General features: G+C 70.0%; 57 protein-coding genes and 1 riboswitch (1 of these 58 cut by a window edge). Of the genes, 19 read left to right on the forward strand and 38 right to left on the reverse strand.

From position 1 onward, the window contains the following. The first annotated feature begins 50 nt into the window (after positions 1-50). Genes JLI01S_RS06520 through JLI01S_RS06530 form a run of 3 tightly spaced genes read left to right on the forward strand, consistent with a single transcriptional unit; the run spans position 51 to position 3,045 of the window. Positions 51-1,325, forward strand: a complete 1,275-nt coding sequence (locus JLI01S_RS06520; protein ID WP_068262046.1) for a magnesium transporter MgtE N-terminal domain-containing protein — start codon at positions 51-53, stop codon at positions 1,323-1,325. Further along, positions 1,318-1,854 (forward strand): DUF1003 domain-containing protein, encoded by a 537-nt coding sequence (locus tag JLI01S_RS06525; protein WP_068261840.1) that lies wholly within the window; start codon positions 1,318-1,320, stop codon positions 1,852-1,854. The genes JLI01S_RS06520 and JLI01S_RS06525 overlap by 8 nt, the downstream gene beginning before the upstream one ends. A 48-nt stretch (positions 1,855-1,902) precedes the next feature. Continuing rightward, entirely contained in the window at positions 1,903-3,045 is a 1,143-nt protein-coding gene (locus JLI01S_RS06530) for an Mrp/NBP35 family ATP-binding protein (RefSeq protein ID WP_068261842.1), read from the forward strand. Between the two features lie 94 nt (positions 3,046-3,139). Here JLI01S_RS06530 and JLI01S_RS06535 read toward each other — a convergent pair whose 3' ends face one another. From JLI01S_RS06535 to sigE, 3 genes are read right to left on the reverse strand one after another with little or no spacing between them, the layout of a single operon-like run. Continuing rightward, a complete protein-coding gene (locus JLI01S_RS06535) occupies positions 3,140-3,514 on the reverse strand; it encodes a twin-arginine translocase TatA/TatE family subunit (protein WP_068261844.1) in 375 nt (124 codons plus the stop codon). Between the two features lie 3 nt (positions 3,515-3,517). Beyond that, positions 3,518-4,885 carry a S1C family serine protease gene (locus JLI01S_RS06540; protein WP_068261845.1) on the reverse strand — a complete coding sequence of 456 codons (1,368 nt, stop codon included), beginning with the start codon at positions 4,883-4,885 and terminating at the stop codon, positions 3,518-3,520. A 34-nt stretch (positions 4,886-4,919) separates the two neighbouring features. Next, a complete protein-coding gene (gene sigE / locus JLI01S_RS06545) occupies positions 4,920-5,555 on the reverse strand; it encodes an RNA polymerase sigma factor SigE (RefSeq protein WP_068262050.1) in 636 nt (211 codons plus the stop codon). 60 nt (positions 5,556-5,615) lie between these two features. On the opposite strand from sigE, the gene JLI01S_RS06550 reads away from it, so the two are divergent. Further along, on the forward strand, positions 5,616-6,248 hold the full coding sequence (locus tag JLI01S_RS06550) for an O-methyltransferase (RefSeq protein ID WP_068261847.1): 633 nt from the start codon (positions 5,616-5,618) through the stop codon (positions 6,246-6,248). Here JLI01S_RS06550 and JLI01S_RS06555 read toward each other — a convergent pair. The 6 genes from JLI01S_RS06555 to dapE form a co-directional block, all read right to left on the reverse strand. Then, on the reverse strand, positions 6,238-6,600 hold the full coding sequence (locus tag JLI01S_RS06555; protein ID WP_068261853.1) for a hypothetical protein: 363 nt from the start codon (positions 6,598-6,600) through the stop codon (positions 6,238-6,240). The two genes, JLI01S_RS06550 and JLI01S_RS06555, sit on opposite strands and share 11 nt — an antisense overlap. 187 nt (positions 6,601-6,787) lie before the next feature. Continuing rightward, complete coding sequence (locus JLI01S_RS06560; protein ID WP_068261856.1) at positions 6,788-6,967, reverse strand: DUF3117 domain-containing protein; 180 nt, start codon at positions 6,965-6,967, stop codon at positions 6,788-6,790. A gap of 109 nt (positions 6,968-7,076) precedes the next feature. Further along, entirely contained in the window at positions 7,077-8,393 is a 1,317-nt protein-coding gene (locus JLI01S_RS06565; protein ID WP_068261859.1) for a hypothetical protein, read from the reverse strand. Then, a complete protein-coding gene (locus tag JLI01S_RS06570; protein WP_068261863.1) occupies positions 8,371-8,676 on the reverse strand; it encodes a DivIVA domain-containing protein in 306 nt (101 codons plus the stop codon). The genes JLI01S_RS06565 and JLI01S_RS06570 overlap by 23 nt, the downstream gene beginning before the upstream one ends. Before the next feature lie 3 nt (positions 8,677-8,679). Beyond that, positions 8,680-9,456 carry an LOG family protein gene (locus JLI01S_RS06575; protein WP_068261867.1) on the reverse strand — a complete coding sequence of 259 codons (777 nt, stop codon included), beginning with the start codon at positions 9,454-9,456 and terminating at the stop codon, positions 8,680-8,682. A 10-nt stretch (positions 9,457-9,466) separates the two neighbouring features. Continuing rightward, entirely contained in the window at positions 9,467-10,543 is a 1,077-nt protein-coding gene (gene dapE, locus JLI01S_RS06580; protein ID WP_068261870.1) for a succinyl-diaminopimelate desuccinylase, read from the reverse strand. A 152-nt stretch (positions 10,544-10,695) separates the two neighbouring features. Here dapE and dapD point away from each other — a divergent pair, with 152 nt between their 5' ends. After that, entirely contained in the window at positions 10,696-11,628 is a 933-nt protein-coding gene (dapD, locus tag JLI01S_RS06585) for a 2,3,4,5-tetrahydropyridine-2,6-dicarboxylate N-succinyltransferase (RefSeq protein WP_068261873.1), read from the forward strand. Positions 11,629-11,630: 2 nt separating this feature from the next. Continuing rightward, the gene (locus tag JLI01S_RS06590) at positions 11,631-12,506 is read left to right on the forward strand and encodes a hypothetical protein (RefSeq protein WP_084349246.1); all 876 of its coding nucleotides are present in this window, start codon (positions 11,631-11,633) and stop codon (positions 12,504-12,506) included. Between the two features lie 77 nt (positions 12,507-12,583). On the opposite strand, the gene JLI01S_RS06595 is transcribed toward JLI01S_RS06590, so the two are convergent. From JLI01S_RS06595 to fdxA, 3 genes are all read right to left on the reverse strand, one after another. Then, positions 12,584-13,867, reverse strand: a complete 1,284-nt coding sequence (locus JLI01S_RS06595) for a citrate synthase (protein ID WP_068261876.1) — start codon at positions 13,865-13,867, stop codon at positions 12,584-12,586. Positions 13,868-13,998: 131 nt separating this feature from the next. Then, entirely contained in the window at positions 13,999-15,168 is a 1,170-nt protein-coding gene (gene dapC, locus JLI01S_RS06600) for a succinyldiaminopimelate transaminase (protein ID WP_068261878.1), read from the reverse strand. A 16-nt stretch (positions 15,169-15,184) separates the two neighbouring features. Beyond that, positions 15,185-15,511 (reverse strand): ferredoxin, encoded by a 327-nt coding sequence (gene fdxA / locus JLI01S_RS06605; protein ID WP_068262057.1) that lies wholly within the window; start codon positions 15,509-15,511, stop codon positions 15,185-15,187. 22 nt (positions 15,512-15,533) lie between these two features. Here fdxA and JLI01S_RS06610 point away from each other — a divergent pair, with 22 nt between their 5' ends. Continuing rightward, a complete protein-coding gene (locus JLI01S_RS06610) occupies positions 15,534-16,541 on the forward strand; it encodes a GNAT family N-acetyltransferase (protein WP_157074849.1) in 1,008 nt (335 codons plus the stop codon). Between the two features lie 31 nt (positions 16,542-16,572). On the opposite strand, the gene JLI01S_RS06615 is transcribed toward JLI01S_RS06610, so the two are convergent. Genes JLI01S_RS06615 through typA form a run of 5 tightly spaced genes read right to left on the reverse strand, consistent with a single transcriptional unit; the run spans position 16,573 to position 23,379 of the window. Further along, positions 16,573-18,324 carry a VanW family protein gene (locus tag JLI01S_RS06615; protein WP_068261885.1) on the reverse strand — a complete coding sequence of 584 codons (1,752 nt, stop codon included), beginning with the start codon at positions 18,322-18,324 and terminating at the stop codon, positions 16,573-16,575. Positions 18,325-18,328: 4 nt separating this feature from the next. Then, a complete protein-coding gene (locus JLI01S_RS06620; protein ID WP_068261888.1) occupies positions 18,329-18,817 on the reverse strand; it encodes a flavin reductase family protein in 489 nt (162 codons plus the stop codon). Then, positions 18,814-19,722, reverse strand: coding sequence for an N-acetyl-1-D-myo-inositol-2-amino-2-deoxy-alpha-D-glucopyranoside deacetylase (mshB, locus tag JLI01S_RS06625; protein WP_068261891.1), 909 nt, complete (start codon positions 19,720-19,722; stop codon positions 18,814-18,816). Before mshB ends, JLI01S_RS06620 begins: the two co-directional genes overlap by 4 nt. Further along, entirely contained in the window at positions 19,722-21,470 is a 1,749-nt protein-coding gene (locus JLI01S_RS06630) for an ABC transporter substrate-binding protein (RefSeq protein WP_068261894.1), read from the reverse strand. The genes mshB and JLI01S_RS06630 overlap by 1 nt, the downstream gene beginning before the upstream one ends. A gap of 13 nt (positions 21,471-21,483) precedes the next feature. Further along, positions 21,484-23,379, reverse strand: a complete 1,896-nt coding sequence (gene typA / locus JLI01S_RS06635) for a translational GTPase TypA (protein ID WP_068261897.1) — start codon at positions 23,377-23,379, stop codon at positions 21,484-21,486. Positions 23,380-23,646: 267 nt separating this feature from the next. Here typA and JLI01S_RS06640 point away from each other — a divergent pair, with 267 nt between their 5' ends. The 5 genes from JLI01S_RS06640 (at position 23,647) to JLI01S_RS06660 (ending at position 29,606) form a co-directional block, all read left to right on the forward strand. Beyond that, a complete protein-coding gene (locus JLI01S_RS06640; protein ID WP_068261900.1) occupies positions 23,647-25,305 on the forward strand; it encodes an ABC transporter substrate-binding protein in 1,659 nt (552 codons plus the stop codon). Between the two features lie 92 nt (positions 25,306-25,397). Beyond that, complete coding sequence (locus JLI01S_RS06645; protein ID WP_068261903.1) at positions 25,398-26,405, forward strand: ABC transporter permease; 1,008 nt, start codon at positions 25,398-25,400, stop codon at positions 26,403-26,405. Then, the gene (locus tag JLI01S_RS06650; RefSeq protein ID WP_068261909.1) at positions 26,402-27,403 is read left to right on the forward strand and encodes an ABC transporter permease; all 1,002 of its coding nucleotides are present in this window, start codon (positions 26,402-26,404) and stop codon (positions 27,401-27,403) included. Before JLI01S_RS06645 ends, JLI01S_RS06650 begins: the two co-directional genes overlap by 4 nt. Before the next feature lie 5 nt (positions 27,404-27,408). Next, positions 27,409-28,461, forward strand: coding sequence for an ABC transporter ATP-binding protein (locus JLI01S_RS06655; RefSeq protein ID WP_068261912.1), 1,053 nt, complete (start codon positions 27,409-27,411; stop codon positions 28,459-28,461). Continuing rightward, the gene (locus JLI01S_RS06660) at positions 28,458-29,606 is read left to right on the forward strand and encodes an ABC transporter ATP-binding protein (protein WP_068261915.1); all 1,149 of its coding nucleotides are present in this window, start codon (positions 28,458-28,460) and stop codon (positions 29,604-29,606) included. The genes JLI01S_RS06655 and JLI01S_RS06660 overlap by 4 nt, the downstream gene beginning before the upstream one ends. 89 nt (positions 29,607-29,695) lie before the next feature. Here the strand turns inward: JLI01S_RS06660 and JLI01S_RS06665 are convergent, their stop codons facing one another. From JLI01S_RS06665 to malQ, 6 genes are all read right to left on the reverse strand, one after another. After that, a complete protein-coding gene (locus JLI01S_RS06665; RefSeq protein ID WP_068261918.1) occupies positions 29,696-30,841 on the reverse strand; it encodes an ABC transporter ATP-binding protein in 1,146 nt (381 codons plus the stop codon). Next, on the reverse strand, positions 30,834-31,841 hold the full coding sequence (locus JLI01S_RS06670; protein ID WP_068261921.1) for an ABC transporter ATP-binding protein: 1,008 nt from the start codon (positions 31,839-31,841) through the stop codon (positions 30,834-30,836). Before JLI01S_RS06670 ends, JLI01S_RS06665 begins: the two co-directional genes overlap by 8 nt. Before the next feature lie 19 nt (positions 31,842-31,860). Further along, a complete protein-coding gene (locus JLI01S_RS06675) occupies positions 31,861-32,853 on the reverse strand; it encodes an ABC transporter permease (protein WP_084349248.1) in 993 nt (330 codons plus the stop codon). Next, on the reverse strand, positions 32,846-33,775 hold the full coding sequence (locus JLI01S_RS06680; protein ID WP_068262060.1) for an ABC transporter permease: 930 nt from the start codon (positions 33,773-33,775) through the stop codon (positions 32,846-32,848). The genes JLI01S_RS06675 and JLI01S_RS06680 overlap by 8 nt, the downstream gene beginning before the upstream one ends. 168 nt (positions 33,776-33,943) lie before the next feature. After that, positions 33,944-35,575, reverse strand: coding sequence for a peptide ABC transporter substrate-binding protein (locus JLI01S_RS06685; RefSeq protein WP_245634542.1), 1,632 nt, complete (start codon positions 35,573-35,575; stop codon positions 33,944-33,946). A 227-nt stretch (positions 35,576-35,802) separates the two neighbouring features. Then, positions 35,803-37,893, reverse strand: a complete 2,091-nt coding sequence (gene malQ, locus JLI01S_RS06690; protein WP_068262069.1) for a 4-alpha-glucanotransferase — start codon at positions 37,891-37,893, stop codon at positions 35,803-35,805. A 61-nt stretch (positions 37,894-37,954) separates the two neighbouring features. Here malQ and JLI01S_RS06695 point away from each other — a divergent pair, with 61 nt between their 5' ends. Then, positions 37,955-38,875 carry a pirin family protein gene (locus JLI01S_RS06695; RefSeq protein WP_068262072.1) on the forward strand — a complete coding sequence of 307 codons (921 nt, stop codon included), beginning with the start codon at positions 37,955-37,957 and terminating at the stop codon, positions 38,873-38,875. A gap of 1 nt (position 38,876) precedes the next feature. Beyond that, positions 38,877-39,575 (forward strand): alpha/beta fold hydrolase, encoded by a 699-nt coding sequence (locus tag JLI01S_RS06700; RefSeq protein WP_068261927.1) that lies wholly within the window; start codon positions 38,877-38,879, stop codon positions 39,573-39,575. 24 nt (positions 39,576-39,599) lie between these two features. Here the strand turns inward: JLI01S_RS06700 and JLI01S_RS06705 are convergent, their stop codons facing one another. Beyond that, positions 39,600-40,511 (reverse strand): universal stress protein, encoded by a 912-nt coding sequence (locus JLI01S_RS06705; RefSeq protein ID WP_068261932.1) that lies wholly within the window; start codon positions 40,509-40,511, stop codon positions 39,600-39,602. A 41-nt stretch (positions 40,512-40,552) separates the two neighbouring features. Further along, positions 40,553-41,008 carry a deoxycytidylate deaminase gene (locus JLI01S_RS06710; protein ID WP_068261934.1) on the reverse strand — a complete coding sequence of 152 codons (456 nt, stop codon included), beginning with the start codon at positions 41,006-41,008 and terminating at the stop codon, positions 40,553-40,555. A gap of 72 nt (positions 41,009-41,080) precedes the next feature. Between JLI01S_RS06710 and JLI01S_RS06715 the strand changes: the two genes are divergently transcribed. Continuing rightward, a complete protein-coding gene (locus JLI01S_RS06715) occupies positions 41,081-42,304 on the forward strand; it encodes an MFS transporter (RefSeq protein ID WP_157074851.1) in 1,224 nt (407 codons plus the stop codon). 6 nt (positions 42,305-42,310) lie between these two features. On the opposite strand, the gene JLI01S_RS06720 is transcribed toward JLI01S_RS06715, so the two are convergent. From JLI01S_RS06720 to thiC, 4 genes are all read right to left on the reverse strand, one after another. Then, complete coding sequence (locus JLI01S_RS06720) at positions 42,311-42,958, reverse strand: thiamine phosphate synthase (protein ID WP_084349250.1); 648 nt, start codon at positions 42,956-42,958, stop codon at positions 42,311-42,313. Then, a complete protein-coding gene (gene thiM / locus JLI01S_RS06725) occupies positions 42,949-43,743 on the reverse strand; it encodes a hydroxyethylthiazole kinase (RefSeq protein WP_068261953.1) in 795 nt (264 codons plus the stop codon). Before thiM ends, JLI01S_RS06720 begins: the two co-directional genes overlap by 10 nt. Continuing rightward, complete coding sequence (locus JLI01S_RS06730; RefSeq protein WP_084349251.1) at positions 43,740-45,080, reverse strand: MFS transporter; 1,341 nt, start codon at positions 45,078-45,080, stop codon at positions 43,740-43,742. The genes thiM and JLI01S_RS06730 overlap by 4 nt, the downstream gene beginning before the upstream one ends. After that, positions 45,077-46,828: a phosphomethylpyrimidine synthase ThiC gene (gene thiC, locus JLI01S_RS06735; RefSeq protein ID WP_068261956.1), complete on the reverse strand. Its 1,752-nt coding sequence runs from the start codon at positions 46,826-46,828 to the stop codon at positions 45,077-45,079. Before thiC ends, JLI01S_RS06730 begins: the two co-directional genes overlap by 4 nt. Beyond that, a riboswitch (TPP riboswitch) is annotated at positions 46,824-46,933 on the reverse strand. It overlaps the preceding gene by 5 nt. A gap of 29 nt (positions 46,934-46,962) precedes the next feature. On the opposite strand from thiC, the gene thiD reads away from it, so the two are divergent. Continuing rightward, the gene (thiD, locus tag JLI01S_RS06740; RefSeq protein WP_068261959.1) at positions 46,963-47,805 is read left to right on the forward strand and encodes a bifunctional hydroxymethylpyrimidine kinase/phosphomethylpyrimidine kinase; all 843 of its coding nucleotides are present in this window, start codon (positions 46,963-46,965) and stop codon (positions 47,803-47,805) included. Here thiD and JLI01S_RS06745 read toward each other — a convergent pair. From JLI01S_RS06745 to JLI01S_RS17710, 7 genes are all read right to left on the reverse strand, one after another. After that, positions 47,795-48,151, reverse strand: a complete 357-nt coding sequence (locus JLI01S_RS06745) for a DUF488 domain-containing protein (RefSeq protein WP_068261961.1) — start codon at positions 48,149-48,151, stop codon at positions 47,795-47,797. The two genes, thiD and JLI01S_RS06745, sit on opposite strands and share 11 nt — an antisense overlap. Beyond that, positions 48,148-49,179: a tellurite resistance/C4-dicarboxylate transporter family protein gene (locus JLI01S_RS06750; protein ID WP_068261963.1), complete on the reverse strand. Its 1,032-nt coding sequence runs from the start codon at positions 49,177-49,179 to the stop codon at positions 48,148-48,150. The genes JLI01S_RS06745 and JLI01S_RS06750 overlap by 4 nt, the downstream gene beginning before the upstream one ends. A 3-nt stretch (positions 49,180-49,182) precedes the next feature. Further along, positions 49,183-49,710, reverse strand: coding sequence for a DinB family protein (locus tag JLI01S_RS06755; RefSeq protein WP_068262079.1), 528 nt, complete (start codon positions 49,708-49,710; stop codon positions 49,183-49,185). 25 nt (positions 49,711-49,735) lie between these two features. Continuing rightward, entirely contained in the window at positions 49,736-50,179 is a 444-nt protein-coding gene (locus tag JLI01S_RS06760) for an SRPBCC family protein (RefSeq protein ID WP_068261967.1), read from the reverse strand. A 21-nt stretch (positions 50,180-50,200) separates the two neighbouring features. Continuing rightward, positions 50,201-51,124, reverse strand: a complete 924-nt coding sequence (locus JLI01S_RS06765; RefSeq protein WP_068261970.1) for an NADP-dependent oxidoreductase — start codon at positions 51,122-51,124, stop codon at positions 50,201-50,203. A 90-nt stretch (positions 51,125-51,214) separates the two neighbouring features. Then, positions 51,215-51,313 carry a PhnA domain-containing protein gene (locus JLI01S_RS17705; RefSeq protein WP_369407368.1) on the reverse strand — a complete coding sequence of 33 codons (99 nt, stop codon included), beginning with the start codon at positions 51,311-51,313 and terminating at the stop codon, positions 51,215-51,217. A 59-nt stretch (positions 51,314-51,372) separates the two neighbouring features. Continuing rightward, on the reverse strand, positions 51,373-51,498 hold the full coding sequence (locus JLI01S_RS17710) for a hypothetical protein (RefSeq protein WP_369407369.1): 126 nt from the start codon (positions 51,496-51,498) through the stop codon (positions 51,373-51,375). Between the two features lie 66 nt (positions 51,499-51,564). On the opposite strand from JLI01S_RS17710, the gene JLI01S_RS06775 reads away from it, so the two are divergent. The 3 genes from JLI01S_RS06775 (at position 51,565) to JLI01S_RS06785 (ending at position 54,730) form a co-directional block, all read left to right on the forward strand. Further along, positions 51,565-52,695 (forward strand): PLP-dependent cysteine synthase family protein, encoded by a 1,131-nt coding sequence (locus JLI01S_RS06775; RefSeq protein ID WP_068261973.1) that lies wholly within the window; start codon positions 51,565-51,567, stop codon positions 52,693-52,695. A gap of 113 nt (positions 52,696-52,808) precedes the next feature. After that, positions 52,809-54,023 carry a N(5)-(carboxyethyl)ornithine synthase gene (locus tag JLI01S_RS06780; protein WP_084349252.1) on the forward strand — a complete coding sequence of 405 codons (1,215 nt, stop codon included), beginning with the start codon at positions 52,809-52,811 and terminating at the stop codon, positions 54,021-54,023. Positions 54,024-54,049: 26 nt separating this feature from the next. Further along, entirely contained in the window at positions 54,050-54,730 is a 681-nt protein-coding gene (locus JLI01S_RS06785; RefSeq protein ID WP_084349253.1) for a histone deacetylase, read from the forward strand. A gap of 32 nt (positions 54,731-54,762) precedes the next feature. Here JLI01S_RS06785 and JLI01S_RS06790 read toward each other — a convergent pair whose 3' ends face one another. Both JLI01S_RS06790 and ychF read right to left on the reverse strand, forming a co-directional pair. Then, positions 54,763-54,975 carry a hypothetical protein gene (locus JLI01S_RS06790; protein WP_068261981.1) on the reverse strand — a complete coding sequence of 71 codons (213 nt, stop codon included), beginning with the start codon at positions 54,973-54,975 and terminating at the stop codon, positions 54,763-54,765. Positions 54,976-55,077: 102 nt separating this feature from the next. Beyond that, positions 55,078-55,150, reverse strand: the 3' end of a protein-coding gene (gene ychF, locus JLI01S_RS06795; protein ID WP_068261983.1) for a redox-regulated ATPase YchF. 1,013 nt of this gene lie beyond the right edge of the window; 73 of the gene's 1,086 nt are visible here — the last part of the coding sequence; its start codon lies off the right edge, out of view — the gene reads right to left on this strand; it ends in the stop codon at positions 55,078-55,080.

Genomic DNA, 55,150 nt, shown 5'->3' on the forward strand with positions numbered 1-55,150 from the left:
GGCCGCCGAGGCTGACTGGCGGGACCCTCCCCCGCCGTTAGTCTGTGACGGTGAGTGCTCCCTCCCGGTTCTTCGTCGCCCGCTTGGCGAGCCTCAACGTCTTCGACCCGCTCGGCGACCAGGTGGGCCGGGTCCGCGACGTCGTCGTCACCTTCTCCCCCTCACGACGACCCCGGGTCATCGGACTCGTCGTCGAGGTGCCGGGGCGCCGCCGCGTCTTCGTCCCGATGACCCGAGTGACCTCCGTCGAGGGTGGGCAGGTCATCACGACCGGCCTGGTCAACATGCGCCGCTTCGAGCAGCGCGCCACCGAGACCCTGGTGCTCGCCGAGCTCCTCGAGCGGCCGGTCACGGTGCGCACCGACGACGGGCAGGTCGACGCGACCGTCGAGGACGTCGGCGTCGAGCAGTCCGCCAACCGCAACTGGTCGGTGACCAAGATCTTCGTCCGCGGCGGCCGGCAGTCGCGGATGGGGCTGCTCGTGCGCCGCCGGGGCGAGACCTTCACCGTGCCCGTCGAGGACGTCACCGGCCTGTCGGCATCGGTGAGCGCCGCCGAGCACTCCGCGGTCAAACTGCTCGAGTCCGTCGAGGACCTCAAGGTCGCCGACCTCGCCGAGGTCGTCATCGACCTGGCCCCGGAGCGCCGCGAGGCCGTCATCGCCGCTCTTGACGACGACCGGCTGGCCGACATCATCCAAGAGCTCGGTGACGTCGACCGGGGCGAGATCCTCGGGCTGCTCACCCAGTCGCGCGCCGTGGACGTCCTCGAGGCGATGGACCCCGACGACGCGGCCGACCTGCTCGCGGTCCTACCGCCCGAGCGGGCCGAGACGCTGCTGCAGCTGATGAAGCCCGACGACGCCGAGCCGCTGCGTCGTCTGCTGAGCTATGACGAAAACACCGCCGGCGGTCTGATGACCACCGAGCCGGTCGTGCTCGCGCCCGAGGACACGGTCGCGGAGGCCCTGGCGGTCGTGCGCCGCGAGGAGATCACCGCGGCGCTCGCGGCCACCGTCTATGTCTGCCGTCCACCGCTGGAGACCCCGACCGGCAAGTACCTCGGCATGATCCACATCCAGCGCCTGCTGCGCGAGCCTCCGCACGAGAGCATCGGTCGCTACCTCGACAAGGCGATCGACCCCCTTCGCCCGGAGGCCCCGCTCGGGCACGTGACCCGCACGCTCGCGACCTACAACCTCATCTCGGCACCGGTCGTCGACGACGGGGAGCGACTGCTCGGAGTGGTCACGGTCGACGACGTCCTCGACCACATCCTCCCGGAGGACTGGCGCGAGGAGAGGCACGAGGTGACCGATGACTGAGCGCCGCCAGAGCCGTGTCGACACCCCGCAGGAGGTGCGTCGGCAGCTGATCCGCCGCCCGTCGGCCTTCTCCACCGAGGCCTTCGGGGTCATCTCGGAGAAGTTCGCGCGCTTCATGGGCACGCCCAGGTTCCTCATCTGGATGTCGCTCTTCGTCGTCGTGTGGCTGGCGTGGAACACCTTCGTGCCCGAGTCCGCGCAGTTCGACCCCCGCTCGCTCAACTACACCCTGCTCACGCTCATCCTGTCGCTGCAGGCCTCCTACGCCGCGCCGCTGATCCTGCTGGCGCAGAACCGCCAGGACGACCGCGACCGCGTCGCCCTGGAGCAGGACCGGGTACAGGCCGAGCGGGCCCTGGCCGACACCGAGTACCTCACCCGTGAGGTCGCCGCGCTGCGGATCGCGCTGCGTGACGCCGCCACCCGCGACTTCATCCGCAGCGAGCTGCGCGATCTGCTCGAGGAGATGGAGAGCAAGGGCCTGCAGGTGACCCGTCGCGACGAGGACGAGCCGATCACGGAGCAGTGAGGCCAACCTCTCGTCAACGGGCCCCGAGCCGCGACCTACGATGGACGGATGGCTCCCCATCCCACGATCACCGACGAGCAGCTGCGCGCCGCACTCGAGACGGTCATCGACCCTGAGATCCGTCGTCCCATCACGGAGCTCGGCATGGTCGAGTCCGCCGCCGTCGACGTCAACGGCCTCGCCGCCGTCACCATCCTGCTCACGGTCTCCGGCTGTCCCATGAAGGACACACTGACCAAAGACACCACCCAGGCGATGCTCGGCGTCGAGGGCGTCACCGACGTCAAGGTCACGCTGGGCGTGATGAACGACGAGCAACGCGCCGAGCTCAAGACCCACCTGCGCGGTGGCCAGGCGGAGAAGGAGATCCCCTTCGCCAAGCCGGGGTCCCTCACCCGCGTCTACGCGATCGCCTCGGGCAAGGGCGGCGTCGGCAAGTCCTCGATCACCGCCAACCTCGCCGCGGCGTTGGCACAGGAGGGCCTCAAGGTGGGCGTCGTCGACGCCGACATCTACGGCTTCTCCATCCCGCGCATGCTCGGCGTCACGCACGCTCCGACGCAGGTCGACGACATGATCCTGCCGCCCATCGCGTCCGAGGTGAAGGTCATCTCGATCGGGATGTTCGTCCCGGGCAACCAGCCCGTCGTCTGGCGTGGCCCGATGCTGCACCGCGCGCTGCAGCAGTTCCTCGGTGATGTCTTCTGGGGCGACCTGGACGTCCTCCTGCTCGACCTGCCGCCGGGTACCGGCGACATCGCGATCTCCATCGCGCAGCTGATCCCCAACAGCGAGATCATCATCGTCACCACCCCGCAGCAGGCGGCCGCCGAGGTCGCCGAGCGGGCCGGCTCGATCGCGATGCAGACGCACCAGCGCCTCGTCGGTGTCATCGAGAACATGTCCTGGCTCGAGCTGCCTGATGGATCACGCCAGGAGCTCTTCGGCTCCGGTGGCGGTCAGGCCGTCTCCGAGTCACTGACCCGCACGGTCGGCGCCGACGTGCCGCTGCTCGGCCAGATCCCGCTGGACGTCTCCCTCCGCGAGGGCTCCGACAACGGTGACCCCGCCGTGCTGTCCAACCCCGACGGCGCCGCAGCGGTCGCGCTGCGCGGCATCGCCCGCGGCCTGGCCACCCGCTCGCGCGGTCTCGCCGGTCGCAGCCTGGGGCTGACCCCGACGGGGCGCTGACCTGCTGGGTGCCCGCCACCCGCAGGAGATGAGTCGGGACCGCAGGCTGGCGTCAGCCTCCGGTCCTGACTCATGTCGTGGATCGTGCCGCGACTCAGGTCGCCTCAGGGTCCCAGGGCGTGTCGCTGGGCACGGCGGCCAGAGCGGCAGGCTCCGACGAGGCCGCGGCAGACGAGTCGGTGGCAGCCGGCTTGTCGTCGATGGAGAAGGCATCGTCCAAGGGCTCCAGGAGCGCCTGCTTGACGATGCGACGCGGGTCGTACTGACGTGGGTCGTACTGACGCCAGTCGAGGTCGTCGTACTCCGGCCCCATCTGCTCCTTGAGCTGGACCTTGGCGTCATTGGCCAAGCGCCGAGCCTTGACGACGACCCGGGCCAGCTTGGCCGCGTACTCGGGCAGCTGCTTGGGGCCGAGGATGATGAATGCGAGCAGGATCAGGACGAGGAACTCGGTCCCGTGCACCGGCATCCGTCAGCCTTCCTTCGCTGCTTCGAGCGTCATCGTCAGCTCCTGTTCCTTGCCACCCCTGAGGACCTTCAGGGTGACCTTATCCCCCACGGCCTTCGCCCGGATGCGCGTGATCAGCTGGTCGAGGTCGGTGATCCGACGACCGTCCATCTCGGTGATCAGGTCACCGGGCTCGACACCCGCGTCGTCCGCCGGCCCACCGGGCACGACGGCGTCACCGCTGGGGACATCGGAGTCCTTGAGGACCTTGGCCCCCTCGCCGCTCCAGCGCCGGTCCAGGCTCACTCCGATCATCGGGTGGATCGCCTTGCCGGTGGAGATCAGCTGGTCGACCGTGCGCACCACGACATCGGACGGGATGGCAAAGCCCACACCGATCGAGCCGGATGCCTGACCCTGACCGGGGACCTGTGCGATCGCGGAGTTGACCCCGATGACATCGCCGTCGCCGTTGAGGAGCGGACCGCCGGAGTTGCCCGGGTTGATCGCCGCATCCGTCTGGATGGCAGAGATGAAGGACTCGTCCCCGGCCTCGCCCGCCGTGACCGGCCGCTCGAGAGCAGAGACGATGCCCGCCGTGACGGTGGAGCCCAGACCGAGCGGGGAACCCACCGCGACGACCTCGTCGCCGACGACGACGTCATCGGACGCGCCGATCGACAGGGGCTGCAGCTCATCGGAGTCGACCTTGAGCACCGCGAGGTCGTATGACGAGTCCCGGCCGACGATCTCGGCGTCCAGGCGCGTGCCGTCCGTCATCTCGATGCTCACCTTGCCGCTGTCACCGGCCGCGTCGACCACGTGGTCGTTGGTGACGATGTGGCCGCGGTCGTCGTAGACCCAGCCCGAGCCTGTGCCACCCCCGCCGTTGCTGCGGACCCGCACGGTGACCACGCTCGGCACCGCATCTGCGGCGATGGCTGCGATGGACCCGTCGGGACGCTGCGCGCGGTCGCCATCGCGCTGCACGATCGTCGGGCCGCCGCCGTCGTCACCGACCAGCAGAGCGCCACCCGCCCCGCCGATCCCACCGGCCAGCAGAGCCGCCGCCAACGTCATGGCTCCCGCCCCGACCCAGCCCGGTCCGCGACGACGAGACGAAGGGGGGACCTGCTGCGGGTACGCAGCGCCCACCATCGGGACGCCTGGGTTGGAGGGGCCCGGGTAGGGGGTGCCCTGGTACGGGCCAGGCGTCACGCCGTAGGGCTGTGTCGGCTGCGCAGGGACCCGTGGTGCAGAGGCGGGCTGCGCGGCCGCAGCCGGCTGCTCATAGCTCTCGTAGGGCACATAGGGCCCCGGTGGCACGGGCTGCGTGTGCTCGGCGGGCGGGTCCGAGGGTCGGTGCTCCTCACCCGGGTGCGGAGAGCTCATGCGGTGATTCTGCCTTGTCGCGCAGGTCGCGACGTCACAGGGTGCCGGTCACCGGGCGGGCCATCGGGAAGCCCGAGCCACCACGACGGCGGCTCTCGGTGCGCGTCGAGGGCGCGGGCTGGCGGTGGCTCAGGCTCTCCCGCAGCAGTGCCCGCCCGCGGTGGATGCGCGAGCGCACGGTGCCGAGCTTGATCTCGAGGGCCTCGGCCACCTCTTCGTATGTCAGCCCCTCGATGTCGCACAGGACGACCGCGGCGCGGAACTGCGGCGGCAGGGCGTCCAGTGCCCGCTGGACGTCACCGTCGAGGTGGTGCTCCAGGTACACCTGCTCCGGGCTCGCGGTCCCGCTGTGGAGCAGGGCGGCGAACTCGTCGGTGAGCGCGTCGAAGCGCAGCCGCTGCTTGCGGCGGGCCCGGTCGAGGAAGAGGTTGGTCGTGATGCGGTGCAGCCACCCCTCGAAGGTCCCGGGGGTGTATCCGTCGAGCGATCGGAAGACGCGCACGAAGACATCGTGCGTGAGGTCCTCGGCGTCGTGGACGTTGCCGGTCAGTCGGTAGGCCAGACGGTAGACCCGGGAGCCGTGCTGCTCGACGACCTCCGCCCACGTCGGCTGGACCCAGTCAGGCTGGGCGTCGGTGGTGGTCGCGGTATCGCTGCTCACGGTGTCCATCGTCACCGCCCAACCTGAAGGAAGTCTGTGACGACCGGACCCGGACTAGGGTGGACTCCCATGACCGCCGCCCAGCTCAACAGCCATGCCTACGCCGAGCAGTTCATCCCCGAGGAGGAGGCCGTCGAGGCCGCCCGTCGCACAGGGACCGAGCTCGGAGCGGTGCCGATCGGCACCGGCGGCGGCGCCACCCTTCGCCTCCTCGCAGCGGCTGTCGGGGCCCGGCACGTCATCGAGGTCGGGACCGGCGCCGGGACCTCCGGCCTGTGGCTGCTCGACGGGATGCCCGAGGACGGCGTCCTGACCTCCATCGAGATCGAGCCCGAGCACGCGGTGCGCGCCAAGCGGTCCTTCGCGGCGGCGGGCATCGCCCCGCAACGCACGCGGGTCATCACCGGCCGCGCCCTGGACGTGCTCCCGCGGATGAATGACGCGTCCTACGACCTCGTGCACATCGACGCCGACAAGGAGGGCTACCCCGACTACGTCGAGCACGCCATCCGGCTGCTGCGACCGGGCGGCGTCCTGGCGATGGACAACATGCTCTGGCACGACCGGGTCGCTGACCCCGCCTCACGGGATGCTCGCACGGTCCTGCTGCGCGACCTCGGCAAGCAGCTGCGCGACGACGACCGACTGGTGCCGAGCCTGCTGCCGGTGGGCGACGGGCTCTTCGCCGCGGTCAAGCGGTAGCGGCTCCCGGCCCCGGGCCGCGGCGGAACTGCGCCGGCCCTTCGGCGATCGCCACGACCTCGAAGGGGGTGATCTCCGTCGGCGCGGACCCGATGATCTGGCTGCCGGCCGAGTCGGCGGCCTTGGTCGTGAAGTCCTCGCAGAACTCGTCCCGGTCCTTGGCCGCGTCGAAGACATAGGTCCCCTCGAACCACTGCCCCTCGACCATCCGCCAGGTCTTGAAGGCCAGGCCGTCGAGGAACATGAAGTTGGCCATCGAGGTCCCGACCACGTACTCGCGCAGCCGTGCCGCGACATCGGCAGGTGCGTCGGTCAACGACCAGCGGACGGCAAGTCCATATCCAGCGTTCATTGTTGTGTTCCCCTCGGGCCGGTGAGCCACGTCAGCAGTGTCCGGGCACCGTAACCAGTGGCTCCCCCGTAGGGCAGCCCCGTGTCATCATCCGAACGGCCCCGACCGCCAACGATGTCGGGTCGGGCCGACCCACGGCACGCGAGAGCCCCCGGCCGCATGGCGTCCGGGGGCTCCTCGACGGGGACTACTTCTTTTGCAGGCCCTCGCAGTTGTCGATGGCCTCACCAAGGGCGAGGACCTCGTCCGGCTTCATCTCCACGACGAGCCGGCCACCACCCTCGAGCGGCATGCGCAGGACGATGCCCCGGCCCTCCTTGACGACCTCGAGCGGACCATCCCCCGTGCGTGGCTTCATTGCCGCCATGTGCGTTCCCTTCGATACAAAACCGACCGGTGCCTCACCGACCGGCGGCGCATTTGCGCCGACGCTTGAGCTCATTATCCACCCCTGCGACGCCGTCGGCCTAATCAGGTCATGGCGGGGTGACATGCCACGGCACGTAGGGCAGCAAGCCACTCGACCAGGCGATGACGCCGAGGACCAGCACGACGACGACCACCACGGCCCGGCGCCGCCAGTGGCGCACGACCCGACCCCCTGTGGACGTGCGCATCGTGACCGACGCCAGCAGCGCCATCAGCGGGAAGTCGAGCAGCAGGAAGCGCCACATGCTGGTGATCGGACGCACCACCGCGAAGAGGTAGAGCGGGTAGACCAAGGCCCACATGCGCACCTCGAGCGGGATCCACGCCCCGTGACGCCCGATGACGAGCGCCAGGTAGGTCGCGACGAGGGCCACCATGACGATGACGGCAAGCAACCCTCGCTGGTCCCACGCCCAGCTGAACCACAGCACGAAGGGCCCCTGGTCGGGGCGCTGCCCCCACGCGGCCTGCACCTGGAAGAAGGCATCCGGCAGGCCCGACAGGTAGCCCACCGTCACCGGCCACGCCACCCCCGAGATGCCCGTCGCCAGACACATGATGATGATCCGGGTGCGATCGTGCGCGAAGGGGGCGGTGCCGCTCGCCCGTTCCTCCCGCCAGCGCAGCCACAGGTGGGCCAGCACCGCCAGCCCGAGCGGGGCCGCCACCCCCCGCGTGAAGCCTAGGAGGATCGCGATGACCGCGACGCCCAGGTACTTGCCGCGCATGAGCAGCAGGAGTGCCCCGGCGATGAGGGCCGCGGCGAGCGCCTCGGTGTAGGGCAGGAGCATCACCCCGGTCGCCGGGTAGAAGCACCACAGCGCCGCGGCGACGAAGGCCAGCCGCTCACGTGCGGGCTGACTGGCCGCGTGGCCCGGGAAGCTCAGGACCTTCCACACCAGGAGGGTGGCCGCGGCCCCGAGCGCGAGGTTGAGCAGGATCGCTGACGCGGTGAAGCCCAGCCCCGTGACCATGAGCAGGCGAACCAGACCGGGGAAGAGCGGGAAGAATGCCCACGCGCTGTAGGTGATCTGCCCGGTCTCCGGGTCGGCCGGCAGCGGGATGGGATATCCCTCGGTGACGATGCGGTGGTACCACTCGGTGTCCCACAGCCGAAACATGTCCGGCAGGCCGGGGTCGAGGTGCCCGACGCCCGCCGGTGACTGGTAGTAGTGCGCTGCGATCCAGATGCCGAGCAGCGCGACCAGACGGCTGACCGCGTAGATGGCGAGCAGCGAGCGCACGGGACGCGCGAGGACAGCCCGGCCCAGCTCGGACCTGCCCGAAGAGGTGCGCCACCGAGCAGGGCGGGGGGTCCTCCCTTCGCCCTCGGTGGTCGGGTCAGCCGAGGTGGGCGCCGTCATCACGTCGCTCGCCGGAGCCGCTCGCGCGGTCCTCGAGCTCGGCCACCCGCTGCTGGAGCCGGTCGAGCACATCGTCGACCTGGTCCATGCGGTAGCCGCGCAGTGCGGTGTCGAAGCGCACCATGTCGATGTCGGCGGCGCGCCAACCGCTGTCCGGCAGTCCGTGGTGGGGCGCCGTGCCGACGGCCTGGGCCATCGGGTCGGGACTCAGCCGACCGGTGAGCACCGCCGCGAAGACGACGATGACGAGGACGGCGACGAGGGTGAAGAGGATCCAGACCATGGCCTACTCCGGATGCTTCGAGGTCTCGGGACGAACCCGCGCCGACTCACGCTTGACGTACTCGACGGCGTCGACGAGGTCATCGGTGACGTAGAGCCGGTCGATGTCGTCGGCGCTGATCATGCCGCCCTCGAGGACGGAGTCGCGCAACCAGTCGACGAGGCCGCCCCAGTACTGCGTGCCGATGAGGACGATGGGGAAGCCGGTCACCTTGCCCGTCTGGGCGAGCGTCACGGCCTCGAAGACCTCGTCGAGGGTGCCGAAGCCGCCGGGGAGGACGACGAAACCTTCGCTGTACTTGACGAACATCGTCTTGCGGGCGAAGAAGTAGCGGAAGTTGATGCCGAGATCGCAGTAGGGGTTCAGACCCGCCTCGAAGGGCAGCTCGATCCCGAGACCGACGCTCGTGCCGCCGGCCTCACGGGCACCGCGGTTGGCGGCCTCCATCGCGCCGGGACCTCCCCCGGTGATGACGGCGTAGCCCGCTTCGGCGACGAGTCGACCCAGCTCGATCCCGTCCGCGTACCGCGGGGAGTCGACGGGGGTGCGGGCGCTGCCGAAGATGCTGACGGCCGGCCCGAGCTCGGCGAGCGCGCCGAAGCCTTCGACGAACTCGGCCTGGATGCGCAGCACCCGCCACGGGTCGGTGTGCAGCCAGTCGGCGTGGCCCTTGTCGTCGAGCAGACGCTGGTCGGTCGTCGACTTGGGCACCTGGCGGCCACGCATGAGCACGGGGCCCTTGTGGTACCAGCGGTCTGATGTGTTCCCCTGATCCGTCACGGTCGCGACCCTACGCGAGCCAGCGCAGCACGGCCTGCTCCGCCGTGACGATCTGATCGACCGGACACCGCTCCTCGTCGTGGTGCGCGAGGTTGGGGTCGCCGGGGCCGAAGTTGACGGCGGGGATGCCCTGCGCGGAGAAGCGAGCGACATCGGTCCACCCCTCCTTGGGTCCGACGGGGACGTCGAGCGCGGTGACGAAGGCCTGCGCCGCCGGCAGGTCCAGACCGGGTCGGGCGCCTTCGGCCATGTCGCGCACGTGCAGCTCGCGGCCGGGCAGGACGGACTGCACGTACGCCAGCGCCGCCTCGGCGTCCTTGTCCGGGGCGAAGCGGTAGTTGATCAGCACGGTGCAGGAGTCGGGGATGACATTGCCCGCGATGCCGCCGGTGATCCCGACGGCCTGGAGCGCCTCGTGGTAGTCCAGACCGTCGACGTGGACGGTCGCCTCCTCGTGGGCGGCGAGCGCGGCGAGGACCTCGTGGGCGTCGTGGATGGCGTTGTGGCCGTTCCACGGGCGGGCGGAGTGCGCGGCGATGCCCTTGAGGCGCACCTCGACCCGCATCGTGCCCTTGCACCCGCCCTCGACCTCGGAGTTGGTGGGCTCGAGGAGGACGGCGAAGTCAGCCTCGAGCAGGTCGGGGTCGGACTCGGCGAGCAGCTGCAGCCCGTTGTAGACCGCGTCGACCTCCTCGGCCTCGTAGAAGAGGAAGGTGACATCGCGGCTCGGCTCCTCGATGAGGGCGGCCTTGAGCTGGACGGCGACGCCCCCCTTCATGTCCACCGTGCCGCGACCCCACAGGACGTCGACGCCACCGACCTGCTCGCGGCGGACGGGCAGGTTCGCCGGCTCGCTGGTGAGCGGCACGGTGTCGATGTGGCCGGCCAGCACGACGCGCTCATCGCGTCCCAGGTGGGTGCGGGCGATGACCGTGTGGCCCCGGCGGATCACCTCGAGATGACGAAGGGGGGTCAGCGCGGCCTCGATGGCATCGGCGATCGCCGCCTCGTCATGGCTGACCGACTCGATGTCGCACAGCTGCTGGGTGAGGGTCACGACGTCTGCGGTGAGGTCCAGGCTCGGCATCCCGCCACCTTAGGGCGTCGACCACGGCTGGAGCTCACCGCTCCTCGTGCGCGACGCCGCCGGACGCCGAGTGGACCTGGCGGCGTCCCGCGGGCTGAGCCCACGGCACAGGGATGCGAGCGACCGTCGCCCGGTTTCGTAGGATCGGACCCATGACGACGACGCGCGCTGCCTGGGGCCATGGAGTGGCCACCGTGACGACAGATGGATCGGTCCTGGACACCTGGTACCCCGAGCCGATCCTGGGTGAGGCCCCCGAGGCCACCCAAGTGCCCGAGGAGCTCCTCGCCCTCGCCGGTGAGGACGAGGCCCGCCGCGTGCGCACCGAGGTCATCACCGTCGCCATCGACCTCGACGCAGCCCCCGATGGCGCGTCCGACGCCTACCTGCGTCTGCACCTGCTCTCCCACCGGCTCGTCCAGCCCAACTCGATCAACCTCGACGGCCTCTTCGGTCAGCTGACCAATGTCGTGTGGACCAACCACGGCCCGTGCGCGGTCGAGGGCTTCGAGACCACCCGCGCCCGGCTGCGGGCACGCGGCCCGGTCCAGGTGACGAGCATCGACAAGTTCCCCCGCCTCACCGACTACGTCACCCCCTCGGGCGTGCGCATCGGTGACGCCGACCGGGTCCGCCTGGGCGCCCACCTCGCCGCCGGCACCACCGTCATGCACGAGGGCTTCGTCAACTTCAACGCCGGGACCCTGGGCACCTCCATGGTCGAGGGCCGGATCAGTCAGGGCGTCGTCGTCGGCGACGGCTCCGACATCGGTGGCGGCGCCTCGACCATGGGTACCCTCTCCGGTGGCGGCACCGAGCGGGTCTCGATCGGCGAGCGCTGCCTCGTGGGCGCCGAGGCCGGCGTCGGCATCGCGCTCGGCGACGACTGCGTCGTGGAGGCTGGGCTCTACGTCACCGCAGGGACCAAGGTCACCCTGCCCGACGGGGCCGTGGTCAAGGCCGCAGAGCTCTCCGGCCGGAGCGGCCTGCTCTTCGTCCGCAACTCCGTCACCGGCACCGTCGAGGCCCGCGACCGCACCGGTCACGGCATCTCGCTCAACGACGCACTGCACGCCAACGACTAGCCATGCCCCGACGCGAGCACCCACCACTGGTCGAGGAGCGTGGCCCACGGTGGCCCACGCTGGTCGCGATCCTGTGCGTGCTCGCGCTCTTCGTCGGCGTGGGCATCTGGTACGCCCGTGACCGCATCGGCCTCTTCCTCGGGGAGGAGTGTCGGGCGACCGCGCTGGACGAGAGCGTGAGCTTCCGCCCCGACCAGATGCACCACGCGAGCACGATCGTGCTCATCGCCGTCAAACGCGGCATGCCGGCACGCGCAGGCAGCATCGGGATCGCCACCGCGATCCAGGAGTCCAAGCTGCGCAACCTCTCCTACGGTGATCGGGACTCGCTCGGACTCTTCCAGCAGCGACCGAGCCAGGGGTGGGGCACGCCGGAGCAGCTGCAGGACCCGGTGTACGCCACCAACGCCTTCTACGACGCCCTGGTCAAGGTCGACGGGTGGCAGGACATGGTGATCACCGAGATCGCGCAGGAGGTCCAGCGCAGCGGCTATCCCGAGGCCTACGCCGACCACGAGCAGGAGGGCCGGATCATCGCGTCCGCGATGAGCGGCCACTCACCCGAAGGCTTCGCCTGCCGCCTCGACGACCCCACCGCCGCCGGCCGACCGGACACCTTTGTCGCGGCCCTCTCGCAGGAGACCGGGCAGGTCGGTACCGCCGAGGGCCAGGTCATCCGGGTGGCTGCCCCCGACGCGCGCCACGGCTGGGCCGTCGGCTCCTGGGCGGTCGGCCAGGCCAAGGCCCGCAATGTCGTCTCCGTGCAGGTCGGTGGCCGGCAGTGGTCGCGAGGGGCCGGCGACAACGCCATGCAGTGGTCCGACGCGGACGCGCCCGTCCCCGCAGGCCAGGTCGTCATCACCCTCCACACGGGCTGAGCGCCCTCCCCTTCGTCGGGGACGCAGCGACCCCCTCCGCCCGGACGGACGAAGGGGGTCGCTGTCAGCGCTGTGGGTCAGCGGTTGTCGATGCCCACGTAGTCGCGCTCGGTGGGGCCGGTGTAGATCTGGCGCGGACGCCCGATCTTGGTGTCGGGGTCCTCGATCATCTCGCGCCACTGGGCGATCCAGCCCTGGAGGCGACCGATGGCGAAGAGTGCGGTGAACATCTTGGGCTGGAAGCCCATGGCCGTGTAGATCAGGCCGGTGTAGAAGTCCACGTTGGGGTAGAGCTTGCGCTCGACGAAGTAGTCATCGGCCAGCGCGATCTCCTCGAGCTTCATCGCGATCTCGAGCTGCTCGTCGCCACCCATCTTTTCGAGGATGGTGTGCGCCGTGTCCTTGACGATGGCCGCGCGCGGGTCGTAGCTCTTGTAGACGCGGTGCCCGAAGCCCATGAGCCGGACGCCGTCCTCCTTGTTCTTGACCCGCTTCATGAAGGTCTCGGCGCCGTCGTCGGAGGCCTGGATCTTGTCGAGCATCTCCAGGACGGCCTGGTTGGCACCACCGTGCAGCGGGCCGGACAGGGCGTGGATGCCGGCGGAGACGGAGTTGAACATGTTGGCGTGCGCCGACCCGACGAGACGCACCGTCGAGGTGGAGCAGTTCTGCTCGTGGTCCGCGTGCAGGATGAACAGCTGGTCGAGGGCCGCGACGATCTCGGGGTCGAGGTCGTAGGGCTCCGCGGGGAAACCGAAGGTCATCCGCAGGAAGTTCTCGGTCAGGCTCAACGAGTTGTCCGGGTACAGGAAGGGCTGGCCGACGCTCTTCTTGTGCGCGTACGCAGCGATGGTCGGCAGCTTCGCCAGGAGGCGGATGGTCGAGATCTCGACCTGCTCCGGGTCGAAGGGGTCGAGGCTGTCCTGGTAGAAGGTGCCCAGCGCCGAGACGGCGGAGGAGAGCACCGGCATCGGGTGCGCATCGCGCGGGAAGCCGTTGAAGAAGGCCTTGAGGTCCTCGTGGAGCATCGTGTGCCGGGAGATGCGCTCCTCGAAGCCACCGAGCTGATCGGCCGTGGGGAGCTCGCCGTAGATGAGCAGGTAGGCGACCTCGACAAAGGTCGACTTGCCCGCCAGCTGCTCGATCGGGTACCCGCGGTAGCGCAGGATGCCGGCGTCGCCGTCGATGTAGGTGATGTCGCTCTTGCAGGAGGCCGTGTTGACGAAGCCCACGTCGAGCGTCGTGTTGCCGGTCTCCTTCATCAGCGAGGAGATGTCATATCCGTCGTTGCCCTCGTTGGCCGTCACGAGAGGGAAGGTCAGGTCTTTGCCTGCGGCGGAGAAGGTGGCATCAGCTGTCATGAATATCTGCCCTTCGATCGTTCCGTGTCACTGGGACGGTGGCCCCGGGCACGTGGTTTCACCCCCGAAACTACCTCAACGGTGGCCTGCGTCACGACGTGGGGTGCATCCAGTGGAACGTGGCAGGAGGGTCAGCGGGCCAGTCGCGCGGCCGCTGCGGCGATGCGCTCGTCGCTGGCCGACAGCGCCACCCGCACATGCTCCGCACCCGGAGCGCCGTAGAAGTCGCCCGGTGCGACGAGGATGCCGAGGTCAGCGAGCCGATCGACGGTCACCCGGCACGGCTCACCAGCGGTCGCCCACAGGTACAGACCGGCGGCGGAGTCGTCGATCCGCATGCCGAAGCCCTCGAGCGCAGGCCGCAGCACCTCACGCCGAACCCGATAGCGCTCACGCTGAGCGGCGACGTGCTCGTCGTCGCGCACGGCCGCGAGCAGGGCCCGCTGCACGGGCCAGGGCACGATCATCCCGGCGTGCTTGCGCACCTCGAGCAGCCTGCCCACCAGTGCTGGGTCACCGGCGACGAAGGCTGCCCGGTAGCCGGCGAGGCTGGACTGCTTGGAGGTCGAGTAGACCGCGAGCAGACCCTCGGTGGACCCGCCGGTGACTCGCGGGTCGAGGATCGACGGGGTCGTCGGCAGCTCGGCATAGGACTGCCCGCGCTCCTCCTCGGAGCGCCAGTCCAGCTCGGCGTAGCACTCGTCGGAGGCGACGATGACACCGCGCGCTCGGGCCCACGCCACGACCTTGGTCAGGTGCTCGACACCCAGGACCTTGCCCGTCGGGTTGCTCGGGGTGTTGAGCCACAGCAGCTTGGGAGCGCTCGAGGGGGTCGTCGGACCGAAGGCCGTCGTGGCGTCCGCGGCGAAGGGGGTCGCCCCCGCGATCCGCGCGCCCACGTCATAGGTCGGGTAGGCGACCCGGGGGAACCCGACGACGTCGCCCGCGCCCAGACCGAGCAGGGTCGGCAGCCACGCGACGAGCTCCTTGGAGCCGATCGTCGGCATGACGCCGTCAGGGTCCAGGCCCGGCGCACCACGACGGCGAGCGAACCAGTCGACGATGCCCTCGCGCAGGTCCGGCGTCCCCCAGGTCTGGGGGTAGCCGGGAGCGTCAGAGGCCTCGCGCAGCGCCTCCTGGACGACCGCGGGCGTGGCATCGACGGGGGTGCCGACCGACAGGTCGACGATCCCCTCCCCCTGCGCCTCGTCGGCAGACGACTCTCCTGACGAGGAAAAGGCTTTCGCCCGCTCCTTGGCAGGAGCGAGCGAGTCCCATGGAAAGTCAGGTAAAGACGTCACGAATCGTCACGCTGCGTCATTCAGAGTGCTCCTGCGGAGGCAGAGCGGCCACGATCGGGTGGTCCTTGTCGATCATGCCCATCTTGGCGGCGCCGCCGGGGCTGCCGAGGTCGTCGAAGAACTCGACATTGGCCTTGTAGAAGTCGGCCCACTCCTCAGGAGTGTCGTCCTCGTAGTAGATGGCCTCGACGGGGCACACCGGCTCGCAGGCGCCGCAGTCGACGCACTCGTCGGGGTGGATGTAGAGACTGCGCTTGCCCTCGTAGATGCAGTCGACGGGGCACTCCTCGATGCAGGCCTTGTCCTTGAGGTCAACACACGGCTGCGCAATCACGTACGTCATGACGCACATACTATGACGCTCCATGAGCGATCTGATGGTGGGTCTCACCACAGGGACACGAGTGGCGGTCCGCACGCGGATCGACCCCGCGCCGATGCACGGCCCGACCCTGACCGACACGGTCGGCGAGCTCCTCGCCGTCGACGAGGATCGGGTGCGCATCGGCACCCGCACCGGGGAGGTGACGCTGCGCCGCGACCTCGTCGTCGCAGCCCGGGCCATCCCGCCGAAGCCGACTCGTCGGGGCGCACCCCACCGGGCGATCGCCATCGAGGACCTCCACCTCGTCATGACCAGGGGCCAGCCCGGCCTCGAGGAGTCATGGCTGGGGACGAAGGGAGCCGGCTGGCTCCTGCGCGCCGGCGCCGGCTGGACCGGTCGGTCCAACTCCGTTGCCCCCGTGGGCGATCCGGGACTGCCCCTGTCGGAGGCCGTCGACGCGGTCGAGTCCTGGTACCGCGAGCGCGAGCTCGTGCCGCTGGTCATGCTCCCCCGGCCCGTGGGTGCCGCCACGACCGACGACCCGCTCGGCGCGCTCCTGCTGCACCGCGGCTGGATCGAGGGCAACCCCGCTGACGTGCTCACCGGCCGGACCGAGACGCTGTTGCAGGGCGCCGGCCCCTCCCCCGCCGGGTTCTCGCTCCATGTGAGCGATGCCCCTGACGAGGACTGGCTGGCCGGCGGCTCGCCACGGCTCCTGGACCACCTCGACACGGCTCGCCGGATCCTCGCCCTGCCCGCGCGCCAGCTCTTCCTCACCGCTCGAGGCGAAGGGGGCGCGGTCGCCGGCATCGTGCGGGTGGCGTTGAACGACGGCTGGGCCGGCCTCTTCGGCCTGCACGTCGACCCGACGCACCGCGGCCGGGGTCTGGGTCGTTGGCTGACCATCGAGGCCCTCCGCGCGGCCGCCGACGCCGGCGCCTCACTCACCTACCTCCAGGTCGAGCCGGGCAACGAGCCCGCTCAGCGCCTCTACCGAGGCCTGGGCCTGACGACGCACCACGACTACGTCTACCTGGCCCACCGCTGAGTCGGGCCGCGCCAGCCCGACGTCAGCAGCATCACGGGTTGGTGCAGGTGACGCTGTCCTGGGGGATGTAGCGGGTGGTGAAGGTCGAGGACTTCACCGTCTTGCCGTCCTTGACGAAGGTCCGGGTGATGTCGACGGAGAATCCCGGCGCGGGTGACTGCGGGACGCAGCCCTTCGTGTCGTCGGTGATCTTCTTCGGCGACGTGATGTTCTTGCGGGCGCTCTTGCCGGCCTTGACCTCGTCGTAGGCCTTGCGGCCGTGGAAGGTCACCGTGACCTCGTCGCCGTTGACCTCCGAGGTGATGAGGATCCCCGCGCCCGTGTCGTTGGTGAAGCGGTTGTCGACATTGGGCCAGGAGATCGTCGCCTCACGGCCCTCCGGGTAGCGCGAGATGTAGAAGGAGTGCGGGTGGAACTCCTCGATCTTCGCTCCCGAGAAGAAGACCGCGTTGAAGACCGTCGTCGACAGCTGCGAGATCCCGCCGCCGTAGTCGTTGGTCAACCGACCGCCCATGATGACGCCTGCCTTGCCGTAGCCCGCGGCGGCGGTGCGCTGACCGAGGACCGCGTTGAGGGAAAAGGTGTCTCCCGGAGCGACATAGGTGCCGTTGAGCGTGCGCGCGGCGAGGCGGATGTTGTCGGCACGGACACCGGTGGTGCTCGGGAGGTAGGTGGTGAAGGTGGAGATCTGCTCCTTGGGGATGGTCTTCTTCGCCTGTGCGGTGGTCAGCTGCGGCTGCGACTCCTTGGAGTCGACGGCGATGGTGCGCTGGTCACCCGTTTTCTTCATCGCTGCGACGACCTTTGCCCCGATGCCCTCCTCGGAGAGTGCCAGGCCCGTGCTCGAGGGCGTGACGTCGAAGCTCGACCCGCGGCGCACGACGGTCGCGTCCTTGGCCTCCCGGAACTTGCCCGACGCCTTGCCGGCGTCGATCGCCGCCTGCCCGACCTTCTTCTCGTCCACGGTCGCGGAGAGCTTGCCGTCGGTGTCCTTGATCGACACGGCCGCGGCCAGCTGCTCGGTCGGCACGACGAAGGCGATGTCCTTGGCCGCGCCCTCGCCTGCGGGGTCGGTGGACGTCACCGTGACGGGGCCGGAGACGAGTGGCTCGAGGTCATCCTTGGCAAAGCGGTCGATCTCGGCCTGGCTGAGCTTGGGTGCGGGCTCGCTCGTCGGCGCGTCGAAGGAACGATCCTGCGGCCACGCCGAGGCGATCGAGGTCGTCACGGCGTCACGGTCGACGGTCAGGCCCGGCGTCGATGCGGTCTTCTTGACGGTGGTGCCCGTGAGCGTCACCTCGCCCTCGACCGGCTTCTTGTCCAGCGGCTTGGTCTTGCTCTCGACAGCCTTGGCGAGCGCGTCCTCGTCGACGGCGACGTCGATCTCTCGCTCGACACCCCCGCGCGCGTGGTTCCACAGGTCCGCCGGGTTGAGGCTGAAACCGGTGAGGCCCTCGACGGAGCTCGCGTAGTCATAGGACAGGCCCGAGTCCGCAGGGTCCAGCTCGACCTTGGTGCCGTCGACGGTCACCACCACCGGGCGAGCCTCCTCCTCGGACAGCCGGTCCTCGAGGGTCTGGCGCGCCTCCGCCGGGGTCTGGCCGCCGATGGCGACACCCCCGATGCGCGTCTCTGCGGGCACCCGGTCGGCGAAGTACAGCGCCGCGGCCGCGTAGAGGCCCCCCAGCACGAGGATGACGAAGGCCACGGCCAGGAAGGTGCGTCCCCGCCGCGGGGAGTCGATGACGTCCTCGCCATCGGTCCATCGCTCGTCCTTGGTCATCAGGTCACCTCGTGGTCGTGTAGCGGCTGCGGTAGTAGATCAGTGGATCATCCCGGCGGGCATCTGCCTGGCTCGACAGGACCTCGCCGACGACGATCGTGTGGTCGCCGGCCTCGTGCAGGGCGGTGGTGCGGCACTCCAGGGTGGCCAGCGCATCGTCGACGAGAGCCACCCCGAGCTCGCCGCGGTGGTGCGCGATGCCGGAGAGCTGGCCGTAGAGCGGACGCCCTCCCGTGCTCAGCCAGGTGGCAGCCGGCCGGCCCGCCTCGGGCAGGATCGAGACCCCCCAGACCCCGGAGGAGACCACGGCGTCGTGCCAGCCGGTGTCCTGCCGCACGCAGACGAGGACCAGCGGGGGCTCGAGGGAGACGGAGGTGACGGAGTTGGCCGTCATCGCGTGGTCGTGGCCGTCCTCGAGCGTCGTCACGACGGTCACACCGGTCGCGAAATGAGCCATCGCGTGCCGCAGGCTCGTCGGCGTCACCCCGCTCATCGTCTGGCCACCAGTGGTGGCCGATCGCCCGAGACGGTCGCGGGCAGCGGCTCTCCCGTGGTGACGTCCAGTCGCGCATAGCCCTCTCGCCCCGACAGTCGGGCGGCGATGTCGTTGGAGAGCGCGTAGGTGTTGCTCGGCCCGAGGGTGACCTGGGTGCGGTGGTGCCGCAGCGCGTCGGCCTGACGCTCGCGCGCCTCCTCGTCGACGACCGCGTGGGTCACCGTCGCGTCCGCGACGACCGAAGGGGGGAAGTCTCCCGTGGGCAGGCTCCAGCCGAGTCCGCGCACCTCGTCGGTCACGGCGAGGACCTCGCGATCCTCCTGCGCCCACGACCGGGGCGTGAAGGCCCCGAAGAGCGCCGGGCGACTCGATGCGTCCATGTCGGCCAGGGCTCGACGGGTCACCTCGTGGGTGCGGATGTGATCCGGGTGGGCATAGCCGCCGTGGGCGTCATAGGTGACGACGAGGTCAGGGTCGACGGCGTCGATGACAGCGGCGACCGCCGCGATCGCCTGCGCGTCGTCGGAACGGACCCAGGCGCGCGGATCCTGCGCGCCGGGCGTCCCGGCCATCCCGGAGTCACGCCACCGGGAGAGTCGGCCCGCGGCCTGGTCCTCACCGAGCACGGTGCTGTGCGCACCGATGGCGGTCATGGCACCCCGCAGCTCATCGCGGCGGAACTCGCCGAGGGTGTCCTCGTGATCGGCGTCGAGGTGGGTCAGCTCGGTCGGGATGACCTCCCCCTGCTCACCGAGCGTGCAGGTGAGCACGTGCACCTCGTCCCCGGCCGCGACATGGTGGGCGATGGCGACGCCGGTCGCGAGGCTCTCGTCGTCGGGGTGCGCGTGCACGAAGAGCAGCCGGGCGGACCGCCCGGGCACGAGGACCGGCGCAGCGGGCATCACCGGGACACCCCGATCAAGCCGATCTCCGGGGGCCCGCCGTAGACGGGGTTGCCGGTGAGCGAGGTGACCTCGGTCCCGGCGGCGTAGGTCAGCCGGGTCTGACGGAGCGGGATGTAGACGCCGTCCTCGAGCAGACCGGTGTCGATCGCGGACCACTGGTCAGCGCGCTTCTTGTCATCACTCTCGCCCGCAGCCTTGTCCATGGCCTTGGTGACCTTGTCGTCCGCGAAGAGCCCGTAGTCACGCCCCACCGACGTCTTGGTCAGGTTGATCCGGTCGTCGAAGAGAGGCGGCAGGACGGTGCTCGCCGACGGGAAGTCGGGGCCCCAGTTGGTCCACAGGACGTCGTAGTCCTCGGCAACCTTGCGCGCACCGATCTCGGTGAAGTACTCGTCACCCAGGGCCTTGAGGGTCACCTCGAAGCCGGCGTCCTCCCAGCCGCTCTCGAGGGCCTTCATCGCCTCGTCCATCGTGCCTCCGCCGCGGTAGGCGACGGAGATCTTGACGGGAGTCCTCACCTTGGCCTCGGCCAGTCGCTTGCTGGCCTGCGCCGCGTCCCCCGAGGGCCCGTTGTCGACGACACTCTCGTGCGCGGACGGCAGCGCGGAGCCGAGCAGCGACCACGTGGGTGTCCCCGACGCGGCGCCTCGCGCCTGCGTGTAGGCCGCCCGGTCGGTCGCATCGGCCAGCGCCCGACGCACTGTCGTCGTGCGCATCGCCTTGCTGCGCGTGTTGACCGCGAGGTAGTCGACGACCTGCCCGTCAACCTGGACGGTCTGCACGGAGTCGCCGGCCTCGTCGAGCGCCGGGCCGAGGACGCTGGGGACGGGGTCGAGGGCGAGCGCACGACCGCCGTCCTCACCGTCGAGGATGGTCTCGACCGCGTCCTTGGCCTCGACCCCCTCCTTGTGCAGGATCGACGACGGTCCCGGCGTGCGCAGGGGGTCCGACTCCTGGCTCCACGCCGTGTTGCGCACCCAGGTGCCGCCGCTGCTGGGCGTCCAGCCGTTGGAGAGCTTGTACGGACCCGACGAGAAGGCGTCGTGGGTGGCGTCCTTGTCCTCGTGCGACTCCTTGTACGGCGCGAACTCCGGCAGGGAGACGACCTCGTCGAAGTTGCCCACGGACTCGTCGAGGTGGAAGACGACGGTGCGCTCGTCGGTGCACTCCACAGCCTTGTTGATCAGCCTGCGGGAGGCCTTGGAGGTGCCCCCCTTCGTCAGAGGACCCGGATAGGTGGACGTGCCGTCCTTCTTCTTCGGGATGTCGAGGAAGGTCAGGGCGTAGCCACTCGAGGGGATGTCCGCGTCGAAGGAGCGGGCGACCCCGTAGCGGACGTCCTCACAGGTGACCCGCGAACCGTCCTGCCAGGTCACGCCCTTGCGCAGGGTGAAGGTCCACTGCGTCGCGTCCTTGTTGGCCTTGCCCGTGCTCGACGCGAGGTCTCCGGCGAGCTTGCGCTGCCCGGCGAGGTCGGTCGCCGGCGCGTAGGCGGTGAGCGTGCGCATCCACGTCCTCGACGCGAAGCCTGCGTCCTGACGCTGGGTGATCCGCTGCGGGTCCCACGCCTGAACGGGACCGGCTGACAGCACCGTCAGCCGGTCCTCGGGGCCACTGATCCGTCCCGTCGACGCGGTGGCCGAGGAGTCCGGGCCACCGTCCGCGTCGTCGGTGCATGCAGAGACACTCGCCACGAGGGCGAGTGCACCTGTTCCTGCGATGAGTCCTCGAGCGATGCGCCGCATCGGCGCTCCCTTCTCAGGAGTTGCGGGCCTTGGAGGCGGTGCGCGCCCGCAGGTTGGCGTCGAGCACGAGCTTGCGGATACGGATCGTGTCCGGGGTGACCTCGACGCACTCGTCCTCGCGGCAGAACTCGAGCGACTGCTCGAGGGTCAGCTTGCGGGGCGGGACCACCTTCTCGAAGTTGTCGGCCGAGGAGGCGCGCACGTTGGTGAGCTTCTTTTCCTTGGTGATGTTGACATCCATGTCGTCGGCGCGCGAGTTCTCGCCGACGATCATGCCCTCGTAGACCACGGTGCCCGGCTCGGTGAAGAGGGATCCGCGCTCCTGCAGGTTGACCATGGCGTACGCCGTGACCGGCCCGGAGCGGTCGGCCACGAGCGATCCGGAGACGCGCGTGGTGATGGTGCCGAACCACGGCTCGTAGCCCTCGAAGACGTGGTTGGCGATACCCGCGCCTCGCGTCTCGGTGAGGAACTCGGTCCGGAACCCGATGAGACCACGGGAAGGCACGAGGAACTCCATGCGGATCCAGCCGGTGCCGTGGTTGGTCATCTGCTCCATGCGGCCCTTGCGGGCGGCCATCAGCTGGGTGATCGCGCCGAGGTACTCCTCGGGGGTGTCGATCGTCAGTCGCTCGACCGGCTCGTGCACCTTGCCGTCGACCTCCTTGGTGACGACCTGCGGCTTGCCGACGGTCAGCTCGAAGCCCTCGCGACGCATCTGCTCGACGAGGATGGCCAGGGCGAGCTCACCACGGCCCTGGACCTCCCACGCGTCCGGACGCGCGGTCGGCAGGACGCGCAGCGACACATTGCCCACGAGCTCCTTGTCGAGGCGGTCCTTGACCATGCGGGCGGTGACCTTGGTGTTCTTCGTCTCGCCGCGCCCCACGAGCGGGGAGGTGTTGGTGCCGAGCGTCATCGAGATGGCCGGCTCGTCGACGGTGATCACGGGCAGCGGGATCGGGTTGTCGGCATCGGCGATGGTGTCGCCGATCATGATCTCGGGGATACCGGCGATGGCGATGATGTCGCCCGGGCGGGCCGCGCCCTGGTCGAGCGGCTTGCGCTCCAGCCCCTCGGTGATGAGCAGCTCGGTGATCTTCACCCGCTCCTGGGTGCCGTCGTGACGGCACCAGGCGACCTGCTGGCCCTTGCGCAGCTCGCCGTTGAAGACACGCAGCAGCGCGAGACGACCCAGGAAGTTGCTCGAGTCGAGGTTGGTCACGTGTGCCTGCAGCGGGGCGTCGTCCTCGTAGGACGGGGCCGGGATCGTCTCCATGATCGTCCGGAAGAGCGGCTCGAGGTCGTCGTTGTCCGGCAGGGTGCCGTTGTCGGGACGGTTGAGGCTCGCGGCGCCGTTCTTGCCGGAGGTGTAGACGATGGGGAACTCGATCTGCTCCTCGTCGGCCTCGAGGTCCATGAAGAGCTCGTAGGCCTCGTCGACGACGTCGGCGATGCGGCTGTCAGGACGGTCGACCTTGTTGATCGCCAGGATGACCGGCAGCTTCGCCGCGAGCGCCTTGCGCAGCACGAAGCGGGTCTGGGGCAGCGGCCCCTCGGACGCGTCGACGAGCAGGACGACACCGTCGACCATGGACAGGCCGCGCTCGACCTCGCCACCGAAGTCGGCGTGACCGGGGGTGTCGATGATGTTGATCGTCACGCCGTCGGGAGCGTCGTGCGCCGCCGCGGACGGGCCGTTGTAGTGGATCGCCGTGTTCTTGGCGAGGATGGTGATGCCCTTCTCGCGCTCGAGGTCACCGCTGTCCATCGCGCGTTCGTCGATGTGGTCGTGCTCGCCGAAGGCACCCCCCTGCCAGAGCATCTTGTCGACGAGCGTGGTCTTGCCGTGGTCGACGTGGGCGACGATGGCGACATTACGGATGTCGCTGCGGGAGATCTTGGGCATGAGCGCGATTGTCTCAGCAGGAACGGCCTGTGCCCAAATGCTCGGGGGCTGCGTCCCCCTTCGTCCGAGGGCGGAAGCACCTGCGCCACGCGCCGGACAAAGTTCGGAAAAGAGGTCACGATCCCGCAAAACTGCTGCAGATTTCCCCGCCCGCGCCGGATGTTGGCTAGATTGCCCGCCAACCCCAGTGTGTGGTGGATCACCACCGTGCGCCCGGGCGTCCCACCCCGGCAAAGGTGCCGGGGCCGGCCACAAGAGCGAGGAAACATGTCGATGAGGAAAGCAGCCCCGCTGGCCGCTCTGGCAGCAACCGCACTGACGCTCAGTGCGTGCGCCGCGAGCGACCGTGACGACTCGGGCTCCGACGGTGGTGACACCGGGGGAACCTTCACCTTCGGCGCCGCGGGCGCCCCGGAGGTCTTCGATCCCTTCTACGCCACCGACGGCGAGACCTTCCGCGTCACCCGTCAGATCTTCGAGGGCCTCGTCGAGGTCAAGCCCGGGAGCGCCGAGCTCGGCCCCGGTCTGGCCGAGTCGTGGGAGCCGTCCAAGGACGGCAAGAACTGGACCTTCCACCTCCGCGAGGGTGTGAAGTTCACCGACGGCGAGGTCTTCGACGGCAAGGCCGTGTGCGCCAACTTCGAGCGGATGGCCAACCAGAACGAAGCGGCCCAGTCCGGCCCGGCCGAGTACTGGAGCACCGGCATGGGTGGCTTCGGCAAGGACGCCCTCTACGACGGCTGCGAGGTCAAGGACGCCAAGACCGTCGTCATCAAGGTCAAGTCCGCGACCTCGAAGTTCCCGGCGATGCTCTCCCTGTCCTCCTTCTCGATGCAGTCGCCCAAGGCGCTCACGGAGGGCAAGGCCAACGACGTCAAGACGCAGGGTGAGGGCTTCGTCTACCCGGAGAACTCCGAGAAGCCCGTCGGCACCGGCCCCTACACGCTGGAGAAGTACGACACCGCCAACAAGACCGTCACGCTCACGCGCAACGACGACTACTGGGGCGAGAAGGCCAAGACCGCCAAGATCGTCTTCAAGATCATCCCCGACGAGTCGACCCGCCGCCAGGAGCTCGAGGCCGGCAGCATCGACGGCTACGACCTGCCCAACCCCGTGGACTGGAAGGGCCTGGAGAGCTCCGGCAACAAGGTCGAGATCCGCGACCCCTTCAACATCCTCTACCTGGGCCTGCAGCCGGAGGCCAACGCCAAGCTCAAGGACGTGCGCGTCCGCCAGGCGATCAACTACGCCATCAACCGCGACCAGCTCGTGAAGTCGCAGCTGCCCGAGGGGGCCACGCCGGCCTCGCAGTTCATGCCGGACACGGTCAGCGGCTACAACAAGGACCTCAAGCCCTACCCCTACGACACGGCCAAGGCCAAGGCCCTGCTCAAGGAGGCCGGCGCCGAGGGCATGACTCTGAAGTTCGCCTACCCGAGCGAGGTCACCCGCCCGTACATGCCCAACCCGCAAAAGATCCACGAGGCGATCCGCAAGGACCTCGAGAAGGCGGGCATCAAGGTCGAGGTCACGACCAAGCCGTGGAACGGCGGCTACCTCGACAACGTCGACGCCCACAGGTACGACGCCTTCCTGCTCGGCTGGACCGGCGACTACGACTCCGCCGACAACTTCATCGGCACCTTCTTCGGCAATGCCAAGCTCAACGACTTCAGCACCGTGGCCGGTGGCTACGGCAAGGAGCTGTCGAAGGAGCTCAAGGACGCGGACTCGACCGTCGACGAGGCCGAGCGCTCGGCCAAGTACGAGGCGATCAACAAGAAGATCGCCGAGGACTACGTCCCGGGTGCACCGCTCTCGCACTCCCCGCCGGCCCTCGCGGTCAGCAAGGACGTCGACGGTCTGGTCACCAGCCCGCTGACGGCCGAGGAGTTCTCCACCGTCACCGTCGGCGGCAAGTGAGCCACACCCGTAGGTGACCTCGTGACCGGGGCCGCCTCGACCTTCTGGTCGGGGCGGCCCCCGTCCGCGATCCACGTCAGGAGCGCACACACGTGCTGAAGTTCATCATCCGGCGGCTGCTGCAGCTGGTCGTCGTCCTCTTCGTCCTCTCGATCCTGCTCTTCGCCTGGCTGCGCGCCCTGCCCGGCGGGGTCGTCTCGGCGATGCTCGGCGAGCGCGCGACGCCCGAGTCCCGCGCCCGGCTGACCGAGGCCTTCGGCCTCAACGAGCCCCTGCCGGTCCAGTACTGGCGCTTCCTGTCCCGGGCGCTGCAGGGTGACTTCGGTGTCTCCACGGGCGTGCAGCCCGGCCACACGGCCACCAGCATCCTCATCGAGCGCTTCCCCGCGACCGTGGAGCTGAGCTTCGTCGCCCTCCTGCTGGCGATCGTCACGGCGATCCCGCTCGGCTACCTCGCCGCCAAGAAGAGGGCCAGCCTCCTCGACAACACGTCGATCGTCGTCTCCCTCATCGGCGTCGCGGTCCCCGTCTTCTTCCTGGCCTTCCTGCTGAAGTACGTCTTCGCCATCAAGCTCGGCTGGCTGCCGGTGTCCGGGCGATCCAGCATCCCCGACGCCACGCACGTCACCGGCTTCTTCGTCCTCGACGGTCTGCTCACCCGGGAGTGGGATGCCGCGTGGGACGCCCTCAAGCACCTGATCCTGCCCGGCATCGCGCTGGCGTCCATCCCCTTCGCCATGGTCTTCCGCATCACCCGGGCCTCCGTGCTGGAGGTCCTCGACGAGGACTTCGTGCGCACCGCGCAGGCGAAGGGGCTCAGTCACCGCGTCGTGCGAGGGCGCCACATCATGCGCAATGCACTGCTCCCGGTCATCACCGCCGTCGGCCTGCAGGTCGGCGCCCTCCTCGCCGGAGCCGTCCTCACCGAGACGGTCTTCAACTTCGGTGGCATCGGCGAGGCCTTGAAGTTCGCCTTCACCCTGCGTGACTATCCCGTGCTGCAGCTCCTCGTCTTCGTCGCGGCCCTGACCTATGTGCTCGTCAACCTGCTCGTGGACATCCTGTACGCCGTCGTCGACCCCCGAGTGAGGACCCGATGAACGACTCCCAGAAGCCGGACCAGCCCCACCGCGGGCTCGGCGCTCGGCGCAAGCAACGCATCGACGACCTCGCGGCCACCAGTGGTACGACGACCGTCGCCGAGGCAGGTGCCATCGACGAGTCCGGCGGTGTCGGCCTCATCGCCTCCGCCTGGCGGCGGCTGCGGCGCAACCCGATCTTCCTCACCGGCCTGGCGATCACCGTCGCCTTCGTCCTGCTGGCGCTGCTCTCCCCGTGGATCGCGCCGCACGACGCGGCCGACAACCCGCTCATCGACAAGGTGAGCCGCCAGAGCAACCCCGTCCCCGGGCCCGAGCCGGGCTTCCCGCTCGGCGGCGACGACTCCGGACGCGACCTGCTCTCACGCCTGCTCGTCGGCAGCCAGCAGACGCTGCTCGTCGGTGTCTGCGCGACGGTCTTCGGGCTCGCCGGCGGACTCGTCCTCGGCACCCTCGCGGGGGCCTTCGGCGGCTGGGTCGACTCCGTCGTCATGCGCATCGTCGACGTCATGCTCTCGATCCCGTCGCTGCTGCTGGCCGTGTCCATCTCGGCGCTGGCGGCCCGCCCCAGCCAGTGGACGGTGATCATCGCCGTGGCCGTCGTGCAGGTGCCGATCTTCGCCCGGCTCCTGCGGGGGTCGATGCTCGCCCAGCGCAGCAAGGACCACGTCCTCGCCGCCCGGGCCCTGGGTGTCAAGCGGTCGGCGATCATCCTGCGCCACATGCTGCCCAACTCGCTCGGCCCGGTCATCGTGCAGGCGACGCTCGTGCTCGCCACCGCGATCATCGACGCCGCCGCGCTGTCCTTCCTCGGCCTCGGCAACCCCGATGACAGCAAGCCCGAGTGGGGCCAGATGCTCGGACAGGCCCAGATGTACATCTACGACCACCCGCACCTGGCCTTCTACCCCGCGGCGTGCATCATCGTCGTCGCCCTCGGCTTCACCCTCATGGGTGAGTCGCTGCGCGAGGCACTCGACCCCAAGAGCAGGCGGTGAGCGGCATGACCTCCCCCACGACCTCCACGCCCCGACGCGGTGACGAGCCGCTGCTGTCCGTGCGCGACCTCTCGGTCACCTTCGGCATCAAGAACGAGCGCCCCTTCACGGCCGTGGACGGCTTGAGCTTCGACGTCCGACCGGGCCAGACCGTCGGTCTCGTCGGTGAGTCCGGCTGCGGCAAGTCGGTCACCTCGCTGGCGATCATGGGTCTGCTCCCGCCTCGCGGCAACCGGGTCTCCGGCACCGTCACCTACGACGGAGCGGACCTGCTGTCGCTCTCCGACAAGGAGATGGCCTCCCGTCGGGGCAAGGACATCAGCATGATCTTCCAGGATCCGCTGTCCTCGCTGAACCCCGTCGTGGCCATCGGCCGTCAGGTGAGCGAGGTCCTCGAGCGGCACAAGGGCATGTCCCGCAAGGAGGCCATGCCGCACGCCCGCGACATGCTCGACAAGGTGGGCATCCCCGACCCCGACCGTCGGCTGTCCGAGTACCCGCACCAGCTCTCCGGCGGCATGCGCCAGCGCGCCCTCATCGCGATGGCCCTGGCCTGCGAGCCGAGGCTGCTCATCGCCGACGAGCCGACGACCGCTCTGGACGTGACCATCCAGGCGCAGATCCTCGCGCTGCTGCGCGAGCTCGTCGAGGACACCGGGACCGCGCTCGTCATGATCACCCACGACCTCGGTGTCGTCGCCGGGCTGTGCGACGAGATCAACGTCCTCTACGGCGGACGCCTCGTCGAGCGGGCCGAGCGTCACGACCTCTTCGCCGAGCCGCGTCACCCCTACACGGGTGGTCTGCTCGCGAGCGTCCCGAGCCTCGACGGCGAACGCGGCGCGCGCCTCACCCCCGTGCCCGGGTCCGTCTCGGACAACCTGCCGTGGACGAGCGCCTGCGCCTTCGCCCCGCGGTGTGCCAATGCGAGGGACCACTGTCGCGAGGAGACCCCGGACCTGGCAGTGGTCCCCGGTGGCCGCGCCCTGCGCTGCTTCAACCCGCTCGCGGGAGAGCCCTCCCCCGCCGAGGGCACGACGACCCAGGAGGTCCGATGACCACCGACGCCACGACCACCAGCCACCCCACGAGCAAGGCTCCCGGCGAGGTCCTCGTCGATGTCCGCGGGATCAAGGTCCACTTCCCCATCACCAAGGGGATCATCTTCGACAAGGTCGTGGGCCATGTCTACGCGGTCGACGGTGTCGACCTGCAGATCCGACGCGGCGAGACCTACGGACTCGTCGGCGAGTCCGGCTGCGGCAAGTCGACCCTCGGCCGAGCGATCCTGCACCTCGAGCCCCCGACCGAAGGCACGGTGACCTTCGACGGCCAGCCCATCTCCACGCTCAAGGGCGAGGAGCTGCGCCGCCGGCGCAAGGACCTGCAGATGGTCTTCCAGGACCCCATGGGCAGCCTCGACCCGCGTCAGAGCGTCGAGGCCCTCCTCGTCGAGGGGATGAAGGCGCACGGCATCGTCAAGGACGCCAAGGAGGCGCAGCCGCGCCTGCGTCAGCTGCTCGCCGACGTGGGGCTGCCCACCGCCGCGCTGAAGAAGTACCCGCACGAGTTCTCCGGCGGGCAGCGCCAGCGCATCGGCATCGCCCGCGCGCTCAGCGTCAACCCGGAGCTGCTCGTCGCCGACGAACCCGTCTCGGCCCTCGACGTGTCCGTGCAGGCCCAGGTCATCAACCTCATGTCGGACCTGCAGGAGGAGTACGGCCTCACCTATCTGGTCATCGCGCACGACCTCGCCGTCGTGCGGCACATCTCTGATCGCGTGGGCGTCATGTACCTCGGTGGTCTCGTCGAGGAGGCGCCGGCTGACGATCTGTACGCCACCCCGCGACACCCCTACACGCGGGCCTTGCTGTCGGCGGTCCCGGTGCCCGACCCGGTCGTCGAGGACTCACGGGAGCAGATCCTGCTCAGCGGGGACCTCCCTTCGCCCGCCAACCCGCCCTCGGGCTGCCGCTTCCACACGCGCTGCCCGTGGCGCCAGGAGACGCGCTGCGACACCGAGCGGCCGCAGCTGCGGGTCGTGGACGGCAGCGAGCACAAGGTCGCCTGCCACTGGGCCGAGCAGATCGAGTCCGGTGAGATCCAGCCGCACTCGGTGCGGACCGAGATCGACGAGACCGGCGCCCAGCTCGCGGCGAACGCCGAGGCCGAGCGTTTGACGGAGGACCTCCCCTTCGCCTGAGCGCCCTCCCGTGAGGGACTGCACACGCACGAAGGGGGCGCCCCACCGGTGATCCGGTGGGGCGCCCCCGCGTTGCGGTGCGTGCGCGCTCAGGCGCCAGCGGTCGAGGTGTCGGCCTCGGGCGCGCCTGCAGCCGCGCCCCCTGCCTGACCGGCCGCGACCGCGTCCGTCTGGTCGACCATGCCCTCCCCGGCGAAGAGCGAGTCCTGGTCCTGCCCGCTCACGTCCGTGGTCTCGACGATGACCCTCGGCTCGGCGAAGTGGCACCGGGAGGGGTGCTCACCCGCGCCGTCGGAGCGCAGCTCGAGCAACGGGGTCTCGGTGCGGCAGATGTCCTGGGCCTTCCAGCACCGCGTGTGGAAGTGGCAGCCCGCCGGCGGGTTGGCCGGCGATGGCACATCCCCCTGCAGCACGATCTGGTCCCGCTTGCCGCGCAGCCGCGGGTCGGGCACCGGCACCGCGGACAGCAGCGCCTGCGTGTAGGGGTGCGTCGGTCGGGAGTAGATGTCGTCCTCGTCACCGATCTCGACCATCCGGCCGAGGTACATGACCCCGACCCGGTCGGAGATGTGTCGCACGACCGACAGGTCGTGGGCGATGAAGATGTACGACAGCCCCAGCTCGTCCTGCAGCTTTTCCATCAGGTTGATGACCTGCGCCTGCACGGACACGTCGAGGGCGGACACCGGCTCGTCGCAGATGAGCACCTTGGGGTTGAGCGCGATGCCACGGGCGATGCCGATGCGCTGACGCTGACCTCCCGAGAACTGGTGTGGGTAGCGGTTGATGTGCTCGGGGTTGAGCCCCACGAGCTCCAGCAGCTCCTGCACCCGACGCTTGCGATCGCCCTTGGGCACGACATCGGAGTGGATCTCCAGCGGCTCCGCCACGATCTCACCGACGGTGCGTCGAGGGTTGAGCGACGTGTACGGGTCCTGGAAGACGATCTGGATGTCACGCCGCAGCTTGCGCATGTCGCTACCGGACTGGGCGTACATGTCGATGCCGTCGAAGTCGACGGTGCCCTCGGTGGGGTCCTCGAGCCGCATGAGCAGACGCCCGAGGGTGGACTTGCCACACCCGGACTCGCCGACGATGCCGAGCGTCTCACCCTTGTAGAGCTCGAAGTCGACTCCGTCGACCGCCTTGACGTGACCCACAGTTCTCTGCAGGACACCGCCCTTGATCGGGTAGTGCTTCTTCAGGCCGTTGGCCTTGAGGATCACCTCAGGCATCAAGCACCTCCTGGCTGAAATGGCACGCCGACTGGCGCTGCGGGCCGATGTCGAGCAGCTCGGGACGATCGGTGACGCAGATGTCCTGCGCCATCACGCACCGGGGGTGGAAGGCACAACCGCTGGGGATGCGGGTCAGGTTCGGCGGCAGGCCCCCGATGGCCGACAGCTTTTGCCCCTTTTGGTCCAGGCGCGGGATCGACTCGAGCAGACCCTTGGTGTACGGGTGCCCCGGACGGGCGTAGATGTCGTCCACCTCGGCGCGCTCGACGATCCGCCCCGCATACATGACCGCGATGCGGTCCGCGACATCGGCGACGACGCCGAGGTCGTGCGTGATGAGGATCAGACCCATGTTGAACTCCTCCTGCAGTTCCTGCAGCAGGGCCATGATCTGGGCCTGGACCGTGACGTCGAGCGCCGTGGTCGGCTCGTCGGCGATGAGGACCTTGGGGTCCAGCGCGATCGCCATGGCGATCATGATGCGCTGGCGCATACCCCCCGAGAACTGGTGGGGGTAGGCCTTGACCCGGTCCTTGGCCGCGGGGATGTTGACCCGCTCCATCAGCCGGACCGCATTGGCGAAGGCGTCGGACTTGTTGACCCCACGGTGCACGCGGAACATCTCCGCGATCTGCCACCCGACGGGGAAGACGGGGTTGAGGGAGCTCAGCGCGTCCTGGAAGATCATCGAGATCTCCGGGCCGCGCGTGCCCCGTCGCTGCTCCTCCGGCATGGTCAGCAGGTCCGTGCCCTTGTAGAGGATGCGACCGCCGGGGATCTTGGCCGGAGGCATGTCGAGGATGCCCATGATCGCCTGGGCGGTCACGGACTTGCCCGACCCCGACTCCCCCAGGATCGCGAGGGTCTCGCCCTCGTCAAGGCTGAAGTTCACGCCGTTGATGGCCTTGGCCACACCTTCGTTGGTGTGGAACTCGACGTACAGGTCGTCGACCTCGAGCAGGCGCTCACCGGTCTCAGGTGTCGTCTGTGTGCTCATGTGCTCACTCACCTTGCTCTCAGCGGCTCTTGGGGTCGAAGGCGTCACGCACGGCGTCGCCGAGCATGATGAAGGCCAGGACCGCGACGCTGAGGAAGAGGGCCGGGAAGAAGAGGATGTGTGGCGACGCCCGCAGGGGGGTCAGACCGTCGTTGATCATGACGCCCCAGGAGACCGTCGGCGGGCGCAGACCGATGCCGAGGAAGGACAGCGTCGCCTCCGCCGCGATGTAGGCGCCGAGGTTGATCGTCGTGACGACGATCGCGGGGGCCATCGCATTGGGCAGCACGTGACGGCGGATGATCCGCATCGGCGAGGCGCCGAGCGCCCGTGCCGCCTGGACGTAGTCGTTGGGCTTGACCTGGATGACCGACGAACGCATGAGACGCATCAGGCTCGGCCAGCCGAAGAGGACGAAGACGAGGACGACCTGGAGGATGACGCCGAGGTAGCCCTGGATCGGGATGCCCCAGATCTCCTCGGTGTCCCGCAGCGAGGACAGGAAGATGATGCCCGAGAGCAGCAGCGGGATGGCGAAGAAGATGTCGCCGATGCGGCTGATCAGGGTGTCGGTGAGGCCGCCGATGTAGCCGGAGATCAGCCCGAGGAAGGACCCGAGCAGGAGCACACCGGAGGTGGCCAGGATGCCCACGAGGATCGAGGCGCGGGCGCCGTGGATCGTCCGGGTGTAGATGTCCGCACCCTGGACGTCCGTACCGAACCAGTGCTCGCCGCTCGGGGTCTCGCGAGCCCGGGACAGGTCGTTGAACTTCAGGTCGTACGTCGTGAAGAGCGAGGGCCAGAGCGCCATCAGCAGGAAGAGGACGATCAGGACGCTCGAGATCCAGAAGAAGGGGTTGCGACGCAGCGAGCGGAAGGCGTCTGCCGTCAGCGATCGCGAGGCGCCCTCGGCCACGTCGACGATGGCGGCGGACCGGGTCGTCGGGGCCGCGGTCTCGTCCTGGCCCGGGTCGTCGTGTGCGGCGTCCTGCGCCGTGGTCTTGTCAGTCATTGCTGATCCTCGGGTCGAGGGCCCCGTAGAGCAGGTCGACGAGCAGGTTCATCAGGAGGTAGACGATGACCAGCGCGGTGACCGCTCCGACGACGGCGATGCCGTCGCGGTTCTGGATGCCCTTGAAGATGTAACCGCCGACGCCCATGATCCCGAAGATGCCCTCGGTGACGATCGCACCGCCGAGCAGGGCGCCGAAGTCGTAACCCATGAAGGTGACGACGGGGATCATCGAGTTGCGCAGGGTGTGCACCCCGACGATCCGCTGGGGGCTCAGGCCCTTGGCCTTGGCCGTGCGCACGTAGTCCGACTTGATGTTCTCGGCGATGTTGCTGCGCATGAGGCGGGCGATGTACGCCAGCGAGGTCGATCCGAGGACCATGGCCGGGAGGACGAGAGAGAAGAGGCTCGGGTCCTTGCCGGACGCGAGTGCGGGGAAGATCTCCCACTTCAGCCCGAGGAAGAACTGCGCCGCGAAGCCGGTGACGAAGATCGGCACCGAGATGACGAAGAGGGTGCTCACGAGCACGAGGTTGTCGATGAACCCGCCCTTGCGCAGGCCGGCGAGGACACCCGCGAGGATGCCGATGACACCCTCGAAGACGAGGGCCATGACGGCCAGCTTGGCCGTGACCTGGAAGCGCTCGCCGAGCTCCTCGGCGACGGAGTTGCCGTACTGGTTCTCGCCGAAGTCGCCTTGGAGGACGTTCTTCGCGTAGTAGCCGTACTGGACCGGCAGCGGATCGTTCAGGTGGTACTTCGCGTTGAACTCCGCGACGAATGCGGGTGGACAAGGCCGCTCGCCGCACATGCCGGCGGTGCGCTCACCGGGCATGGCGAAGACCATCGCGTAGATCAGGAACGTGGAGAAGACGACCACCGGGATCATCTGGAGCAATCGTCGAACGATGTACTTACCCACGAGCACCTCCTCATGGAAGTTGGACGCACCTCAGCCGGGGTGCCGGGAGAGGGTAACTCAGGTCGGTGTGCACGCCGTCGCGGGTGATCGACGGCGTGCACACCACCGGCCGGCCATCTCGTTGCGGATGGCCGGCCGGTGCAATGCGAAGTCAGCCCTGGGTCAGGGTCACTCCTTGACGCTCATGGCCGCGAGGTCCGGGCTGCCGAAGGGCGTGGCCTGGACGTCGGTGACCTTCTCCGACCAACCGATGATCGTCTTGCCGTACCACGTCGGGATGGTGGTGAACTCCTCGGCGATCAGGCCCTCGGCCTCCTGGTAGAGCTTGTTGGCTTCCTCAGGCGTCTCGGCCGCACCGGCCTTGGTCATGGTCTCCTGGAAGTCCTTGTTGTTGTAGCTGTAGTAGTTCGAGGCTGCCTTGGCACCGTAGATCGGGGCGAGGTAGTTCTCGATGGACGGGTAGTCCATGACCCAACCCATGCGGAACAGGCCCTTGAGCTCGTCGTTGCCGAGCTTGGTCAGCATGGTCTTGAAGTCGACCGTCGGGGTGGCGACGCAGTCGATGCCGATGGCCTTGTTGATCGAGTTGCAGACCGCCGTGGTCCACTCCTTGTGTCCGCCGTCACCGTTGTAGGTCAGCGTGAGCTTGCCCTCGTAGCCGCCGCCCTCCTTGAGGAGCTTCTTGGCCTTCTCCGGGTTGTACTCGCAGTACTCGCCGCAGGTGCCCTCCTTGTAGCCGTCGACGACCGGGGAGACCCAGCCGGTGGCGGGGGTGAAGGCGCCGTTGAAGATCTGCTTGACGATCGTCGGCCGGTCGATGGCCATCGAGATGGCCTGACGGACCTTGATGTCCTTCAGCTTCGGGTCGACGTGGTAGTTCAAGCCGATGAACTGAAGGGTGGAGTTGGCCTTCTCCAGGTATCGACCCTCACCGAGGTCGGTCTTGAACTTGTCGTCCACGAGCGCGCTCGCCGGGATGGCCCGGACGACGTCGATCTCACCGGCCTGCAGCGCGGTGTACTCCGCGTCGGAGTCCTGGAAGATCTTGAAGGTGATCTTGTCGGCGTTGCCACCGAAGTCACCCGCGTAGTCCTCGAACTTGCTCAGGTTGATCGAGGAGTTCTCCTCCCACGACTCGAACTTGTACGGGCCCGCGGCGATCGGCGCCTTGCCGAAGGCCTCCGGGTCGTCGAAGAAGGAGTCGGGCTGCGGCGCGAAGGCGGTGTAGCCCAGACGCAGCGGCAGGTTGGAGACCTTTTCGCTCGTCTTGATGGTGAAGGTGTGGTCATCGACGACCTTGAGGCCGGTCAGCTCCTTCTTCTTGGCGTTGCCCTTGCCCTCGCAGGGCTTCTCCTCGTCCTCACCGGTGCACTGGAGGTCGGCGTAGCCCTCGAAGGGCTCGTAGAAGTAGCCACCCTGCTGGCCGTTGGGGCCGTAGGCGGTGTAGTTCCAGGCGTCGACGAAGTTCTTGGCCAGCACCTCGGTGCCGTCGTGGAACTTGTAGCCCTTCTTGATCTTGACGGTGAAGGTCTGGTTGTCCTTCGTCTCGATCGACTCGGCGATGTCGTTCTCCGGCTCCGCCGTCTCGGGGTTGTAGTGGATCAGCTTGGCGGTCAGGACGTCGAGGACGTCACCACCACAGGTCTCAGCGGTGTTGCCCGCGACCAGTGGGTTTTCGGGGTTGCAGCCACCGGAGATGATCTCTCCTCCGGCGGCTCCGCCCGAGGTGCTGTCGTCGTCACTGCTGCCACCGCACGCGGTCGCGAGAAGCGCGACCGCGGAGATGCTGGCGATTGCCATCGCGCGAGACTTCACTCGCATGGATGTCCTCCTACGTCATGCCGCCGGGAAAGGCGGGTCGATCGGCTTTCCCGACGGTCCGGGTCCACCCCTGGGCGCAGCGCGATCCGCGACTGCACGTGTCATCAAAAGCCACACCGGCCCCCGAGACCATGATCCGGTGTGCTGTGAGACACAACTGTGACTCTTCGGTGACCACCTCGGCACCCCGTGCATGAGATGCAGGGTTATCCCTCGACCACCTCTGCGAGGGTGATCGGCCGACGATCCGGGCCGGCGAGCGGGAGGCGCCAGTTGGGGTATTCCTCGTCCGTACCGGGCTGGTTGATCGCCCGGACATCACCGACGAGGTCGGTCAGGGCGATGCCCCGCAGACGCGACGGCGTGAGGTCCAGCCAGCCGTGCAGAGCCGCCACCACCTCGCTCACCGGGGCGTCGACATCGGACAGCAGCCCCCGCCCCATGAGGGCCTCGCGCACCGCGCGGGTGCTGCGCTCCTCCGACGCGCGCTCCTCCTGGACCGGCCGGGTCAACAACCCCAACCGCTCACGGAGTGCGACGTGCTCCAGCGCCAGGTAGCCGGCGCTGGGTGGGAGGTCGTGCGTCGTCACGGTCGCCAGAGCGAGCTCGCGGTAGTCCTCCGGCGGCAGCGGTCGCCCATCGGCACCCCACTCGAACCACGCGACGCTCGTGCCGAGCACGCCCCGGTCGTCGAGGTACTCACGCACCCAGGGCTCGACGACCCCGAGGTCCTCGCCGATGACGAGGGCACCGGCGCGCTGGGCCTCCAGCGCGAGGATCCCGATGAGGGCCTCGTGGTCGTAGCGCACGTAGGCACCATCGCCCGGATCCGCGTCCTCGGGGACCCACCACAGGCGGAAGAGGCCGATGATGTGGTTGATCCGCAGCCCGCCCGCCTCCGCGAGGACCGCGCGCAGCATGTCGCGGAAGGGGGCGTACCCGAGCTCCGCGAGCCGGTCGGGCCGCCATGGTGGCTGGGACCAGTTCTGCCCCAGCTGGTTGAACTGGTCCGGCGGGGCACCCACGTCGATGCCACGGGCGAGGGCGTCGCCGAGAGCCCACGCGTCGGCGCCCTCGGGGTGGATCCCGACGGCGAGGTCGGCGATCACGCCGACTCCCATCCCGGCATCGCGCAACCGCTGCTGGGTCGCCGCGAGCTGCGAGCGCACCACCCACTGCGTCCAGACGATGAAGGAGATCTCCTCGCGGTGGGCCTCCCGGTGCGCGTCGACGGCAGCCGACCCGGGGTCCTGCAGCTCCTGCGGCCAGTCGGTCTCCCACAGCGGGCCGTGCGTCGCCGCCAGCGAGCACCAGGTCGCGAAGTCCACGATCGCCTGGCCCTCGCGGGCATGCAGCCGCGCGACCTCCCCGGCCTGCCCCTGCCCGAGGTGCCGGTAGGCGATGCGCAGGGCCGCCTCCTTCAACGCCCACACGGCGTCCCGGTCGATCGTGTCCGCGGCGTTGAGCGCACGGGCGTGCGCGGCCAGCTCGTCGATCTGTGTGCGGGCGCTCTCCGGCAGCTCCTCGAGCCCAGGCAGGAGGCGCAGGTCGATGTAGACGGGGTTGAGGAAGCGCCGCGAGGTCGGCAGGTACGGCGAGGGCTCCATCGGCGCCACGGGCTCGGCGGCGTGCAGCGGGTTGACGAGGACGAAGTGCCACCCGTGCTCGCGAGCGGCCCACTCCCCCAAGGTCGCCAGGTCCCCCAGGTCACCGATGCCCTGGCTGCCCGCGCTGCGCGCCTGGTAGATCTGCGCCATCAGCCCGGTGCGGCGTCCCTCCTGCAGCAGGGCGGGGAGCTCCAGGCACTGCGGGACGGTGACGAGCACGGCGCGCTCGGTCGCCGCCGAGAGGGCCGTCTCGGGCTCGGCCACGAGCTCGTGCCAGCCGAGCGGCAGGTCCGCGGGCAGCTCGAAGGCGGCCTCGCCGACGACCCCTCCGTCGACGTCACGCGGCTCGACGACGTGCTCGAGCTGCTCGAGGTCGCGACGTCCACCCCCTTCGAGCAGGACGTGGACGCCCACCGCGCTGCCGTGCGGGACGTGGACGAGGAGACGCAGCGGGTCCCCCTCGCGCTGGACGACGGTCGGGGGCAGGGTGCGGCGCCACGGTGCGACGTGGGCGCCCTCGAGGGCAGCGGTCAGCGACTCCTCGCTCGAGGTGTCCTCGCCCAGCGCCTCGAGGACGGCGCGCAGGGTGCTCTCGGGCACCTGACGGTGCTCGCCGCGCCAGTCCCACCACTGCGTGTCGACGCCCTTCGCACGGGAGAGGTCGACGATCTGGGCGGTCGCATCGGTCACGACCCCACCCTTCAGGAGGCGGGCCACCCCTGTCCACCGGGATCGGGGTAGCGTCGTGATCGTGGACGATGTGCAGATCCTGATCCCCCGCGAGGTGCCGCTCGGCGGCCCCCGCGCGATGCCGGTCAGACGGACCCTCCCGTCGCGCCAGCGCAGCCTCGTGGGCGCGTGGTGCTTCCTCGACCACTTCGGCCCCGACGACGTCGCCGCGACCGGGGGCATGGCGGTCCCGCGCCACCCGCACACCTCGCTGGCGACCGTCTCCTGGCTCTTCACCGGCGAGGTCGAGCACCGCGACTCGACGGGCGCCCACGCGATCGTGCGGCCGGGCGAGCTCAACCTCATGACGGCCGGGCGCGGGGTGAGCCACTCGGAGTTCTCCACCCCGGACACCACCATGCTGCACGGCGTCCAGCTCTGGCTGGCCCTGCCGTCGCGGGCGCGCGGGAACGACCCTGCCTTCGACCACCACGTCCCGGAGCCGGTCTACGTGCCCGGCGGCATCGCGCGGGTCTTCCTCGGCGAGCTCTTCGACGTGCGCTCCCCCGTCGCCACCCACACGCCCCTCACGGGCGCGGAGATCGTGCTCGACGCGGACGCCGAGACGCGCATCGAGGTCCCCGAGGGTCACGAGCACGCGCTCCTGCTCGACGACGGTGACGTGACCTTCGAGGGCACCGCGCTGGAGCCCGGCGAGCTCGGGTACGTCGCACCGGGCCGACGCACGCTGACGCTGCGCTCCGCCACCGGCGCCCGGGTCGTGCTCATCGGTGGTGAGCCGCTCGGCGAGCAGATCGTCATGTGGTGGAACTTCATCGGAGGCAGCCACGACGAGATCGTCGAGGCGCGCGAGCAGTGGATGGCCGAGATCGCGGGCCCGACCACCGGGCCCACGACGCGCTTCGGTCCCTTCCCCGAGGGCCAGCCAGACGCCCTTCCCGCCCCGGCGATGCCCGGCGGCAGACTCCGGCCGAGGGGCTGAGATGGGTCTGCTCAACGCGCCGCCCGCGCGCACCGTCTTCATCCATGGTCGTGGCCGCAGCGGACCCGAGGCCTGGCCGCTCATCGCCCGGCTCGAGCGTCCCGACCACGTCTTCCTCCAGCGGACCGGCGCTGCCGACCAGCCCGAGCGCGACGCCGACCGGGCCATCGAGGCACTCGGCGGACGTGGCCACGTCGTCGGTCACTCCTACGGCGCGGTGACGGCCATGCTGGCAGCGCAACGTCGCCCGGACGTGCTGCGCAGCCTCGTCCTGATCGAGCCGGCCTGCTACGACCTCGCCCGTGGGGGGCGTGGGGTCGAGGGACACATCAGCGCGATGGCCCCGGTCTTCGCGCTCGCCGACGACCCGAGTGTCGACGGCGAGGACTTCCTCGCGCGGTTCGCCGCGGGCATGGGCGCGCTCCCACCCGCCCTCGACAGCGGCACCTGCGAGGCGGTCGCCACGCGCATCCGGACGACGCCGGCGCCGTGGGAGATCGACCTGCGCACCGACACACCGCGCCTCGTGCCGACCCTCGTCATCACCGGCGACAGCGCGCCGATGTACACCGAGGTCGCGGCGGCGCTCGAGGCACAGGGCGCGACGCACCTCGCCCTGCCGGGCACCGGCCACCGCCCGCAGGACACCGACGAGGGGGTCGCGGCCATCTGCCGGTGGCAGGCGGAGCACTCGGCCTGAGCGCCCCACCTGCTCCGGTCGTGGCTACTGCTGGTGCAGGATCGCCACCGGGCAGGTCGCCAGGGCGAGCACCCGCTGCGACACCGAGCCCAGCAGCATCCCGCGGAAACCGCCCCGGCCGCGCGAGCCCACGAGGAGCAGGTCAGCACCCTCGGCGATGTCGACGAGCGTGTCGGCGGCCCGCCCGTGGTGGACCTCGACGGTGACCGTGATCTCGGGGTGCGCCTCCCGGTCGGCCGCGATGGTGCGCTCGGCCATCGCGCGGTAGCGACCATCCACCGACTCCCACTCCGGGGTGCCCGGCTCCGTGACGACGACGCCGTTCTCGACCTCGACATTCCACGAGGTCACGGTCGTCACGGTCTTGCCGCGGTAGGCGGCCGCGTCGAGCGCGTGCCGGAAGGCCAGCTTGCTGTGCTCGCTGCCGTCGATGCCCACGACCACCCGTCCGTCACCGGTCGTGCTCGCGTTCTCCGGGACGAGGACGACCGGGCAGGGGGCATGGGCGACGACGCTCATCGAGGTCGTCCCGAGAACGACCCGCTCGGCGCGGTTCTTGCGGGCGGACCCGACGACGAGGACCCGGGCACCGTCGGCCGCCGCGAGCAGGGCGCCGGACGGGGACCCGGTCGGCAGTGCCGTGGTGACCGGCAGCCCGGGGCGCGCCGACTCGACCCTGGCCCGCGCCTCGGTGACGACCCGCGTCGACTCCTGCTCGATGCGGTCGACGATGTCGGGGCTGGTGAGCAGCTCGCCGTATGCGGACAGGGGCGTGCCGAGGTCGACGGCGTGCACGAGGTGCAGTGGCGCCGAGAGCGCGACGGCCTCGGCGCTGGCCCAGTCGATCACGGCATGATCGCGGCGGCTCCCGTCCAGGGCGGCGACCACGGCGTCGGCAGGGGTGGGGCTGTCGTGAGTGCTGGCGTCGATGCTCATGCCCCATTGTCCCCACGAACCACTGCGGCGTGAAGGGGGGGTCACCCCCAGTCGGTCAGACCGGAGCGGTCGTGCGACCCGTCGGGCCAGACCGCACGCACGATGCCCGCCGCCGCCAGCGCCTTGCGGCACCCCGGGCACGGCGGGTCGGTGATGTAGGCCGTCGCCCCCTTGGTGTCACGCGTGGCGAAGAGCAGGGCGTTGACCTCGGCATGGATGGCGATGCAGAAGCCGGGGCTGCCCGGACGGTCGTAGTCCCCCAGACCGGGCACCGCCTCGTAGTCGAGCTGACCCCGGGGACACGCTCCCTCGAGGCAGTCGGCCTCGCCCGGAGCGGCACCGTTGTACCCCGTCGCGATGATCCGGTGGTCGATCGTCAGCACCGCGCCGACCCGGCGCCGGGTGCACTTGGCCCGCGCCGCGACCGCGCTGGCGATCCCGAGGAAGTAGTCGTCCCAGCTCGGCACGCTCGGGGCAGAGGTCATCACATCGGGCATGGGGCAGATCCTAGGCATCCGATCCACGGAACCGATGCGGCGGTGGCGCGCTCTCGGTGATAGACCACGGTGGTGAGCACCCACGAGAGTCCAGCCGAGTCGAGCCGGCGGACTCCCCCCTTCGGCCTCGCGCTCGTCGTCATCGCGGTGGCGCTCATCTCGATCAACCTGCGGCCCGGCGCCACGTCGCTGGGGCCGCTGCTGGAGGAGGTGCGAGCGGGCCTTCACCTCAGTCCGACGCTCGCGGGGGTGGTCACCGCGCTGCCCGGGTTCGCCTTTGCGGCCGCCGGAGGAGCCGCCGTCGGGCTCTCCCGCAGGATCGGCCTCTCGCGAGGCATCACCTACGGCGTCGCGGCCGTCGTCATCGCCCTCGTGGCCAGGGTCCTGACCGACTCCTCGCTCCTCTTCCTCGTGCTCACCGCCCTCGCCCTGGCCGGCATGGGGTTGGGCAATGTCCTGGTCCCGGCCTGGATCAAGACGCACTCGAGCGACGGCGGGGTGCGGCTGATGACGATCTACAGCATGGGCCTGACCGTCGGTGGCGCGGGAGGCCCGCTGCTGGCCGCACCCGTTGCCGGCATCGCTCCCGGCCAGTGGCGCGGCGCGCTCGGCATGTGGGGCGTGGTGGCCCTCGCCGCGCTCATTCCCTGGGTGATCATCACGCTGAAGGACCCCGTCCGCGGCGCCGTCGGCCCCAAGGTCAGCTCGCGGGTCCGGCACTCCCCGACCGCGATCGCGCTGACGGTGCTCTTTGGCGTGCAGTCGATGAATGCCTACGTCCAGTTCGGCTGGCTACCGCAGATCTACCGAGATGCCGGCCTGTCCGCGGGGAGCGCCGGAGGGCTCACCGCCATCCTCACCGGGCTGGGGATCATCGGTGGACTCATCATGCCGACGGTGATCCACCGCAGCCGCGACCTGTCGCCATGGATGATCGCCTTCGGCTGCCTCGCCGCCGCGGGCTATCTCGGTCTGCTGGTCGCGCCTGCCACAGTGCCGTGGCTGTGGGTGGTCCTGCTGGGCCTGTCGGGCTTCGCCTTCCCCACGGCGATCGCCCTGATCACCGCGCGCACGCGCGACCCACGGATCACCGGGCAGCTGTCCGGCTTCGTCCAGCCGGTCGGCTACCTGCTGGCCGGGATCGGTCCGCTCGTCGTGGGTCTGCTGCACGAGCTCACCGGCGGGTGGACCCTCGTGCTGGTCCTCCTCATGACCAGCGGCCTGGGGATCACCCTGGCCGGTATGCGGGTCGCGCGACCCGTCTGGGTCGATGACGAGGTGGCCGCCCGGTCCTGACCCGGGTCACCCCCACCGCCGCAGGCACGCTGCAGCCACCGCGCCCGGATCAGGAGCACCCATGATCTCGCGCACGACCGCCACCCCTGCGACCCCGGTGGTCGACAGGAGCGAGATGTCCGCGAGCCGGACATCGCCGATCGCGATGACCGGCAGGTCGGTCACCGCCACGCGCAGGGGGTAGCCCGCGAGGCCGATGGGCGGCCGCCCGACGTCCTTGGTGGGTGTCGGGCGGAAGGGACCGCTCCCCAGGTAGTCCGGCCTGGCCGCACCGGTGCGGGCGTGCGCCTCACGGACGTGCTCGATCGTCCCGGCCGTCAGCCCGATGATCGCGTCAGGACCCAGCAGCGCGCGGGCCTCGACCACGGGCAGATCAGCCTGCCCCAAGTGGACCCCGTGGACCGGCGCTCCCCGCCGTCGGGCGGCGTGGGCGACATCGGCCCGATCGTTGACGAGCACCCGGGTGCCCGGCGCGACCCGCGCCACCGCATCGGCGACGGCGAGGACGAGGTCGAGCAGGTCGCCGGCGAGCAGGTGCTTGGCGCGCACCTGGACCACGCCAGCGCCGGCAGCAGCCGCTGCCGCCGCGGCCGCCACGGTCGCGCGGCCCTCGCCCGAGGTGACCAGCTGGAGCCGCCAGTCGATCACTCCCACGACAGCCCCACCCCCTGCGACACGTCGTCGGGGGTGACCTCGTCGAGGGCGTCGACGAGCGCGACGCGGAAGCTGCCCGGCCGCAGGTGGCCGATCCGCTCGGACGCCACGGTGAGCAGCGCGGTGGCCGCAACGACCGCGACGAAGGGAGGCGCCACCGCCAGGTGGCCAGCCGTCAGCGCCCCGAGCAGGCAGCCGGTCCCGGTGACCCGGGTCAGCGTCGGAGAGCCGGAGGCGACCCGCGCGGTGCGCTCGCCGTCGGTGATGACGTCGACCGGCCCGGAGGCCGCGACGACGCACCCGTGCCGGGTGGCGATCTCCCGGGCGGCTGCCACCGCGGCGTCAGGGGTGGCGGTGCTGTCGGCCCCTCGCCCTCCCCGTGCCGCCCCCGACAGGGTGAGGACCTCGGAGGCGTTGCCGCGCACCGCCGTCGGTGCCATCTCGAGCAGCTCGTGCGCCATCCGGGTGCGCACCGGCGCCAGCCCGATGGCCGTCGGGTCGAGGACCCACGGCAGGCCCCGGTCGGCGGCCACGCGCGCGGTGGGGACCATGCCCGCCATCCCGTCCGAGCCGAGCGATCCGAGGTTGACCAGCAGTGCGTCGGCGACGGTCACGAGGACCGGCGCCTCCTGCTCGCTCTCGGTGAGCATCGGCCGGGCGCCGGCGGCCAGCAGGCCGTCGGCGACCAGCGCCCGGGTGACGGACCCGGTCGCCCCGTGCACGAGCGGCGCCCGGGTGCGCACGGCGGCGATGGCCTCGGCGATGTCCGATCGCAGCGCCCTCATCGACTGGCCACCGGGTCGGGCAGCTGCCGGGACACGCTCTCCACGTCGCGGTCCAGGTCGGTGGGGTCCAGCCTCGGTCCGAGCGCACCGCATCCCGCGACGAGCAGGCCGCCCAGTGCGAGGACGACCACCACGGACCCGTCGTGCCCGAGGACCGGCTCGAGCGCCGGCAGCCACCACGGCCACAGGGCAGGACCGACGATGGACAGCGAGTACGCGGTGCCGTATCCCGTCGCCCGCACGTGGGCGGGGAAGCGCTCGCACAGGTAGGCACCGACCGGCCCGTACCCGCACACCGTGATGACCTGCAGCAGCGCGATCCCGACGACGAAGGGGAGCACGCCGGCGGTCATCGTGGCGAACCACAGGGCGGGCGCGAGGAGTGCAGCCGCCACTCCCCAGCCGATGAAGAAGCGCCGGCGACCGAGCAGGCTCGACCAGTGACCGGTCCCCGACATGACGACGGCCTGGGCGATGGCGGCGACACCCATGATGACGGCGACCTCGCTGCCGGCGAGGTCGTGGTCGGCCGACAGTCGGCCCGTCGCGAGGATGACCACCATGTTGGTCATCAGCCACAGGCCGCTCATCAGCCCGAACATCTGCCAGAAGGCCGGGGCGTAGACCCCGCGGAGCACGGCGCGCAGGCCCAAGGTGGCCGGGGCGCTCCCTTCGCCCGTCGTCTCGGTCCGTCGCACGACCTGCGGCGCATCGCCCACCCGCGTGGAGTAGTAGCGCAGCAGCGCCAGGCTGGCCAGCCCGCCGGCGACGAAGGCCAGTCGCCACCCCCACTCGGCATAGGCGTGCGGCCCGAGGAGGGCCACCAGGCCGGCCGTGGCGAAGGCGATGCTCGACTGGGCCCACGGCGCCATCGACATGATGAGCCCGGAGACCATCCCGCGGCGGCGGGGTGCCGACCACTCCATCGCCAGGGGGATGGCCGAGGTGTATTCGCCGGCGAGGAAGATGCCTCCGACGAAGCGCAGGAGGACGATGGTGGCGATCGCCGCGGCTCCGATGCTCTCGTGCGTGGGCACGGCCGCGATGGCCAGGCTGCACACGGCCGTGCCGGCGATGGCCACCTTGGTGGTGCGCGTGCGGCCGATCCGGTCGGAGATCCGACCGAAGACCATCGACCCGATGGGCCGCCCCAGGAGGGTTGCGACGATCACGATCGCCCCCGCCGTGACGCCGGCGTGCGGACCGGCCAGCGTCACGAGTGCCGGTGCGAGCGCGACGACGGGCAGGAAGATGTTGATCTGGTCGACGTAGTTGCCGACGACCCCGGCGCGCACCGCCGCGCGACCGGTGGGCGGCAGCCCGGGCACCAGGCTCATCGGCCCGCTTCCTCGGTGACGTAGACGCTGGAGCCGAGCTCGACGAACTGGCGCGACTTCGCCGCCATGCCGGCCTCCGCGACCGCCCGCTGCGCCGCGGCCGAGCCGTAGGCATCGCGGATGTCCTGGCTGATCCGCATCGAGCAGAACTTCGGTCCGCACATCGAGCAGAAGTGCGCCGTCTTGGCCGGCTCGGCCGGGAGGGTCTCGTCGTGGAAGGCCATCGCCGTCTGCGGGTCCAGCGCGAGCGCGAACTGGTCGTGCCAGCGGAACTCGAAGCGTGCCCGGCTCAGGGCGTCGTCGCGGTCCCGGGCGCGGGGGTGCCCCTTGGCCAGGTCGGCGGCGTGCGCGGCGATCTTGTAGGTGATGACGCCGGTCTTGACGTCGTCGCGGTCGGGTAGCCCGAGGTGCTCCTTGGGCGTGACGTAGCAGAGCATCGCGGTGCCGTGACGGGCGATCTCCGCCGCGCCGATCGCCGAGGTGATGTGGTCGTAGCCGGGCGCGATGTCGGTGACGAGCGGGCCGAGCGTGTAGAAGGGCGCGCCGTGGCACCAGTCCTGCTCGAGGTCCACGTTGTCCTTGACGAGGTGCAGCGGGACATGGCCCGGCCCCTCGACCATGACCTGCACGTCGTGCGCCCACGCCCGCTCGGTCAGCTCGCCCAGGGTCCGCAGCTCGGCCAGCTGTGCCTCGTCGTTGGCATCGGCGATCGATCCCGGCCGCAGCCCGTCACCGAGGGAGAAGGCGACGTCGTAGCGGGCGAAGATCGTGCACAGGTCGTCGAAGTGCTCGTAGAGGAATGACTCCCGGTGGTGGGCCAGGCACCACCCGGCCATGATCGACCCGCCGCGCGAGACGATGCCGGTCACCCGGTCGGCGGTGAGCGGGACGAAGGCCAGCCGCACGCCGGCGTGGATCGTCATGTAGTCGACGCCCTGCTCGCACTGCTCGATGACGGTGTCGCGGAAGATCTCCCAGGTGAGCGCGTCCGCCTGGCCGTCGACCTTCTCCAGCGCCTGGTAGATCGGGACGGTGCCGATCGGGACGGGGCTGTTGCGGATGATCCACTCGCGGGTGGTGTGGATGTCGTCACCGGTCGACAGGTCCATCACGGTGTCGGCTCCCCAGCGGGTGGCCCAGGTGAGCTTGTCGACCTCCTCGGCGATCGAGCTGGTCACTGCGGAGTTGCCGATGTTGGCGTTGATCTTGGTCAGGAAGGCCCGCCCGATGATCATCGGCTCGGACTCCGGGTGGTTGGCATTGGCCGGGATGATCGCCCGGCCGGCAGCGACCTCGTCACGGACGAGCTCGGGCGAGCAGCCTTCTCGCAGAGCGACATAGCGCATCTCCGCGGTGATGTCGCCGCGGCGTGCGTAGTGCAGCTGGGTGACCGTGCGACCCTCCACGGCACGAAGGGGGGTCCTCGCCTCCCCCTGCCACGCCAGGGAGGCATCGCCTCGGCGCACGGCCGAACGACCGTCGTCCATCAGGTGCCGAGGACGTCCCTCGTACGACTCGACATCACCGCGTGCGGCGATCCAGCGCGAGCGCCCTCGTGGGAGACCGGACTGGGGGTCCGACCCCGGACCGACGGTGCGATAGACGAGGACATCCTCGTTGGGTGTGCCGTCAGGGCTGTCAGCCAGGGCGATGGCCGTGACGGGGACCCTGATGGACGGGTCGCTGGGGTCGACGAGCTCCTCACGACGGTGCTGGGCATGGACCTCGAGCTCATGGGTAGCGCGCATGTCTGCGCCTCCTCTTCCTTCGCCGGCATGATCCGGACAGGTTCAGACGGTCCGGACGGCAACAGTCCGATCTCAGCTCGTGCCCGAGCTCCCGTGGGGGTGCTCCGATACAACCACATGGCTACGGTGGCGGCATGGCAGCCCCTCTCCCCCCTCCACCCGTGGTGCTCTCGATCGCCGGGTCGGACCCTTCGGGCGGGGCCGGGATCCAGGCCGACCTGAAGACCTGCAGCGCACTCGGCGCCTATGGCACGTGCGTCATCACCGCCCTGACGGCGCAGTCGACGCAGGGCATCACCCATGTGCACGAGGTCCCCACCGAGATCGTGCGGGCACAGGTCGAGACCCTCGTGGCGGACGTGCGCGTCGACGTGGTCAAGCTCGGCATGCTCGCCTCCGCAGCGATCGTCGAGACGGTGCACGAGCTCCTCGTCACCGGGCCCCTGGCCACCGTGCCGGTCGTGCTCGACCCGGTGATGGTCTCGACCTCGGGCTCCCGCCTGCTCGCGCCGGACGCCGTGGCCGCCGTGCAGGCCCTGCTGCCGCGTGCCGATGTCATCACGCCCAATGTCCCCGAGGCAGCCGTGCTCCTCGGGGAGGAACCGGCCACCTCCGCCGATGACCTGCTGGGCCAGGCCCGACGGTTGCTCGACCGCGGCGCCCAACGCGTGCTCGTCACGGGCGGGCACCTCGACGGCGACGAGTCGCTCGACCTGTGGCTGGACGCATCAGGAGCCGTGCCGCTCACCGCTCCTCGCGTGCCGACGGTCTCAACGCACGGCACCGGGTGCACGCTCAGCTCGGCGCTGGCAGCGCTGCGCCCACGTCACGACGACTGGGTCGGGGCCGCGCGCGAGGCCAAGGCCTGGCTCACCGAGGCGCTGCGTCACGGGGATGCGTTGCAGGTCGGCGCCGGCTCCGGTCCGGTGCACCACTTCCACGAACAGCCGCGATGGCGGGAGCCGGTCAGCGGGTGAGCAGGTCCCGCAGCACGACCGCCTGGTTGTGCTCGTGGTCGGCGGCGCCGAAGAGGAGCGTCACCCGACCGCGCTCCTTGACGATCTGCTGCAGCTGGTCCCACGCGTCGGAGTCGGTGAGCTCCTCCTCGTACCTGGTGGCGAACTCGTCGAACCGATCGGGATCGTGCCCGAACCACTGACGCAGCTCGGTGGACGGACCGGCCTCCTTCAACCACTCGTCCAGGGCCGCGTCCTCCTTGCTCACCCCGCGCGGCCAGAGGCGATCGACGAGGACCCGGTGACCGTCCCCCTTCGCCGGATGGTCGCGGACGGAGCGGACGCGGACCTGGTGCGCGGTGGTCATGCTCCGACGCTACGCCGGTCGGGGCGCACCCAGCCGAGCGCCATCGAGACGGCGGCGAAGGTCCACGCGGCCACGGCCACCCACAGCCACGCCGCGCCGATCGACTCGACGATCGGCAGGGAGTCGGCCCGACCGAGGTACATGCCGGCGACGGCGTACATGCCGAGGGGAAAGACGATGCTCCACCAGGTCGACTCGTAGCGCAGCGGGATGCGGTGCACGACGTGCCGCCACACCCCGACGGCGAAGAGGACGGGGATGAGCCAGGAGGCCCACGCCCAGCACAGGACGACGAGCCCGGCGATGAGGCCCGAGGTCGCGTCGACCATCGGTGTCGAGGTCATCTCGACGATCTTGGCGCCGGCGACCACGGTGATGGCGACGGCCCCCATCGACACCCAGTACGGCGGGTTGAGGTCCTCCGGCGTCAGCGGGTACTGCACGAGACGCAGCGCGACGAAGACCGCGCAGGCGGCGTAGAGCACGACGCCCACCGACCACGCGATGACCGCCAGGATCGCGAGCGCCTCCTCGCCGCGGGTGACATGTGGCTCCAGCCCGGCTGCCGTGGTGGCCACCGACTGGCTGGCGACGACCCAGATGAACCAGGTGCCGTTGGCTTCGGTGAGCACGGGACGCTGCGCGCTGGAGAGCACCGCCGCCCAGGGCACGGCGTAGCCCAGGACCAGCCACACGACGGTCGCCAGGCCCAGCAGGAGCGCGCTCACGCTGGACTGCACGTCGAGGAGGCGGACCGCGAGCACGCCCGAACCGGCGACGACCGTGAAGTAGCCGAAGGCCAGCCGCGGGTCGTGCAGGTCGGCCAGAGCGCGGTCACGGTGCAGCACCAGCCGAGCGGCGAGCGCGACGGTGAGCGCGACCCAGGCGGTGGCGGCGATGACGAGCAGCACGGTCGACAGGATGCTCAGGCCCTGCTGGTCCATCCCGATCGAGACGATGCCCGTCGCCATGACGAAGGCGAAGGCGCCCGGCGGCAGCCCGGCGATCGCGGCTCGGACGGAGACCACGCGTCAGCCGTCGACGTCGTGCAGGTGGTGCTCGATGTCGTGGAGCAGGTACCGGCACAGCTCGGCCACCGTGAAGGGCTTGCCGTCGCCGCGCAGCCCGGTGTGCTCCCAGGTGTCACCGCGTACCCCGTCCAGGACACCGACGGTGCGCTGGGTCTCGGCCGCGATCTCACGGGCCACGGTCTGCGGGTCACCCGCCCAGAACCGCTGACGGACGGCCTCGGCCTCCCCGTCGTAGTCGGCGAAGGGGGCACCCTCCTCCGCGAGCATCATCGTCACGCGCTCGCCGAGCACCCGGGTCAGGTCGCGGGAGTGGCTCGCGTACTCGACCGGCGACCAGACGCCGGGCTCGGGTCGCTCGGTGGCTCCCGCCCGCTGCAGGACGTGGGCCCACCGCGGGACGGCAGCGTGCAGCCGCTCGCCGGTGAGGGCCGGGTCGTGGGGCGTGTACCCGCAGTCGGGGCAGCCCTCGTCGACGACGAAGGTCCAGTCCCGGGTGTCGTGCTCGGCAGGAGGTGGCGTGGCGTCCATGCCTGCCATGGTGCCAGCAGCCGGCTCAGGCGAAGATCGCGGCCAGCCGGTCGATCGAGTCCTGCAGCCGCTCGCTGGTCGTCCTGCGGGCGCGGGGGACGCGGGCCTCGTCGGTCAGGTCGGTCCAGTCGTAGGTGTGGGTGATCTGCGTGCGCCCGTCCTCGAGGGGGCGCAGCTCCCAGCGCCAGAGATGGCCGGGTGGCACCCCGCCCTGCTCCGAGGGACGCCAGGCGATGAGCCGACCCTCCTCGAACTCGACGACGTGGTTGTCGCGCAGCACGCCGTCCTTGGTGAGGACCATGACGAAGACGTCCCCGACGGCGCGCACCCGTTGTCCGGGTGCCGCCTCGGCGAGGTTGTCGTTGCCGTCCCACGCGGGCTGGCGGGCCGGGTCGGCGATCTGCTCGAAGATCGCCTCGGCGGGCGCGTCGACGACGGCGGTGGCACTGACGACCTTGGTCTCGTCCATGGCACCACCCTAGGCCCGGGGTCAGTCGGCGACAGTGATGACGATCTTGCCGGTGGCCGAGCCGCTGCGGCTCGCCGCGAAGGCCTTGGTGATGTCCTCGAGGGCGAAGCTGCGGTCGATCTCGACCTCGAGTCGTCCGGCCGCGACCTCGTCCAGCAGCTGCGCCAGGCGCTCGCCGTCGGGACGCACCCACACCCAGCGGCCGCCGTGCTCCTCCACGGTGGGGTCGGCGATCGACGCGAGGCGGCCCCCTTCGCGCAGCACGTCCAGGGAGATGTCGAGGACGCCACCGACGAGGTCGGCCACGGCGTCGAATCCGTCGGGAGCGACGTCGCGCAGGCGCTCCCGCAGGCCCTCGCCGTAGGCCACCGGCGTCACCCCGATCGCGCTCAACTTGTCGTGGTTGGCCGGCGAGGCGGTCCCGACGACCTTCGCCCCGGCGGCCACCGCCAGCTGCGAGGCGAGGTACCCGACCCCACCGGACGCGGCGTGGACGAGGAGGGCGTCCCCCTTCGTCACGGCGAGGGTCTCGAGGACGCGAAGGGCGGTGAGCCCGGTGAGCGGCACGGCGGCGGCGATGTCGTCGCTCACCCCGTCGGGGACGGCGGCCACGTCGTCGGCCATGACGCTCACGTACTCGGCGAAGGTGCCGGCGGAGACGATCTGCTTGCGGGCGTAGGCGGCCACCCGGTCCCCCTCGGTGAACTCGGGGGTGTCCGGGCCCACCGCGTCGACGACGCCGGCCACGTCCCACCCGGGGATGACGGGGAAGGTCGCGTCCATGAGGGCGTCGAGCCCACCCGACATGACCTTCCAGTCCACGGGGTTGACCGACGCGCGGGTCACCCGGATGCGGACCTCACCGGGCCCCACCTTGGGGATCGGTCGGTCGGTCATCCGCAGCTCGTCGTCGTCGCCGTATCGGTCATAGGTCATTGCACGCATGGTGGGGACAACAGACACGTCGCGCAGGTCATTCCGCCGCGTGGCCGACTCGCCGAAGCCTGCGACCTTTGCCTCGATGTCGTGGCCGTCTCAGCTGTCGGGGATCATCCGGATGCTGCTCACCTTGGTGCCGATCGTGAGCGCGCCGCCACCCGAGCCCTTGACCTTCAGGCTCTTGACGATGGTCACTGCGTCCCCGTCGACCACGGGGTTTGCCGACGGCGTCACGCGTGATCGGCTCGGCGTCCTCACCCGTGGTGCCCTGCGCGTCCGCGGTCCACTCGAGCGCACATTGGGCAGGTGAGCACAGGGCCGCTCTCGTAGGTGAGATCGCTGGCGCACTCGGGGCACAGAGGGAGCTGGTCGTCGGACATCGACAAGATCTCACTGGAGAGCCGTCACGACGGACGCAGGTCGCGGCCGGGTGACATCGTAGGAGCATGGTCAGTCACCCCGCCCCCTCCACGCCCACCATCGCGGCCGAGGAGGACGTCAACCGCTACGACCCTGAGTACCGGGGATGGTTGGAGACGGCGATCCGCAGGGTGCGCAGCGACGCCAACCGCTCGGCGGACACCCACCTGGTCCGGGTGCCTCTCCCCGCGCAGTGGGGCGTGGACCTCTATCTCAAGGACGAGTCGGTGCACCCGACCGGGTCCCTCAAGCACCGACTCGCGCGCTCCCTCTTCCTCCATGCCCTGTGCAACGGGTGGATCCACCCGGGCAAGCCGGTCATCGAGGCGTCCAGTGGATCGACCGCCGTGTCGGAGGCCTACTTCGCCTCGCTGATCGGTGTCCCCTTCTATGCGGTGATGGCGCGATCGACGAGCCAGCAAAAGGTGGACCTCATCGAGTTCCACGACGGGACCTGCCACTTCGTCGACAACGCCCACGAGGTCTACGCGGTCGCCGCGGCGCTGGCCGAGGAGACCGGCGGTCACTACATGGACCAGTTCACCTACGCCGAGCAGGCCACCGACTGGCGCGGCAACAACAACATCGCGGAGTCGATCTTCGAGCAGATGTCGATGGAGGAGCACCCCGAGCCCGCATGGATCGTCGCGACCGCCGGCACCGGTGGCACCTCGGCGACCCTGGCCCGGTACGTCCGCTACACCGGGCGGTCGACGGGCATCTGCGTCGCGGACCCGGAGAACTCCGCCTTCTTCCCCGGGTGGCGTGACCACGACCCGAGCGTCACAACGGCGATCGGCTCACGCATCGAGGGCATCGGGCGGCAGCGGGTGGAGTCCAGCTTCATCGCCTCGAGCATCGACCGGATGATGCGCGTGCCCGACGCGGCGTCCATCGCCTCGGTCCTGCTCCTGGAGGAGCTCATCGGCACGCGAGCGGGCGCCTCCACGGGGACGAGCCTGTGGGCCGCGCTGCGCATCGTGTCCGAGATGGTGCAGGCAGGGACGCAGGGGAGCATCGTCTCGTTGATCTGCGACCCGGGCGAGCGCTACCTCGACAAGTACTACTCGGGGACCTGGCTGCAGGAGCAGGAGATCGACATCGCTCCGTACCAGCGGCGACTGGAGGACTTCATGCGCACGGGCCGGCTGGTCTGAGGACGGGTCTGCTGGAGGACTCGAGCCGGCACGACGACTGGTCGGACCCCGTCGACATCCGGCGTACAGTCCACGAAGGAGCTGACTTTGGCTCCGCCACCATGGGAGTTCGGATGTCCGGCACCGCTCATCAATCCTCACCAGTCCCCCCTTCGTCGGGAACGACCACCTCGAGCTCACTCCTCACCCTCGGCCTGCTCGCAGGATCGACGATGGAGAACGAGCGGCGGCTTCCGCTGCACCCTCACCACCTGGACCGCATCGACCCCGACGTGCGAGCACGCATGGTCGTCGAGCGCGGCTACGCCGCCGACTTCCAGCTGGGACCCGGGTACATCGAGTCGCGCGTGGGTCGGGTCGCCGAGCGCGCCGAGGTCATCGCGTCCGCTGACGTCCTGCTGCTGCCCAAGCCGCAGGCCGCCGACGTGTCCGCGCTGCCCGAAGGGCGGACCCTGTGGGGGTGGCCGCACTGCGTGCAGGACGCCCACATGACGCAGACCGCGATCGACCGCCGGCTCACGCTCATCGCCTTCGAGGCCATGAACCACTGGACGCGCCGTGGGGACTTCAGCCTCCACGTCCTCCACAAGAACAACGAGCTGGCCGGCTACTGCTCCGTGCTGCACGCGTTGAGCCTCAGGGGGTCGACCGGTGACTACGGGCCGCGGATGAGTGCGGTCGTCATCGGCTTCGGCGCCACGGCACGAGGCGCGGTCACCGCCCTCAAGGCGCACGGGATCCACGACATCCAGGTCCTCACCCAGCGTGGTGCCTCGGCCGTCGGGTCGCCGATCCACAGCGCGCACATCACCCAGCTGCACACCGACGACGGCCCGATCCACCTCAGCACCGTGCCCACGCAGGACGGTGACGTGCTGCTCCCGACCTTCCTCGCGTCGCACGACCTCGTCATCAACTGCACGCTCCAGGACCCGACCTCACCGATGACCTACCTGCGGACCGAGGACTTGCAGGAGTTCGCCGCGGGCAGCTTGATCATCGACGTCTCGTGCGACGAGGGCATGGGTTTCGAGTGGGCCAGACCCACGACCTTCGACGAACCGATGTTCACCGTCGGTGAGGGCGTCAACTACTACGCCGTCGACCACAGCCCGTCCTACCTGTGGAACTCCGCCACCTGGGAGATCAGCGAGGCGATCCTGCCCTTCCTCCGCACGGTGATGCAGGGCCCGTCAGCCTGGACAAAGAGCCTGACCATCTCCCGCGCGATCGAGATCCACGACGGAGTGATCAAGAACCCAGCCATCCTGGAGTTCCAGGGGCGCGAGGCCGCCCACCCCCACGTCCGGGCTGCTCAGGTGTCCTGACTCGGCGCTGCGGCACAATGGGAGCGATGAGTACGACAGACCTCTGGTACGTGTCCTACGGGTCCAACATGTCCCGTCGGCGGCTCGGCTGCTACATCGAAGGGGGCCAGCCGCCCGGCGCACAGATGAGTTATGTCGGCGCACGGGACACCACGATGCCGCTCGCGGACATCGCCGTCACCCTCCCGGGGAGCCTCTACTTCGCGGGCGAATCCCGGACCTGGGGCGGCGGGGTGGCCTTCTACGACCACGACTCCCCCGGCGCCACCGCTGCCCGCGCGTACCGGATCACCGTCAGCCAGTTCGTCGACATCGCTGCCCAGGAGATGCACCGGATCCCTGACCCCGGCGACCCGCTCGAGGCCGTGCTCCTCAACGGCCTGCCGGACGCTCGCCACCAGGTCGGGCCGGGTGTGTACGAGACCCTCATCGAGGTCGGTCGGCACGACGGCCTGCCGATGCTGACCTTCACCGCTCCCCACGGCCTGGACGCGACCTCGCACGCTGCCCCTCGGCCCGCCTATCTCGCGATGCTGGCCGAGGGCCTGCGAGAGGCGCACGGCTGGGACCAGGAGCAGGTCGACCAGTACTTCGCCTCCGTCATCCGCGGTGAGGGCGAAGGGCGTCGGGCGGCTCTCCCTTCGCACAGCCCTGACGCGCTGGACCTGATGGCACGCGACCCCGACTTCGCCGGCAGCCGCGAGTAGCGCAGCCGCGGCCACGCACCTCCGGAGATGATTCAGCCGCTGGCGAACGCTCGTGCCTGCCAGCGACCAGCGCGGTGCTCGATCTCGATCGGATGATCGAAGCACTCGCTCACCAGGACGGTCGCAAGGTCTCTGCGTGACCGGTGCAGCTCGTCGACGGTGCTGAGGAACTGCTCGCGTGCCGCGACGTCGAGTCCTGTGGAGGGCTCGTCGAGCAGGCAGCGGCAGCGCGTGCCCGTAGGCACCTGCTCACGCTCATGGCGGGCTGAGGGTCGACTTGCAGGGCGCGCGACCTCCGGAAAGACGAACGGGGGAGCCGTGAGCATGCCGCATGAGTCCGCCAGAGGTCAGACGTTGAAGCGGAACTCCACCACGTCGCCATCGACCATGACGTATTCCTTGCCCTCCATGCGGACCTTG

The sequence above is a fragment of the Janibacter limosus NBRC 16128 genome, from assembly GCF_001570985.1.
In the GTDB taxonomy this organism is placed as follows: Bacteria; Actinomycetota; Actinomycetes; order Actinomycetales; family Dermatophilaceae; genus Janibacter; species Janibacter limosus.

Bases quoted from the DNA above. Each gene is read 5' to 3' on its own strand.
- JLI01S_RS06525 (WP_068261840.1), top strand. From the start codon at position 1,318: ATGACTGAGCGCCGCCAGAGCCGTGTCGACACCCCGCAGGAGGTGCGT.
- JLI01S_RS06530 (WP_068261842.1), top strand. From the start codon at position 1,903: ATGGCTCCCCATCCCACGATCACCGACGAGCAGCTGCGCGCCGCACTC.
- JLI01S_RS06535 (WP_068261844.1), bottom strand. From the start codon at position 3,514: ATGCCGGTGCACGGGACCGAGTTCCTCGTCCTGATCCTGCTCGCATTC.
- JLI01S_RS06540 (WP_068261845.1), bottom strand. From the start codon at position 4,885: ATGAGCTCTCCGCACCCGGGTGAGGAGCACCGACCCTCGGACCCGCCC.
- sigE (WP_068262050.1), bottom strand. From the start codon at position 5,555: ATGGACACCGTGAGCAGCGATACCGCGACCACCACCGACGCCCAGCCT.
- JLI01S_RS06550 (WP_068261847.1), top strand. From the start codon at position 5,616: ATGACCGCCGCCCAGCTCAACAGCCATGCCTACGCCGAGCAGTTCATC.
- JLI01S_RS06555 (WP_068261853.1), bottom strand. From the start codon at position 6,600: ATGAACGCTGGATATGGACTTGCCGTCCGCTGGTCGTTGACCGACGCA.
- JLI01S_RS06560 (WP_068261856.1), bottom strand. From the start codon at position 6,967: ATGGCGGCAATGAAGCCACGCACGGGGGATGGTCCGCTCGAGGTCGTC.
- JLI01S_RS06565 (WP_068261859.1), bottom strand. From the start codon at position 8,393: ATGACGGCGCCCACCTCGGCTGACCCGACCACCGAGGGCGAAGGGAGG.
- JLI01S_RS06570 (WP_068261863.1), bottom strand. From the start codon at position 8,676: ATGGTCTGGATCCTCTTCACCCTCGTCGCCGTCCTCGTCATCGTCGTC.
- dapE (WP_068261870.1), bottom strand. From the start codon at position 10,543: ATGCCGAGCCTGGACCTCACCGCAGACGTCGTGACCCTCACCCAGCAG.
- dapD (WP_068261873.1), top strand. From the start codon at position 10,696: ATGACGACGACGCGCGCTGCCTGGGGCCATGGAGTGGCCACCGTGACG.
- JLI01S_RS06590 (WP_084349246.1), top strand. From the start codon at position 11,631: ATGCCCCGACGCGAGCACCCACCACTGGTCGAGGAGCGTGGCCCACGG.
- JLI01S_RS06595 (WP_068261876.1), bottom strand. From the start codon at position 13,867: ATGACAGCTGATGCCACCTTCTCCGCCGCAGGCAAAGACCTGACCTTC.
- fdxA (WP_068262057.1), bottom strand. From the start codon at position 15,511: ATGACGTACGTGATTGCGCAGCCGTGTGTTGACCTCAAGGACAAGGCC.
- JLI01S_RS06610 (WP_157074849.1), top strand. From the start codon at position 15,534: ATGAGCGATCTGATGGTGGGTCTCACCACAGGGACACGAGTGGCGGTC.
- JLI01S_RS06615 (WP_068261885.1), bottom strand. From the start codon at position 18,324: ATGACCAAGGACGAGCGATGGACCGATGGCGAGGACGTCATCGACTCC.
- JLI01S_RS06620 (WP_068261888.1), bottom strand. From the start codon at position 18,817: ATGAGCGGGGTGACGCCGACGAGCCTGCGGCACGCGATGGCTCATTTC.
- mshB (WP_068261891.1), bottom strand. From the start codon at position 19,722: ATGCCCGCTGCGCCGGTCCTCGTGCCCGGGCGGTCCGCCCGGCTGCTC.
- JLI01S_RS06630 (WP_068261894.1), bottom strand. From the start codon at position 21,470: ATGCGGCGCATCGCTCGAGGACTCATCGCAGGAACAGGTGCACTCGCC.
- typA (WP_068261897.1), bottom strand. From the start codon at position 23,379: ATGCCCAAGATCTCCCGCAGCGACATCCGTAATGTCGCCATCGTCGCC.
- JLI01S_RS06640 (WP_068261900.1), top strand. From the start codon at position 23,647: ATGTCGATGAGGAAAGCAGCCCCGCTGGCCGCTCTGGCAGCAACCGCA.
- JLI01S_RS06650 (WP_068261909.1), top strand. From the start codon at position 26,402: ATGAACGACTCCCAGAAGCCGGACCAGCCCCACCGCGGGCTCGGCGCT.
- JLI01S_RS06655 (WP_068261912.1), top strand. From the start codon at position 27,409: ATGACCTCCCCCACGACCTCCACGCCCCGACGCGGTGACGAGCCGCTG.
- JLI01S_RS06660 (WP_068261915.1), top strand. From the start codon at position 28,458: ATGACCACCGACGCCACGACCACCAGCCACCCCACGAGCAAGGCTCCC.
- JLI01S_RS06665 (WP_068261918.1), bottom strand. From the start codon at position 30,841: ATGCCTGAGGTGATCCTCAAGGCCAACGGCCTGAAGAAGCACTACCCG.
- JLI01S_RS06670 (WP_068261921.1), bottom strand. From the start codon at position 31,841: ATGAGCACACAGACGACACCTGAGACCGGTGAGCGCCTGCTCGAGGTC.
- JLI01S_RS06675 (WP_084349248.1), bottom strand. From the start codon at position 32,853: ATGACTGACAAGACCACGGCGCAGGACGCCGCACACGACGACCCGGGC.
- JLI01S_RS06685 (WP_245634542.1), bottom strand. From the start codon at position 35,575: ATGGCAATCGCCAGCATCTCCGCGGTCGCGCTTCTCGCGACCGCGTGC.
- JLI01S_RS06700 (WP_068261927.1), top strand. From the start codon at position 38,877: ATGGGTCTGCTCAACGCGCCGCCCGCGCGCACCGTCTTCATCCATGGT.
- JLI01S_RS06705 (WP_068261932.1), bottom strand. From the start codon at position 40,511: ATGAGCATCGACGCCAGCACTCACGACAGCCCCACCCCTGCCGACGCC.
- JLI01S_RS06710 (WP_068261934.1), bottom strand. From the start codon at position 41,008: ATGCCCGATGTGATGACCTCTGCCCCGAGCGTGCCGAGCTGGGACGAC.
- thiM (WP_068261953.1), bottom strand. From the start codon at position 43,743: ATGAGGGCGCTGCGATCGGACATCGCCGAGGCCATCGCCGCCGTGCGC.
- JLI01S_RS06730 (WP_084349251.1), bottom strand. From the start codon at position 45,080: ATGAGCCTGGTGCCCGGGCTGCCGCCCACCGGTCGCGCGGCGGTGCGC.
- thiC (WP_068261956.1), bottom strand. From the start codon at position 46,828: ATGCGCGCTACCCATGAGCTCGAGGTCCATGCCCAGCACCGTCGTGAG.
- thiD (WP_068261959.1), top strand. From the start codon at position 46,963: ATGGCAGCCCCTCTCCCCCCTCCACCCGTGGTGCTCTCGATCGCCGGG.
- JLI01S_RS06745 (WP_068261961.1), bottom strand. From the start codon at position 48,151: ATGACCACCGCGCACCAGGTCCGCGTCCGCTCCGTCCGCGACCATCCG.
- JLI01S_RS06755 (WP_068262079.1), bottom strand. From the start codon at position 49,710: ATGGACGCCACGCCACCTCCTGCCGAGCACGACACCCGGGACTGGACC.
- JLI01S_RS06760 (WP_068261967.1), bottom strand. From the start codon at position 50,179: ATGGACGAGACCAAGGTCGTCAGTGCCACCGCCGTCGTCGACGCGCCC.
- JLI01S_RS06765 (WP_068261970.1), bottom strand. From the start codon at position 51,124: ATGCGTGCAATGACCTATGACCGATACGGCGACGACGACGAGCTGCGG.
- JLI01S_RS17710 (WP_369407369.1), bottom strand. From the start codon at position 51,498: ATGTCCGACGACCAGCTCCCTCTGTGCCCCGAGTGCGCCAGCGATCTC.
- JLI01S_RS06775 (WP_068261973.1), top strand. From the start codon at position 51,565: ATGGTCAGTCACCCCGCCCCCTCCACGCCCACCATCGCGGCCGAGGAG.
- JLI01S_RS06780 (WP_084349252.1), top strand. From the start codon at position 52,809: ATGTCCGGCACCGCTCATCAATCCTCACCAGTCCCCCCTTCGTCGGGA.
- JLI01S_RS06785 (WP_084349253.1), top strand. From the start codon at position 54,050: ATGAGTACGACAGACCTCTGGTACGTGTCCTACGGGTCCAACATGTCC.